Source organism: Amycolatopsis sp. w19 (genome assembly GCF_051373225.1).
Classification (GTDB): Bacteria; Actinomycetota; Actinomycetes; order Mycobacteriales; family Pseudonocardiaceae; genus Amycolatopsis; species Amycolatopsis japonica.
This window is the reverse complement of record NZ_JBPQFM010000026.1, coordinates 1-54,522: the sequence shown is the minus strand read 5'-3', so window position 1 is coordinate 54,522 and position 54,522 is coordinate 1. Positions and strand designations below refer to the sequence as shown.

The 54,522-nt window shown below is 68.6% G+C and carries 59 protein-coding genes and 2 pseudogenes (1 of these 61 only partly in view); 36 read left to right on the top strand and 25 right to left on the bottom strand.

Features of this window, described 5'->3' with window-relative positions:
* Positions 1-7, bottom strand: the start of a protein-coding gene (locus ACSMFO_RS34975; protein ID WP_072028778.1) for an enoyl-CoA hydratase/isomerase family protein. The gene continues 788 nt to the left of window position 1, outside the view; only the first 7 of its 795 coding nucleotides appear in the window; it begins with the start codon at positions 5-7; its stop codon lies off the left edge, out of view.
* Positions 8-203: 196 nt separating this feature from the next.
* Here ACSMFO_RS34975 and ACSMFO_RS34970 point away from each other — a divergent pair, with 196 nt between their 5' ends.
* The gene (locus ACSMFO_RS34970) at positions 204-371 is read left to right on the top strand and encodes a DUF3117 domain-containing protein (RefSeq protein WP_005155393.1); all 168 of its coding nucleotides are present in this window, start codon (positions 204-206) and stop codon (positions 369-371) included.
* 90 nt (positions 372-461) lie between these two features.
* A complete protein-coding gene (locus ACSMFO_RS34965; protein ID WP_436461932.1) occupies positions 462-1,925 on the top strand; it encodes a leucyl aminopeptidase family protein in 1,464 nt (487 codons plus the stop codon).
* An 8-nt stretch (positions 1,926-1,933) separates the two neighbouring features.
* Here the strand turns inward: ACSMFO_RS34965 and ACSMFO_RS34960 are convergent, their stop codons facing one another.
* Both ACSMFO_RS34960 and ACSMFO_RS34955 read right to left on the bottom strand, forming a co-directional pair.
* A complete protein-coding gene (locus ACSMFO_RS34960; protein ID WP_360130537.1) occupies positions 1,934-2,545 on the bottom strand; it encodes a phosphatase PAP2 family protein in 612 nt (203 codons plus the stop codon).
* 69 nt (positions 2,546-2,614) lie between these two features.
* A complete protein-coding gene (locus ACSMFO_RS34955) occupies positions 2,615-3,499 on the bottom strand; it encodes a LysR family transcriptional regulator (RefSeq protein WP_436461957.1) in 885 nt (294 codons plus the stop codon).
* Positions 3,500-3,577: 78 nt separating this feature from the next.
* On the opposite strand from ACSMFO_RS34955, the pseudogene ACSMFO_RS34950 reads away from it, so the two are divergent.
* A pseudogene (locus ACSMFO_RS34950) lies at positions 3,578-4,798 on the top strand (MFS transporter); the annotation flags it as partial.
* A 9-nt stretch (positions 4,799-4,807) separates the two neighbouring features.
* Here the strand turns inward: ACSMFO_RS34950 and ACSMFO_RS34945 are convergent.
* Positions 4,808-5,458, bottom strand: coding sequence for an O-methyltransferase (locus ACSMFO_RS34945; protein WP_038519085.1), 651 nt, complete (start codon positions 5,456-5,458; stop codon positions 4,808-4,810).
* A gap of 178 nt (positions 5,459-5,636) precedes the next feature.
* Here ACSMFO_RS34945 and sigE point away from each other — a divergent pair, with 178 nt between their 5' ends.
* Both sigE and ACSMFO_RS34935 read left to right on the top strand, forming a co-directional pair.
* A complete protein-coding gene (gene sigE, locus ACSMFO_RS34940; protein WP_037332153.1) occupies positions 5,637-6,257 on the top strand; it encodes an RNA polymerase sigma factor SigE in 621 nt (206 codons plus the stop codon).
* Positions 6,254-6,931, top strand: coding sequence for an anti-sigma factor family protein (locus ACSMFO_RS34935; protein WP_436461931.1), 678 nt, complete (start codon positions 6,254-6,256; stop codon positions 6,929-6,931). Before sigE ends, ACSMFO_RS34935 begins: the two co-directional genes overlap by 4 nt.
* Before the next feature lie 9 nt (positions 6,932-6,940).
* Here the strand turns inward: ACSMFO_RS34935 and ACSMFO_RS34930 are convergent, their stop codons facing one another.
* A complete protein-coding gene (locus tag ACSMFO_RS34930; RefSeq protein ID WP_038519081.1) occupies positions 6,941-7,576 on the bottom strand; it encodes an LppU/SCO3897 family protein in 636 nt (211 codons plus the stop codon).
* A gap of 160 nt (positions 7,577-7,736) precedes the next feature.
* Between ACSMFO_RS34930 and ACSMFO_RS34925 the strand changes: the two genes are divergently transcribed.
* Together ACSMFO_RS34925 and tatB are read left to right on the top strand one after the other, a co-directional pair.
* The gene (locus ACSMFO_RS34925) at positions 7,737-9,278 is read left to right on the top strand and encodes a trypsin-like peptidase domain-containing protein (protein WP_436461930.1); all 1,542 of its coding nucleotides are present in this window, start codon (positions 7,737-7,739) and stop codon (positions 9,276-9,278) included.
* A 55-nt stretch (positions 9,279-9,333) separates the two neighbouring features.
* Positions 9,334-9,744 (top strand): Sec-independent protein translocase protein TatB, encoded by a 411-nt coding sequence (gene tatB / locus ACSMFO_RS34920; protein WP_436461929.1) that lies wholly within the window; start codon positions 9,334-9,336, stop codon positions 9,742-9,744.
* An 85-nt stretch (positions 9,745-9,829) separates the two neighbouring features.
* On the opposite strand, the gene ACSMFO_RS34915 is transcribed toward tatB, so the two are convergent.
* The 4 genes from ACSMFO_RS34915 to ACSMFO_RS34900 are packed head-to-tail and all read right to left on the bottom strand — an operon-like array spanning position 9,830 to position 13,741.
* On the bottom strand, positions 9,830-10,975 hold the full coding sequence (locus ACSMFO_RS34915; RefSeq protein ID WP_037332142.1) for an Mrp/NBP35 family ATP-binding protein: 1,146 nt from the start codon (positions 10,973-10,975) through the stop codon (positions 9,830-9,832).
* Positions 10,976-10,984: 9 nt separating this feature from the next.
* Positions 10,985-11,494, bottom strand: coding sequence for a DUF1003 domain-containing protein (locus ACSMFO_RS34910; RefSeq protein WP_037332140.1), 510 nt, complete (start codon positions 11,492-11,494; stop codon positions 10,985-10,987).
* Positions 11,487-12,785: a magnesium transporter MgtE N-terminal domain-containing protein gene (locus tag ACSMFO_RS34905; RefSeq protein WP_038519074.1), complete on the bottom strand. Its 1,299-nt coding sequence runs from the start codon at positions 12,783-12,785 to the stop codon at positions 11,487-11,489. Before ACSMFO_RS34905 ends, ACSMFO_RS34910 begins: the two co-directional genes overlap by 8 nt.
* Before the next feature lie 44 nt (positions 12,786-12,829).
* A complete protein-coding gene (locus ACSMFO_RS34900; RefSeq protein ID WP_436461928.1) occupies positions 12,830-13,741 on the bottom strand; it encodes an aminoglycoside phosphotransferase family protein in 912 nt (303 codons plus the stop codon).
* 88 nt (positions 13,742-13,829) lie between these two features.
* Here ACSMFO_RS34900 and ACSMFO_RS34895 point away from each other — a divergent pair, with 88 nt between their 5' ends.
* A complete protein-coding gene (locus ACSMFO_RS34895) occupies positions 13,830-14,669 on the top strand; it encodes a slipin family protein (RefSeq protein ID WP_436461927.1) in 840 nt (279 codons plus the stop codon).
* Between the two features lie 109 nt (positions 14,670-14,778).
* Here ACSMFO_RS34895 and ACSMFO_RS34890 read toward each other — a convergent pair whose 3' ends face one another.
* From ACSMFO_RS34890 to ACSMFO_RS34880, 3 genes are read right to left on the bottom strand one after another with little or no spacing between them, the layout of a single operon-like run.
* Complete coding sequence (locus ACSMFO_RS34890) at positions 14,779-15,423, bottom strand: DUF4190 domain-containing protein (protein WP_436461926.1); 645 nt, start codon at positions 15,421-15,423, stop codon at positions 14,779-14,781.
* A 52-nt stretch (positions 15,424-15,475) separates the two neighbouring features.
* Positions 15,476-15,865 carry a DUF4190 domain-containing protein gene (locus ACSMFO_RS34885; protein ID WP_038519068.1) on the bottom strand — a complete coding sequence of 130 codons (390 nt, stop codon included), beginning with the start codon at positions 15,863-15,865 and terminating at the stop codon, positions 15,476-15,478.
* Between the two features lie 31 nt (positions 15,866-15,896).
* Positions 15,897-16,214: a DUF4190 domain-containing protein gene (locus ACSMFO_RS34880; RefSeq protein WP_436461925.1), complete on the bottom strand. Its 318-nt coding sequence runs from the start codon at positions 16,212-16,214 to the stop codon at positions 15,897-15,899.
* 158 nt (positions 16,215-16,372) lie between these two features.
* Between ACSMFO_RS34880 and ACSMFO_RS34875 the strand changes: the two genes are divergently transcribed.
* The 7 genes from ACSMFO_RS34875 to ACSMFO_RS34845 all read left to right on the top strand — a co-directional run bounded on the left by ACSMFO_RS34875 (position 16,373) and on the right by ACSMFO_RS34845 (position 23,724).
* Positions 16,373-17,569 carry an acyl-CoA dehydrogenase family protein gene (locus ACSMFO_RS34875; protein WP_360130562.1) on the top strand — a complete coding sequence of 399 codons (1,197 nt, stop codon included), beginning with the start codon at positions 16,373-16,375 and terminating at the stop codon, positions 17,567-17,569.
* A 60-nt stretch (positions 17,570-17,629) separates the two neighbouring features.
* On the top strand, positions 17,630-18,145 hold the full coding sequence (locus ACSMFO_RS34870) for a general stress protein (RefSeq protein ID WP_073847524.1): 516 nt from the start codon (positions 17,630-17,632) through the stop codon (positions 18,143-18,145).
* Positions 18,146-18,370: 225 nt separating this feature from the next.
* Positions 18,371-19,693 (top strand): ABC transporter substrate-binding protein, encoded by a 1,323-nt coding sequence (locus tag ACSMFO_RS34865; protein WP_038519060.1) that lies wholly within the window; start codon positions 18,371-18,373, stop codon positions 19,691-19,693.
* Positions 19,690-20,640 carry a carbohydrate ABC transporter permease gene (locus ACSMFO_RS34860; protein ID WP_436461924.1) on the top strand — a complete coding sequence of 317 codons (951 nt, stop codon included), beginning with the start codon at positions 19,690-19,692 and terminating at the stop codon, positions 20,638-20,640. Before ACSMFO_RS34865 ends, ACSMFO_RS34860 begins: the two co-directional genes overlap by 4 nt.
* Positions 20,640-21,482, top strand: a complete 843-nt coding sequence (locus ACSMFO_RS34855) for a carbohydrate ABC transporter permease (protein ID WP_038519055.1) — start codon at positions 20,640-20,642, stop codon at positions 21,480-21,482. The genes ACSMFO_RS34860 and ACSMFO_RS34855 overlap by 1 nt, the downstream gene beginning before the upstream one ends.
* 3 nt (positions 21,483-21,485) lie before the next feature.
* Positions 21,486-22,664, top strand: a complete 1,179-nt coding sequence (locus tag ACSMFO_RS34850) for an ABC transporter ATP-binding protein (RefSeq protein ID WP_360095795.1) — start codon at positions 21,486-21,488, stop codon at positions 22,662-22,664.
* Positions 22,665-22,971: 307 nt separating this feature from the next.
* The gene (locus tag ACSMFO_RS34845) at positions 22,972-23,724 is read left to right on the top strand and encodes an NPP1 family protein (protein ID WP_436461923.1); all 753 of its coding nucleotides are present in this window, start codon (positions 22,972-22,974) and stop codon (positions 23,722-23,724) included.
* Positions 23,725-23,731: 7 nt separating this feature from the next.
* Here ACSMFO_RS34845 and ACSMFO_RS34840 read toward each other — a convergent pair whose 3' ends face one another.
* Positions 23,732-23,971: a PspC domain-containing protein gene (locus ACSMFO_RS34840; protein ID WP_073847526.1), complete on the bottom strand. Its 240-nt coding sequence runs from the start codon at positions 23,969-23,971 to the stop codon at positions 23,732-23,734.
* Positions 23,972-24,131: 160 nt separating this feature from the next.
* Between ACSMFO_RS34840 and ACSMFO_RS34835 the strand changes: the two genes are divergently transcribed.
* The gene (locus ACSMFO_RS34835; protein ID WP_436461922.1) at positions 24,132-25,055 is read left to right on the top strand and encodes a hypothetical protein; all 924 of its coding nucleotides are present in this window, start codon (positions 24,132-24,134) and stop codon (positions 25,053-25,055) included.
* A 67-nt stretch (positions 25,056-25,122) separates the two neighbouring features.
* On the opposite strand, the gene ACSMFO_RS34830 is transcribed toward ACSMFO_RS34835, so the two are convergent.
* Complete coding sequence (locus ACSMFO_RS34830) at positions 25,123-25,803, bottom strand: TetR/AcrR family transcriptional regulator (RefSeq protein ID WP_436461921.1); 681 nt, start codon at positions 25,801-25,803, stop codon at positions 25,123-25,125.
* 122 nt (positions 25,804-25,925) lie between these two features.
* Here ACSMFO_RS34830 and ACSMFO_RS34825 point away from each other — a divergent pair, with 122 nt between their 5' ends.
* Positions 25,926-27,449 (top strand): MFS transporter, encoded by a 1,524-nt coding sequence (locus ACSMFO_RS34825; protein ID WP_436461920.1) that lies wholly within the window; start codon positions 25,926-25,928, stop codon positions 27,447-27,449.
* Positions 27,450-27,527: 78 nt separating this feature from the next.
* Here ACSMFO_RS34825 and ACSMFO_RS34820 read toward each other — a convergent pair whose 3' ends face one another.
* The 3 genes from ACSMFO_RS34820 to corA form a co-directional block, all read right to left on the bottom strand.
* Positions 27,528-28,367 (bottom strand): ParB N-terminal domain-containing protein, encoded by an 840-nt coding sequence (locus tag ACSMFO_RS34820; protein WP_037332111.1) that lies wholly within the window; start codon positions 28,365-28,367, stop codon positions 27,528-27,530.
* A complete protein-coding gene (locus ACSMFO_RS34815) occupies positions 28,364-29,011 on the bottom strand; it encodes a metallophosphoesterase family protein (RefSeq protein ID WP_037332110.1) in 648 nt (215 codons plus the stop codon). Before ACSMFO_RS34815 ends, ACSMFO_RS34820 begins: the two co-directional genes overlap by 4 nt.
* Positions 29,012-29,189: 178 nt before the next feature.
* Positions 29,190-30,278 (bottom strand): magnesium/cobalt transporter CorA, encoded by a 1,089-nt coding sequence (gene corA / locus ACSMFO_RS34810; protein ID WP_038519039.1) that lies wholly within the window; start codon positions 30,276-30,278, stop codon positions 29,190-29,192.
* Positions 30,279-30,528: 250 nt separating this feature from the next.
* Between corA and ACSMFO_RS34805 the strand changes: the two genes are divergently transcribed.
* Positions 30,529-31,107, top strand: a complete 579-nt coding sequence (locus tag ACSMFO_RS34805; protein WP_016331476.1) for a MaoC family dehydratase — start codon at positions 30,529-30,531, stop codon at positions 31,105-31,107.
* A 33-nt stretch (positions 31,108-31,140) separates the two neighbouring features.
* Positions 31,141-32,244 (top strand): DUF2332 domain-containing protein, encoded by a 1,104-nt coding sequence (locus ACSMFO_RS34800; RefSeq protein WP_436461919.1) that lies wholly within the window; start codon positions 31,141-31,143, stop codon positions 32,242-32,244.
* Between the two features lie 328 nt (positions 32,245-32,572).
* Here ACSMFO_RS34800 and ACSMFO_RS34795 read toward each other — a convergent pair whose 3' ends face one another.
* Positions 32,573-32,992, bottom strand: coding sequence for an NUDIX hydrolase (locus ACSMFO_RS34795; protein ID WP_038519033.1), 420 nt, complete (start codon positions 32,990-32,992; stop codon positions 32,573-32,575).
* Between the two features lie 186 nt (positions 32,993-33,178).
* Here ACSMFO_RS34795 and ACSMFO_RS34790 point away from each other — a divergent pair, with 186 nt between their 5' ends.
* The 7 genes from ACSMFO_RS34790 to ACSMFO_RS34760 all read left to right on the top strand — a co-directional run bounded on the left by ACSMFO_RS34790 (position 33,179) and on the right by ACSMFO_RS34760 (position 37,739).
* Complete coding sequence (locus ACSMFO_RS34790) at positions 33,179-33,340, top strand: hypothetical protein (protein ID WP_005167589.1); 162 nt, start codon at positions 33,179-33,181, stop codon at positions 33,338-33,340.
* A 24-nt stretch (positions 33,341-33,364) separates the two neighbouring features.
* Complete coding sequence (locus ACSMFO_RS34785) at positions 33,365-33,925, top strand: PH domain-containing protein (RefSeq protein ID WP_016331479.1); 561 nt, start codon at positions 33,365-33,367, stop codon at positions 33,923-33,925.
* A 51-nt stretch (positions 33,926-33,976) separates the two neighbouring features.
* Positions 33,977-34,840 (top strand): PHP domain-containing protein, encoded by an 864-nt coding sequence (locus ACSMFO_RS34780; RefSeq protein WP_436461918.1) that lies wholly within the window; start codon positions 33,977-33,979, stop codon positions 34,838-34,840.
* Positions 34,837-35,466, top strand: a complete 630-nt coding sequence (locus ACSMFO_RS34775) for a MarC family protein (protein ID WP_016331481.1) — start codon at positions 34,837-34,839, stop codon at positions 35,464-35,466. The genes ACSMFO_RS34780 and ACSMFO_RS34775 overlap by 4 nt, the downstream gene beginning before the upstream one ends.
* A gap of 240 nt (positions 35,467-35,706) precedes the next feature.
* Positions 35,707-36,567, top strand: a complete 861-nt coding sequence (locus tag ACSMFO_RS34770) for a RecB family exonuclease (protein WP_037332100.1) — start codon at positions 35,707-35,709, stop codon at positions 36,565-36,567.
* 34 nt (positions 36,568-36,601) lie between these two features.
* The gene (locus ACSMFO_RS34765) at positions 36,602-36,940 is read left to right on the top strand and encodes a hypothetical protein (protein WP_436461917.1); all 339 of its coding nucleotides are present in this window, start codon (positions 36,602-36,604) and stop codon (positions 36,938-36,940) included.
* A 118-nt stretch (positions 36,941-37,058) separates the two neighbouring features.
* Positions 37,059-37,739 (top strand): hypothetical protein, encoded by a 681-nt coding sequence (locus ACSMFO_RS34760; RefSeq protein WP_436461916.1) that lies wholly within the window; start codon positions 37,059-37,061, stop codon positions 37,737-37,739.
* A gap of 41 nt (positions 37,740-37,780) precedes the next feature.
* Here the strand turns inward: ACSMFO_RS34760 and ACSMFO_RS34755 are convergent, their stop codons facing one another.
* Positions 37,781-39,175 (bottom strand): Rv3212 family protein, encoded by a 1,395-nt coding sequence (locus tag ACSMFO_RS34755; RefSeq protein ID WP_436461915.1) that lies wholly within the window; start codon positions 39,173-39,175, stop codon positions 37,781-37,783.
* A 35-nt stretch (positions 39,176-39,210) separates the two neighbouring features.
* Entirely contained in the window at positions 39,211-40,806 is a 1,596-nt protein-coding gene (locus ACSMFO_RS34750) for a DEAD/DEAH box helicase (protein ID WP_436461914.1), read from the bottom strand.
* Between the two features lie 463 nt (positions 40,807-41,269).
* On the opposite strand from ACSMFO_RS34750, the gene ACSMFO_RS34745 reads away from it, so the two are divergent.
* The 3 genes from ACSMFO_RS34745 to ACSMFO_RS34735 all read left to right on the top strand — a co-directional run bounded on the left by ACSMFO_RS34745 (position 41,270) and on the right by ACSMFO_RS34735 (position 43,609).
* Positions 41,270-41,923 carry a ferritin-like fold-containing protein gene (locus ACSMFO_RS34745; protein ID WP_037335764.1) on the top strand — a complete coding sequence of 218 codons (654 nt, stop codon included), beginning with the start codon at positions 41,270-41,272 and terminating at the stop codon, positions 41,921-41,923.
* 60 nt (positions 41,924-41,983) lie between these two features.
* A complete protein-coding gene (locus ACSMFO_RS34740) occupies positions 41,984-42,214 on the top strand; it encodes a DUF3107 domain-containing protein (RefSeq protein ID WP_005167610.1) in 231 nt (76 codons plus the stop codon).
* Positions 42,215-42,328: 114 nt separating this feature from the next.
* On the top strand, positions 42,329-43,609 hold the full coding sequence (locus ACSMFO_RS34735; protein WP_436461913.1) for a heparan-alpha-glucosaminide N-acetyltransferase domain-containing protein: 1,281 nt from the start codon (positions 42,329-42,331) through the stop codon (positions 43,607-43,609).
* Positions 43,610-43,721: 112 nt separating this feature from the next.
* Here ACSMFO_RS34735 and ACSMFO_RS34730 read toward each other — a convergent pair whose 3' ends face one another.
* Positions 43,722-44,048, bottom strand: a complete 327-nt coding sequence (locus ACSMFO_RS34730; protein WP_016331491.1) for a DUF4873 domain-containing protein — start codon at positions 44,046-44,048, stop codon at positions 43,722-43,724.
* A complete protein-coding gene (locus tag ACSMFO_RS34725) occupies positions 44,045-44,812 on the bottom strand; it encodes a TetR/AcrR family transcriptional regulator (RefSeq protein ID WP_038519016.1) in 768 nt (255 codons plus the stop codon). Before ACSMFO_RS34725 ends, ACSMFO_RS34730 begins: the two co-directional genes overlap by 4 nt.
* A 50-nt stretch (positions 44,813-44,862) precedes the next feature.
* Here ACSMFO_RS34725 and ACSMFO_RS34720 point away from each other — a divergent pair, with 50 nt between their 5' ends.
* Both ACSMFO_RS34720 and ACSMFO_RS34715 read left to right on the top strand, forming a co-directional pair.
* Positions 44,863-45,771, top strand: coding sequence for an AurF N-oxygenase family protein (locus ACSMFO_RS34720; protein ID WP_037332087.1), 909 nt, complete (start codon positions 44,863-44,865; stop codon positions 45,769-45,771).
* The gene (locus ACSMFO_RS34715) at positions 45,768-46,691 is read left to right on the top strand and encodes an alpha/beta fold hydrolase (protein WP_436461912.1); all 924 of its coding nucleotides are present in this window, start codon (positions 45,768-45,770) and stop codon (positions 46,689-46,691) included. Before ACSMFO_RS34720 ends, ACSMFO_RS34715 begins: the two co-directional genes overlap by 4 nt.
* Positions 46,692-46,766: 75 nt before the next feature.
* Here ACSMFO_RS34715 and ACSMFO_RS34710 read toward each other — a convergent pair whose 3' ends face one another.
* Positions 46,767-47,303, bottom strand: a complete 537-nt coding sequence (locus tag ACSMFO_RS34710) for a carboxymuconolactone decarboxylase family protein (RefSeq protein ID WP_436461911.1) — start codon at positions 47,301-47,303, stop codon at positions 46,767-46,769.
* Positions 47,304-47,365: 62 nt separating this feature from the next.
* Between ACSMFO_RS34710 and ACSMFO_RS34705 the strand changes: the two genes are divergently transcribed.
* Both ACSMFO_RS34705 and ACSMFO_RS34700 read left to right on the top strand, forming a co-directional pair.
* Positions 47,366-48,406, top strand: coding sequence for an amidohydrolase family protein (locus ACSMFO_RS34705; protein WP_436461910.1), 1,041 nt, complete (start codon positions 47,366-47,368; stop codon positions 48,404-48,406).
* A gap of 35 nt (positions 48,407-48,441) precedes the next feature.
* Positions 48,442-49,860, top strand: coding sequence for an amidohydrolase family protein (locus ACSMFO_RS34700; protein ID WP_436461909.1), 1,419 nt, complete (start codon positions 48,442-48,444; stop codon positions 49,858-49,860).
* Between the two features lie 71 nt (positions 49,861-49,931).
* Here the strand turns inward: ACSMFO_RS34700 and ACSMFO_RS34695 are convergent, their stop codons facing one another.
* The gene (locus ACSMFO_RS34695) at positions 49,932-50,555 is read right to left on the bottom strand and encodes a TetR/AcrR family transcriptional regulator (protein ID WP_037332079.1); all 624 of its coding nucleotides are present in this window, start codon (positions 50,553-50,555) and stop codon (positions 49,932-49,934) included.
* Between the two features lie 244 nt (positions 50,556-50,799).
* On the opposite strand from ACSMFO_RS34695, the gene ACSMFO_RS34690 reads away from it, so the two are divergent.
* The 3 genes from ACSMFO_RS34690 to moeZ all read left to right on the top strand — a co-directional run bounded on the left by ACSMFO_RS34690 (position 50,800) and on the right by moeZ (position 54,211).
* A complete protein-coding gene (locus ACSMFO_RS34690) occupies positions 50,800-51,657 on the top strand; it encodes an alpha/beta fold hydrolase (protein ID WP_436461908.1) in 858 nt (285 codons plus the stop codon).
* Positions 51,658-51,738: 81 nt separating this feature from the next.
* Positions 51,739-52,914 (top strand): DUF3152 domain-containing protein, encoded by a 1,176-nt coding sequence (locus ACSMFO_RS34685; RefSeq protein ID WP_436461907.1) that lies wholly within the window; start codon positions 51,739-51,741, stop codon positions 52,912-52,914.
* A gap of 118 nt (positions 52,915-53,032) precedes the next feature.
* Positions 53,033-54,211 carry an adenylyltransferase/sulfurtransferase MoeZ gene (gene moeZ, locus ACSMFO_RS34680; RefSeq protein WP_038519000.1) on the top strand — a complete coding sequence of 393 codons (1,179 nt, stop codon included), beginning with the start codon at positions 53,033-53,035 and terminating at the stop codon, positions 54,209-54,211.
* Positions 54,212-54,420: 209 nt separating this feature from the next.
* On the opposite strand, the pseudogene ACSMFO_RS34675 reads toward moeZ, so the two are convergent.
* A pseudogene (locus tag ACSMFO_RS34675) lies at positions 54,421-54,522 on the bottom strand (IS481 family transposase); the annotation flags it as partial.

Here is a 54,522-nt window from a genome sequence, read left to right as displayed (position 1 = left end):
TGGTCACGGGATCTCCTAGTCGGCGAAACTGCGGTCTGAGACGAAGTCTTTCAGCCTCGCGAGCCGCATACCAGCACCGATACGGCGGCAAAAGATCGGTCCGCGTTCGCGCTCGGCCGCTGATGAGGGACAATGGACAGTAGACCCGGCTGGCTTTGACGAGCGCGACCCGGGCGCGCCGGTTGAGACGGAGGGAGCACGCTATGGCGGCCATGAAGCCCCGGACCGGAGATGGTCCCCTCGAAGTGACTAAGGAGGGGCGGGGCCTCGTGATGCGCGTACCACTCGAAGGTGGTGGGCGCCTCGTCGTCGAACTCTCCGCGGAAGAAGCGAAGGATCTCGGCGCGGCCTTGCAGGAGGTCACCGGCTGAGCCGGACCGCACCAACGTTCAACCACCCGCACCCCGGTCTCCCTTCGGAGGCCGGGGTCGCGGTTCATCTGCGCCCGGAGGTCGCTCACTGTGCGTAACCCGCTACCCCCCGTTCCGGGGAAGCTGCTCGAACTCGAGGTCTCGGACGATCTAAGGCGCGGTACGCCGCTGGCCACGCTGATCGCGGCGCCGTCCGAAGAGGACGGTGACGCCGGACTCGCGGAGATCGGCGGCGTGCGGCCCACCGGCAAGGCCGGTGACGTGCAGACCGTGCCGACCGGCGGCGTCCGCTGGCTGGCCGGCGTCGGAGACGGCGAGCCCAAGCAGTACCGCAAGGCCGGTGCCGCGCTGGTCCGCGCCGTTTCGTCGGCGCTGGAGGAAGACGTCAAGGCGGGCCAGAAGGCGTTCCGTGCCTTCGCCGTCGAGCTGCCCGAGGACGCGGGCACCGAGCACGTCGAGGAACTCGCGTTCGGGCTGCTGCTCGGCGGTTACCGGTTCACGGTGACGGCCGAGGACCCGAAGCCGAGCCTGCGGACCGTGCGCTTGATCACACGCCACGAGCACGCGGCGGACGCCTTGGAGCGGGTCCGCGAACTCGCCGCGGCCGCCGCGTTCGCGCGCGACCTGGCGAACACGCCGTCGAACATCAAGACCCCCGCCTGGCTCGCCGACACGGCCGTCCGCGTCGCCGGCGGCCTCCCGAACCTGACCGTGACGGCCAGGGACGAGAAGTGGCTGGCCGAGCAGGGCTTCGGCGGCGTCCTCGCGGTCGGTGGCGGCTCGGCCGCGCCGCCGCGGCTGATCGAACTGGAGTACCGGCCGCGCGGGGCGACGACGCATCTGCTGCTGGTCGGCAAGGGCATCACCTTCGACACCGGTGGCCTTTCGATCAAACCGGCCGACGGCATGCACCTCATGCGCACCGACATGGCGGGCGGCGCGGCGATCATCGCCGCGGTCCGCGCGATCGCCGCGCTGCGCCTGCCGGTCAAGGTGACCGCGCTGGTACCGGCCGCCGAGAACCACGTGTCCGGTTCGTCGTACCGGCCCGGCGACATCGTCCGGCACTACGGCGGCAAGACGACCGAGGTGGGCAACACCGACGCCGAGGGCCGCATGGTCCTGGCCGACGCCCTCGTCTACGGCATCAAGAAGCACAAGCCGGACGCGGTGATCGACGCCGCGACCCTGACCGGCGCCATGAAGGTCTCGCTCGGCGTCCGCACCGGCGGTGTCTTCGCCACCGAGGACGCGCTCGCGGAGCGGGTCACGAAGGCGGGCGAGCGGGTCGGCGAGGCGTGGTGGCGGATGCCGCTGCTGGAGGACCTGGCCGAGACCGTTCAAGGCTCGCTCGGTGACGTCCGGCAGGCGCCGGGCGGCCCCGGCGGCATCGTCGCGGCGCTGTTCCTGCGCGAGTTCGTCGGGGACGTGCCGTGGGCGCATCTCGACATCGCCGGCCCCGCGCGGGCCGACAAGACCTACGCGGACGTCGTGCCCGGGGCCACCGGGTTCGCGGCGCGGACGCTGGTCGAACTGGTCGCGTCCTACGTCTGACCTGCGGTTTATCTGCGGGGTGGGAGCAAGGGACCTTTGCTACCACCCCGCAGGTCGACCTTCGGCATGGGCTGGGTCGGCGCGTCACCGGCGTGGGCGGTGAGCCGCCGGGCGATCCCGGTCGCGGGACCGGTCAGGTATCGGTACACGAGCCACGCCGTCACGGAGCCGAGGACGAGCCCGGCGAGTACGTCGTGCGGGTAGTGCGCGCCGACGAAGACCCGCGAGAAGCCCATCAGCACCGCGCCCGGGAGCACCCACGGCGCGAGTCGCCGCCAGGCGAGCGCCAGCCCGACGGCGGCCGCCGCCCCGATGGTGGAGTGGTTGCTCGGGAAGGACCAGTCGCCGATCGGCGGGCAGTCGACGAGCGTCACGAGGTTCCGGCACGGCCGGTCCTCCTGGATCACGCTCTTCAGGCCTTCGCTGATCAGGTACGCGATCGCGGTCGCTGCGGGCGGCAGCAGCGCCACGGCGATCCGGACGGGCGAAGTGCGCGCCCGCCACAACATCCAGGCGAAAAGCCCCGCGAAGACGAGCAGTCCTGCTTCGGTGAACAGGATTCCTGCCGCCTGAAGCCAGCTCGGGCTTTCCCCCGCCAACTCCACGATGTCGTCGTACATTCACTCGAAGTTAGCGAAAACGACGCGTCCGCGGGGTGGACGAACGGCAGGGATCGACACTGACGATCGTCACCAGGGGTGCGCGCGGACCCGTTCCCGGAACCTCAGGACGGCAGGCGGCAGGACGACGTCCTTGCGCCAAGCCAGCCCGATGGTCCGGCCGACCGGCGGTACCAGCGGGACTTCGGCGACACCCGCCGGGCTGCCCGGCTCGAAACGGGGGAGCAGCGCGACGCCGAGCCCGGCCGCGACGAGGCCTCGCACGGTGTCGGACTCCTGCCCTTCGAAGGCGATCTTCGGCTCGAAGCCGGCCGCGGCGCACAGTTCGTCGGTGATGGTGCGGAGGCCGTAGCCGGTCTCGAGGAGCACGAACTCCTCGTCCTTGAGGTCCTCGATGGCGGCGCTGGGCCGGTCGGCGAGGCGGTGCGACGTCGGCACGGACAGGAAGATCTCCTGCTCGGACAGCACGGCGGTGTCGAGCAGGAGATCGTCGACGGGGGCGGGCGCGAGCAGCGCGAGGTCGAGTTCGCCGCTGGTCAGCCGGTCGACCATGTCCTGACGTGAGCCCTGGACCAGCGTGAACCGGACTCCCGGGTGGTCCGCGCGATAGCCGCGGAGCAGCGTGGGGACCAGCGAACGGCCGAGGAGGTGCAGGAAACCGAGGACGATGTGCCCGGATTCGGGGTCGACCTCCTCGCGGGCTTGGCGGACCCCGGCGTCGACGGCGGCGAGCGCGCGCTCCGCGGCGTCGGCGAGCAGCTCGGCGGCCCGGGTGAGCCGGATGCCGCGGCCGTCGGGGACCGTCAGCGGTGCGCCGAGGGCCTCGCCGAGCGCCGCGATCCGACGGCTTACCGTGGGCTGCGGGACACCGAGCAGTTCGGCCGCGCGTGTGACGTTCGTCGTGCGGCGCAGTGCGGTGAGCAGTGCGAGCTGGGGGGCCAGCTGGGCGGTCATCCTTTCATTCAGCACAGTATCGATTGTGGCAGATGAGCGTATTAGACGTATCGTTTAGCCAGGCTTAGCTTCGAGGTCGTGCCTGCTCCCGGAACCACCCGCCGCGTGACGATCGCCGTCGCCGCGGCCGGGATCTCCTCGTTCGCGCTGCTCTACGCGCCGCAGCCGGTGCTGCCGCAACTGGCCGAGCAGTACCACCTCGATCCCGGTGGCGCCTCGCTCGCGGTGAGCGTCGCGACCGGCGCGCTCGCGATCGCCGTGCTGCCGATCGCGGCGCTTTCGGAGGTCGTGGGGCGGCGTCCGGTGATCATCGCCTCGGTGGTCGCGTCGGTCGTGTTCGGTTTCCTGCTGCCGCTGGCGCCGAGCTATCCGGCGCTGCTCGTGCTGCGGGCGCTGCAGGGGGTCGCCATCGCGGGGTTCCCCGGCGTGGCCGCGGCCTACCTCGCGGAACGGCTCGGCAAAGCCGGACTGGCGGCGGCAGTGGGCGCGATGATCGCGGGGAACACCGTCGGCGGCATGGTCGGACGGCTCGCGGCCGGGTTCACCGCCGGGCCGTTCGGCTACCAGGGCGCGCTGCTCGTGGTCGCGGTGATCGGGCTGCTCTGCACGGTGGTCACGGTGCTGGCCCTGCCGCCGGGGGAGCAAGGGACCTTTGCTACCACTTTCGCGGATCGGCGCAGGTCAGGGCGCTTTCGCGACCAGGGCAAGGCGGTGCTGGCCGGGCTCGGCGCGGCCGTCCGGAAGCCTGTCCTGCTGGTCCAGTACGCGGTCGCGCTACTGGCGATGGGCTCGTTCGTCGCGCTCTACAACGCCGCCGGCTTCCGCCTGACCGGCGAGCCGCTGAACCTCTCGCCCGCGATCGCGTCACTCGTCTTCCTCGCGTACGCGATCGGCTCGGTCTCGTCGGCGACGGCGGGCAAGCTCGTCGGCCGCTTCGGGCGACGCCGGGCGCTCGCCGGTGCCCTGCTGCTCACGATCGTGGGCGCCGCGCTGACGCTGTCCGGCTCGCTGCCCATGGTCGTCGCCGGGTTCGTGGTGCTGACCGGCGCGTTCTTCGCCGCGCACGCCGTCGCCAACGGCTGGGCCGCGGCGGAGGCGCCCGAGAACGCTCGAGGCCAGGTGGGCGGGCTCTACACGCTTTCGTATTACCTCGGCAGCAGCGTCGGCGGCGCCGTCGGCGCGAGCGTCTACGGGCACGCGGGCTGGACCTGGCTGATCGTGCTCACCGCCGCCTGGCTGGCGCTCGCCGCGGTGGCCGTGGTCGCTGTGGTCCGGAACGGGTCTGAAAGTGGTAGCAAAGGTCCCTTGCTACGCGATCGCGGCGACCAGCAGCCCGCCGCCCACCGGCAACAGCGCCGGGACCAGCCGCTCGTCCTCCCGGAAGGCCCGCGCGACCTCCCGGAGCGCGAGGGTGTCCGGATCACGCCGTGAGGGATCGGTCACCCTGGTCCCCGAGACGTTGTGGAACGCCAGTATCCCGCCGGGCCGCAGCAGCGCGACGGCCTTTTCGTAGCAACTCGGGTACTCGACCGGCGCCGAATCGACGAACACCAGGTCGTAGCCGCCGGGGGTGAGCCGGGGGAGGACGTCGAGCGCGCGCCCCATGATCAGCCGGGTCCGCCCCGGCGGGTAGCCGGCCTCGCGGAACGCCGCCCGCGCCGCCCGGTGGTACTCCGGCTCGATGTCGATCGAAGTGAGGATCCCGTCGTCGACCATGCCGCCGAGCAGGCACAACCCGCTCACCCCTGCCCCTGTCCCGACCTCGACGACGGCCTTCGCCCGCAGCGTCGTGGCCAGAAAACGGAGAGTCGCGCCCGCGCCCGCGCTCAGCGGGCCGCATCCCAGATCGGCCGACCGCGCCCGCGCGGCGGCCAGTACCTCGTCGTCGGGGACGTAGCCGTCGACGAGATCGGCGTCGGCGGCCTCGGCAGGCGAGCCCGCATGCGTCCCGGAATTCACACGCGGAGGTTAGCGCTGCCTATCGCCAAAAGAGCAGAAGACTCCTGGTAACGACTTCTCAGCCTCCTCTCAGTCCAGTCTCACTAGAAACATAAGCAGGCCGGACAGACTGGTCCTCGACAACGGGAACACCGTGCACATCGCCCGCGTTGGGTGGAGTAGTTGGGAGAAGACGCTGATGGAGGTGCCTACTTCCCCGATGCAGGACACGATGCAGGACCAGCACGCGGACCAGGTCACGCCGGTGACGGTGGACGAGGCCGCATGGACGCCGCCCTCGTGGGACGAGGTCGTGCGTGAGCACGCCGACCGCGTGTACCGGCTGGCATACCGCCTGACCGGTAACGCCCACGACGCCGAGGACCTGACGCAGGAGACCTTCATCCGGGTCTTCCGCTCCCTCGCGTCCTACAAGCCCGGCACGTTCGAAGGCTGGCTGCACCGCATCACCACGAACCTCTTCCTCGACATGGCCCGCCGCCGCTCGCGCGTGCGGATGGAAGGCCTCCCCGAGGACACCGACCGCATCGTCGGTGACGACCCGAGCCCCGAGCAGGTCTACTCGGACACGCATCTCGACCCGGACCTGCAGGCCGCGCTCGACGAGTTGCCGCCCGAGTTCCGTGCCGCGGTCGTGCTGTGCGACGTCGAAGGCCTCTCGTACGAGGAGATCGGCGCCACCCTCGGTGTCAAGCTCGGCACCGTGCGCAGCCGGATCCACCGCGGCCGCCAGGCGCTTCGCGCTTCTTTGGAGCGTCGTCGCGCCGCGGCGCAGGAGTCTGCGAAGGTGGGGGTATGACCGCACCGCGAGGTTGGGGACTCCCCGAGTCGCATCTGCTTCCGGACGCCATCGTCGCCTTCGTGGACGGCGAGCTGACCCTCGGCGCCCAGGACAGGGCTTCGGCGCATATCGCCCGTTGCCAGTCCTGCGCCGCCGAGGTGACCGCCCAGCGCCAGGCCGTCGCGGCCGTGAAGCAGGCGGGAGCCCCGTCGATGTCGGCGGGTTTCCTGGCCAGCCTTTGCTCCATCCCGCAGAACACCGAACTTCCCGGCACGCCGGACAACCTGGCGATGACCGCGGACGGCCAGCTCGTGGCCATCCAGCGGCCCGACCGGGTCGCCGGCCTTCGTGACACCGGCGTCTTGGGCGGTACCGCGCCGTTGGGATCATCGGCGCCGCTGGGCCATTCGCCGAACGTCCTCGGCGGCGGGCGGTTCGGTCTCGCCCGGCGGAAGTACGCGCAAGGCGCCGGAGTCGTCGTTTCGGGCCTGGTGCTGAGCGCCCTGGCCCTCGTCGCGACCTCGGGTGACGGCACCGAAGACCAGCCGGCCACCGGTTTCACCCCGCCGCAGGGCGTCAACGCCGGGCTGCTGCCCGCGCAGCTGGGCGGCGGCACCCAGCCGGAACCGCCGCGCAGCACCACGCCGAGCCCGAGCACGTCCAGCCGGCCCATGCCCGTCTCGGCCCGCTGATCTGCTTCGTCAGGGTTTGACGAAGCAGATCGTCGCGCTCTTGAACTTCTGCGTCGCGCCGTACGCCGAGTAGGAGATCACTTCTTCTGTGCCCTCCTTGCACGGACTGTTCACGTAGCTGGCCTTGTCGAACACCTCGCTGATCTTCAGCCGCGCTCCCGAGCAGTTCACCAGCGGCGGCGGGGTCTTGGTCTTGATGTCGTCGAAACACAGGCCGACCTGGGCGTTGATCCCCAGGCAGAGTCCGACGCCTTCCCCGCGCAGCGGCGTCGCCACCGAGTAGCTGTAGAAGCCCTCCGGGCAGTCGCCCTTGACCGTGCCCTTGACGCTCACGACGTACGGCGTCTGCGGGTTGTCGCAGGCGGCCTTCACCGCGTCGGCCTCTTTGCCGGCGCCGGTCAGCTGGACGCAGTCGCCGGCCTCCACCTTGCTGGCCTGCTTCTCCGGCCCCGCGACCGATTTCATCACGACGACCAGGCCGATCCCGCCGCCGACCACGACGAGCGCCGCCACGAGCAGCAGCACCTTCAGCTTGGTGGACATGCCCTTCTTCTTGGGTGGCTGCTCTGGCCAGCCCTGATGCTGCGGCCATTGCTGGTGAGGGACGTTCTGGGGCGGATAAGGGGCGCCCGGGTTCTGCGACATGGCCGTCAGAGTGCCACAAGTGAGACATCTTCGCGGCAAGTGTCACATTTCTGTCCGGTGCGGGGAATCAACGCGCACTTCACCGTGGTCACGGCAGAATCCACGGTGAGGCTTGGCGTACTCTCGCGTCCGGCCAACCTGATCTCAGCCCCGGGGAATGATGACCGAGCAGCCGAACGCGAAACCGCAGCAGCCTGGTGACCCGGCGGGGGATCGGCTGGCACCGCGCCCGCTGGCCCGGCCCGCCGTCGATCCGGCGCAGGCGGCCACGTTCGGGAGGCCTCATGGCGTCGATGGCGCCTTCGACAAGCTGTACCAGCCCAGTCCGAACGGACAGCCCGCGCCGGGCCTGAATCTGGCGCCGCCGACGCCGGAATCGCTCGCCGAAGCCTTCCGCCGCCCGCCGGGCGCCGAAGGTGTCGTGCTGGAGCGGCCGCACGGGACCAACGGTTCCGGGCCGTCCTCGAACGGCGCGGAAGATCCGCTCTGGACCACGACGTCGGACCCGTGGCGTGATCCCGGTTCCGGCGCGGTGCTCGCCGGGCCCGCCGTGCAGCAGGACACGGAAGAAGAGAAGCAGGCGAAGCGCCCGCAGGGTGCGCTGCTGAGCCTTCCGGAGGTCCTCTTCGGGCGGCGTGTGCAGACGAAGGCACTGGCGATGCTCGCCGCGGTCGCGCTGGTCATCGGCGCGGTCGGCGGGCTGATCGGCTGGTGGTTCGCCGACACCGGCACCGAACTGACCGGCCAGGCCAGCATCTCCGAGGCCGACGCGGCCAAGGAGCGTCCGGCGGGTTCGATCGCGGACATCGCCCACCGGGTGGCGCCCGCCGTGGTCTCCCTCGAAGTCTTCAAACCCGGCGCCGACGCGGGCCAGCAGGGCTCCGGTGTCGTCATCGACAACCAGGGCTACGTGCTCACCAACGAACACGTGATCTCCGCCGCGACGGCCGACGCGGCCACCAAGGTCACCGCCGTGTTCTTCGACGGCAAGCGCGTCGAAGCGAAGGTCGTCGGCGCCGACCCCAAAACCGACCTGGCCGTGGTCAAGGTCGACGTCAAGAACCTCACCGCGCTGCAGGTCGGGAAGTCGTCCGACCTGGCCGTCGGCGACTCGGTGATCGCCGTCGGTTCGCCGCTGGCGCTGCAGAACTCGGTCACCGCCGGCATCGTGAGCGCGCTCAACCGCCCGGTGACCGCGGGCGGCGACGGCGGCAGCGCGCCGGTGATCTACGAGGCCATCCAGACCGACGCCGCGATCAACCACGGCAACTCGGGCGGCGCGCTCGTCGACGCGACCGGCGCGCTGGTCGGGATCAACTCGGCGATCCGCTCGTCCAGCGCCGAAGGCGGCAGCATCGGCATCGGATTCGCCATCCCCAGCGACTACGCGGTGAAGATCGCGAAAACACTGATCAAGGACGGCAAGGTCGTCCACCCCGACATCGGCATCAACGCTTCGTCGACCGTCGCGGGCTCCAGCACCATGGGCGCACAGGTCCGCAACGTCGCCCCCGGGGGTCCCGCGGCCTCGGCGGGGATCAAAGAAGGCGACGTCATCACGGAAGTCGGCGGCCGGCTCGTGCGCGACTCGGCGGAACTGCTCGTCGCGGTCCGCGCCCGCGAAGTCGGCGAAGTGGTCCCTGTCCGGCTTGTCCGGGATGGGTCTTCACTTGTCGTGGACGTGAAACTGGCCTCGGACTAGCGAGTTCGGACGGGTACCCTGAACGGGGAAGACGCCGAGGCGGAGGTTCACACGGGTGTTCGAGAGTGTCGGCTGGGGAGAGATCCTCATCATCGTCGTCGCGGGTCTTTTCATCCTCGGTCCGGAGCGGCTGCCCGAAGCGGCGTCCTGGGTGGCGAAGAGCGTCCGCAAGGTCCGCGACTTCGCGACCGGGGCCAAGACGCAACTGCGCGAGGAGATGGGCCCGGAGTTCGATCAGCTGCGCAAACCGCTGGAGGATCTGCGAGGCCTGCGGAACTTCGACCCGAAGCGGGTCGTCACCCAGCACCTGTTCGACGGTGACTCGGATCCGCTGGGGCTCAACAACGTCAACGGCACCAATGGTGCCAACGGCGCTTCGAAGCCCAACGGCCACCCGGCGCCCGCTTCGCAGCCTGAGCCGCTGAAGCCGGGAGAGCGCCCTCCGGTCGACCCGGACGCCACCTGACCCCCAACGCATTTAGTCCTCTGGATGCGATCCTTGCGTGCGCAAGTACCGCATCCAGAGGACTAAATGCATGAGTAGGGGACGGTCAGCGGCCCGCGGGAGTGACGTTCAGCATCATCCCGGCCAGCCCGCGCGCCCGGACGGTCAGCTTCTTCGCCGCCTCCTTGAGCACGAGCGACGCCGGCGCGTCCGGCTCGGCCAGCACGATCGGAGTGCCCGCGTCGCCGTTCGAGACCACACGCGGATCCATCGGGACCTGCCCGAGCAGCGGCACCGTCGAGCCGACCGACTTCGACAGCGAGTCGGCCACGGACTGCCCGCCACCGGAGCCGAAGATCTCCATCTTCTGGCCGTCGGGCGTCTCCAGCCACGACATGTTCTCGATGACCCCGGCCACCCGCTGCCGCGTCTGCAGCGCGATCGCGCCCGCGCGCTCGGCCACCTCGGCGGCCGCCTGCTGCGGCGTGGTGACGACCAGGATCTCCGCGTTCGGGATGAGCTGCGCCACCGAGATCGCGATGTCGCCGGTGCCCGGCGGCAGGTCCAGCAGCAGGATGTCGAGGTCGCCCCAGAACACGTCGGCGAGGAACTGCTGCAGCGCGCGGTGCAGCATCGGCCCGCGCCACACCACGGGGGTGTTGCCCGGGGTGAACATGCCGATCGAGATCACCTTCACACCGTGCGCCTGCGGCGGCATGATCATGGTGTCGACCTTGGTCGGCTTCTCCCGCGCGCCGAGCATCCGCGGCACCGAGTGCCCGTAGATGTCCGCGTCCACCACGCCGACGGACAGCCCGCGTTCGGCCATCGCGGCCGCGAGGTTCACCGTCACCGAGGACTTGCCGACGCCGCCCTTGCCGGACGCGACGCAGTAGACGCGCGTCAGCGAGCCGGGCTGCGCGAACGGGATCACCGGTTCGGCGGCGTCACCGCGCAGGGATTTTCGCAGCTCCGTGCGTTGCTCGTCGCTCATCACGTCGAGCTCGACCCGGACGTCGTTGACGCCGGGGAGCTTCTTGACGGCTTCGGTGGTGTCGTTGGTCAGCGTCGCCTTCAGCGGGCAGCCGGCGACCGTCAGGTAGATCCCGACGGTGACCACACCGTCCGAGCCGACCTCCACGTCCTTGACCATGCCGAGTTCGGTGATCGGTTTCTTGATCTCCGGGTCGTACACGGCCTTCAGCGCGGTGCGGACATCGTCGACGCTGGGGAGTTGCTGCGTACTGGTCACAGGTCCATGTTACGTACCGGTAGGCGTGCGGTCGGGTTTGGCCTTGCGCGGCTTGGCGTCGAGATCCTCACGGAGCCGGTCGAGCTCGCCCCGCAGGAAGTCCCGGGTGGCGACCTCGCCGAGCGCGATCCGCAGCGACGCGAGCTCCCGCGCGAGGTATTCGGTGTCGGCCTTCGTCTGCGCGGCGCGGTTCCGGTCCTCGTCGAGGGAGACGCGGTCGCGGTCGTCCTGCCGGTTCTGCGCCAGCAGGATCAGCGGCGCGGCGTACGCGGCCTGCGTCGAGAACGCCAGGTTCAGCAGGATGAACGGGTACGGGTCCCACCGCAGCGAGACCGCGACCAGGTTCAGCACGATCCAGACGATGACGATCAGCGTCTGCCAGAACAGGTACTTGCCGGTGCCGAGGAACCGCGCGATCCGTTCGGTGAACCGGCCGAACGAGTCGGGGTCGATGTTCAGCCTGAACCGGCTCTGGCCGCGGGGCTGGTCGAGCCGCCGCCCGGACGTCAGTTCAGGCACGTTCGGCCTCCTCGGTGATCTCGCCGGTGATGTCGTGCAGCCCGGTCTCGCGCCAGTCCTCCGGGAGCAGGTGGTCGAGCACGTCGTCGACGGTGACCGCGCCGAGCAGGTGGTCCTCGGCGTCCACCACCGGCCCGCAGGTGAGGTTGTAGGCGGCGAAGTAGCGCGTGACCTCGGACAAGGTGGCCTTCGGTCGCAGCGCGGGCAGCTGGGAGTCGATGGCGGCCGCCACCATCTCCGCGGGCGGCTCGCGCAGCAGCCGCTGGAAGTGGACGACGCCGACGAAGCGCCCTGTCGGCGTCTCCGTCGGCGGACGGCAGACGAACACCATGCTCGCCAGCGCCACCGGTAGGTCCGCGTTGCGGATGTGCGCGAGCGCCTCGGCGATCGTCGCGTCCGGGGTCAGCACCACCGGCTCGGGGGTCATCAGACCGCCCGCGGTGTCGGAGGAGTACTCCAGCAGCCGCTTCACCGGCGCCGACTCCTCGGGTTCCATCAGCTCCAGGAAGCGGTTCTGCTCGGCGGGCGCCAGTTCGGCCAGCAGGTCGGCGGCGTCGTCGGGGTCCATCGCTTCGAGGATGTCGGCGGCGCGTTCCTCGGCGAGATAGGACAGCAGTTCCTTCTGGTCGTCCTCGGGAAGCTCCTCGATGACGTCGGCGAGGTGCTCGTCGTCCATCGCGTCGGCTACCTCGTGCCGTCGTTTGAGCGGCAGATCGCGGACCGTGGCGGCGACGTCGGCCGGGCGCATCGTGTCGAACAGCATCAGCAGCTGCGCCGCGCCCTGGGTCTGGCCGGTCAGATCGGTGAGCCCGAGCCCGGACACCTCCGACCACGGCAGAACCTGCATCGCCGAACGTCGCCTGCCGAGCCCGAGCCTGCTCGACCGTTCGCGGATCGCGAGCTTCGCGAGCACCCAGTCCCGCGTCCGCGTCGGTTCCATGGCGGCGTCGACGACGGTGATCCTGGTGTCCGAGCCCGCGAGCGTGGCGTACGCGTCGAAGAGCTGCCCGACCACCAGCACCTCGTTGGGCCGCTGGTGGAAGCGCCGCATGTTCACCGATCCGGTGGCGAGCGTGACCGCGCTGGGCTCGATCGAGGTCACCCGCAACATCGGCACGAACACGCGGCGCCTCGTCGTCAGCTCGACCACGATGCCCAGGATCCGCGGCGGCTGCTGATCGAGGCGCAGGCCCGCCACCAGGTCCCGCACCTTGCCGATCGATTCGCCATCGGGCCCGAAAACCGGCAAACCGGCCAGCTGAGCTGCGAATACCCTGTTCACGGCTGCCATGCCCGAAGGTTATCCGCTCCCGGGGCCCGCGACGATTCGTGTGATCACCGCAATGCCCAGGCCGCGATTCCGGGGACGGCGGCGTAGGCCGGGTCTTCGGCGATGGTCTCGGGCGAGGCGCCCTCGGCGAGGTCTTCGTACAGCCAGGTCCAGTTCTGCACCGCGCGCACGAGCGTCCACGCCCGCGCCCGCTCCGCGTCCACCCCGGCCGCCGCGCAGAACCACTTGAGCTTGTCGTCCATTGTGGACTCTTCCGCGCGGTTCCAGAGGATCGAGATCGCGCCGAACTCCAGATCACCCGAAAGCGGCTTCGGGTCGATCACCAGCCACGGTTCGCGCGTCCCGGCGAGGACGTTCTCGAAGTGCAGATCCTCGTTCACCATCAGCTCACCGGCTTCCGGGCCGAGGTTCACGCAGATTTCCACCGCGGCGTCGAGGTACTTGCGCTCGAACGGTTCGCCCAGTTCGCTCCAGGTCTCCGGGAGTTCGGTGACCAGCTCCGCGGCCTCTTCTCGAAGAGATCGCTGCAGTGTTTCGGGAGCGGGGACGGCCAGCCGCCGCGCCAGCGCGCCGACGGTCTCGACGGCCTCCTGGATCGGCTCCGTTTCCAACGACCGGGTGGCGTCGAGCCGCTCCAGGAGCAGCACACCGTCCTCGGGCACGTTGTCGTACATCAGGACCGCGCCCTGACCGGCCCAAGTGGACAGTGCGAGCGGTTCGTCGCCGGACTCCTCGTGCGGCCAGCCGAGTTTGAGGATCGCGGGGGAGCCGTCCGCCCGGCGCACGGGCTGCGCGACGCCGACGAAACCGTGCATGGCCTCGCCGTCGTATTCGAGTTGCCACTTGGCGGTGTACTTCTCGGCGAGGAACGGGAGGGAATCGAGCCACTCGGCGGCTCCGGGGCCGAGTTCGGCGGCGCGGTCGAGGAACTTCGGCGGGATCTTGAAACCGGTCACGGACCCACCTTGGCAGGCCTGTCCACCGTGTTTCCCTCGTGACTCGCCGGGCGTACCGTGAACAGCGAGAACAACCCCGGGAGCAGCCATGGTGGTGGAGATTCTCAGTGCGGTCGCCGTCGCGGGCGGAGCTTGGCTCGCGGCCAGCCTTCGCGTGGTGAAACAGTACGAACGCGGTCTCGTGTTCCGGTTCGGGCGGGTGCGCCCGGCCATCCGGGAGCCGGGGCTCGCGCTGCTGGTGCCGATCGCGGACAGACTGCAGAAGGTCAACATGCAGATCGTCACGATGCCGATCCCCGCACAGGACGGCATCACCCGCGACAACGTCACCGTGCGGGTGGACGCGGTCGTGTACTTCAAGGTGATCGACCCGGTGCTGGCCGCGGTCAACGTGCAGGACTACCGCTCGGCCGTCGGCCAGGTCGCGCAGACCTCGCTGCGGTCGATCATCGGCAAGAGCGACCTGGACGACCTGCTGTCCAACCGCGAACGGCTGAACGAGGGCCTCGAGCTGATGATCGACAGCCCGGCGCTGGACTGGGGCATCCACATCGACCGGGTCGAGATCAAGGACGTCGCGCTGCCGGAGTCGATGAAACGCTCGATGTCACGCCAGGCCGAAGCCGAACGCGAACGGCGGGCGCGGGTCATCTCGGCCGACGGGGAGCTGCAGGCGTCGTACAAGCTCTCGCAGGCGGCGGCGACCATGGCCGACACCCCGGCGGCGCTGCAGCTGCGCTTGCTGGAGACGGTCGTGCAGGTGTCGGCGGAGAAGAACTCGACGCTGGTCCTGCCGTTCCCGGTGGAGCTGCTGCGCTTCCTGGACGCGAACACGCCCAAGAAGGAGGCGCTTCCGGAGGACGCGCCGGCCAACGGTCAGGTTGCGCCGGCGCCGAGGGAACCGGGCGACGTGGGTCAAGTTCCGTGAGCGGTATCCGGGTTGCGAAAGCCACTTTCGCAACGTTGAAGGTTGCGAAAGTGGCTTTCGCAACATCGGCCGTGACCGGGCCCGGCCCCGCCCGGACGAGGCCCGCCGCTCACTCGAGCTCGCCGTTCACCCCGAGGATGATCATCGTCCCGATGAACCCGACGTACAGCGCGATGACGACGTACGCGATGACCACCGCCGCGAGCGCGATGCCGCGTCCGCCCGCTTCGCCGCGGTTCGCCTTCGCCAGCCCGATGTGCCCCAGGATCAGCCCGACGATCACGGTCACGCACGAGCAGATCCCGACGAGCGAGCACACCAGCCCGGCGATCGCCATCCCGTTGTCCTGCGAACGCGGGGGTGCCGCCATCGCGTACGGGTTGTACGGCTGCGGCGGCGGATAAGCGGCAGGCAACGGCACGGGCGTGTACACCGGAGGAACCGAAGTGTCCGGAGCCGTGAAGGGCGGCGGGACGGGCTCGGCGGTCAGCGGGTCGATGGTCTGCCCGTACGTCTCGACCGGGACGGGAGTCTGCTCGGGAACAGGAGCCGGGTCGGGCGTGGAAGCCGAAGGCACTTCGAACGGGGCGGGCGGCACGAACGGCGGGGGCGGGGTGAACGGCTCCGGCGGCTGGAACGGCTGCGGGCTCGACGCGGTCTCGGACGCCGAGGACGCGGAAGTCGGATCCGAGAAGGTGTTCGAGTCGGTGTAGGACGACGTCGACGGTGTGTCCTGCGAGTCGGAACTGCTCATCCGGTTGGCCCCCTGGTTCGTGCGGGACACCACCGTATCGTCCGGGGACGGGTCACGAGACGCCCGCGGCACCGATCGCGAGCACCACGAAGATGAACCACAGGATGACCGGGATCAGCCACAGCCCGGTGACGACGTACCCGATGATCATGCCCGCCTGCGCCATGCCCTGGCCGCCGGCTTCACCGCGTTTGGCCTTCGAGAGCGCGATATGCCCGAAGATGATCCCCAGGATCGCCGGGAAGCACATGAGCAGCCCGATCAGCGAGCACACCAGCGACGCCACCGCCATGCCCTGGTCCGGCGGCCGCACATAGGCCTGCTGGACGTAGTACTGCTGCGGCGGCGGCTGGTACGGCTGGAGTCCGTAGGGCTGCTCGAACTGCCCGGACGGCTGATGCCCGTACGGCTGCTGCCCATACGGGTCGTGCGGATTCGTCATGCTGGTCCCCTCGTAGACGAGGACCGTATCGCTACCGGAAAGCGCCGTGTTTCGCGGCGACGTTGAGCAGGACCGGGATCGCGATGGCGCACAGGACGATCATCAGGTAGCCGACGATGAACGCGGCGAGCGCCATGCCCTTGCCGCCGGCCTCACCGCGCCGGGCTTTCGCGAACGCGACGTGCCCCAGGACGATCCCCGGGATCACGGACACCAGCCCGATCAGCCCGAAGAGTGAAAAGATCAAGGCGACCGTCGCGAGGCCGGAATCCTTGCTCCGCGCCGGAGGCTGGTTCGGGAAGGCGTACTGCTGTTGCGGCGGGAACCCGCCGAAAGGCTGCTGAGCCACGTTTCGTCCCCCTCGGACTGTGATCGGCTTGTCACTGTAGTGGCATGCTCACGGATGGCGTACGCGTGACTGCGCTCATAGCGAGGTACCACGTCAGACGGCATACTCACCGGTAACCCAGCGCCGGGAGCCCGGTGCGCGCGAATTTAGGAGCAGCGATGGCTCGCCTCGCCCAGACCGCCGGCTTGACCGACGTGCAGTCCGAAATCCTGGCCACGGTCCGCCAGTTCGTGGACAAGGAGGTCATCCCGCGCGCGCAGGAGCTCGAGCACTCCGACACCTATCCCGCCGAAATCGTCGAGGGGATGAAGGAGATGGGCCTGTTCGGGCTCACCATCCCGGAGGAGTACGGCGGCCTCGGCGAATCGCTGCTGACCTACGCGCTCGTGGTCGAGGAGATCGCGCGCGGCTGGATGAGCGTCTCCGGCGTCATCAACACGCATTTCATCGTGGCGCACATGATCTCCCGTCACGGGACGCCGGAGCAGAAGCAGCACTTCCTGCCGCGGATGGCGACCGGCGAGGTCCGCGGCTCGTTCTCGATGTCCGAGCCGGACCTCGGCTCCGACGTCGCCGCGATCAAGACCCGCGCCCGCAAGACCGACGACGGTTACGTCATCGACGGTTCGAAGATGTGGCTGACCAACGGCGGCAGCTCCAACCTGATCGCGCTGCTCGTCAAGACCGACGAAGGAGCGGAGAAGGCCCACCAGAACCTCACCACGTTCCTGATCGAGAAGCCCGAGGGCTTCGGCGAGGTCGCGCCCGGCCTCACCATCCCCGGCAAGATCGACAAGATGGGTTACAAGGGCGTCGACACCACCGAAGCCGTGTTCGACGGCTACAAGGTCGGTGCCGACAAGGTCCTCGGCGAAGCGCCGGGCAAGGGCTTCGCGTACATGATGGACGGTGTCGAGGTCGGCCGCGTCAACGTCGCCGCCCGCGCCTGCGGTATCGCGATCCGCGCGTTCGAACTCGCGGTGGAGTACGCCCAGCAGCGCAAGACCTTCGGCAAGGCGATCGCCGAGCACCAGGCGATCGCGTTCAAACTCGCCGAGATGGCCACCAAGGTCGAGGCCGCCCACCTGATGATGGTCAACGCCGCCCGCCTCAAGGACTCCGGCGCGCGCAACGACGTCGAGGCCGGCATGGCGAAGCTGATCGCGAGCGAGTACTGCGCCGAGGTCACCCAGGACTCGTTCCGCATCCACGGCGGCTACGGCTACTCCAAGGAGTACGAGATCGAGCGCCTCATGCGCGAGGCGCCGTTCCTGCTCATCGGCGAGGGCACCAGCGAGATCCAGAAGACCATCATCAGCCGCGGTCTGCTCCGCGAGTACAAGTCCCGCTCCTGAACGTTCGCGCCTTTCGCCCGTCCTTGAGAAGATGGACCAGGACGGGCGAGAGGTGATTACGTGAGTGCTCCCTTTGGCGGAAGCGGCCGGGCCGCGGGTGGGCTGCCCAGGCTGCCGACACCGCCTTCCGGCTGGCCGATCGGTTCCTACGCGACGTACGGCGAAGCCCAGCAAGCCGTCGGCTTCCTCGCGGAGAAGGAGTTCGGGGTCACCGACGTGACCATCGTCGGTGTCGACCTGATGCTCGTCGAGCGCGTCGTCGGCAGGCTGAGCTGGGGACGGGTGCTGGGCACCGGCGCGGTGTCCGGCGCGTGGTTCGGACTGATCATCGGACTGCTGCTGGGCATGTTCAACAACCAGGGTTTCGCCTGGCAGCCCATGATCGGCGGGCTCGTGCTCGGCATCCTGGCGTGGACGGTCTTCGCCGCGATCAGTTACAGCATGTCCCGCCGCGACTTCTCCTCCGCGAGCCAACTGGTCGCCGGCCGTTACGACGTGCTCTGCCAGCCGCGTTCGGCCGAACAGGGCCGTGAGCTCCTGGCCCAGCTGGCGTTGGGCGGCCGCCCCGCCGGATGACATTCGGCGGTACTCGTTCACCTGTTCGTCGTGCAGTCCGCTGAATCGTTACCGATACTGCTTGCGGGCGGTGATCGCCCGGAATAGGTTGCACAACACCAGTCGGGCGGTCATGTACTCCAGCGTGTCCGCCCGAGCACTAGCACGTCGGGGTGCTGGCGCGCGGGCTTCTTCAACGCGTCCTAGTGCCGCCGTTCCCCAGGCGTGCGCGGGTGAGGAGGCCTCATGGGGAAGAGGATGAGCGCGAGCCGGAGGGGCCGCTCACCAGGCCGCACCGGCTCGCTACTCGGCGCGACAGCGCTGACGGTCGGCCTGCTGGCGGGCTGCGGTTCGGATGCCGGACTGAAGATCAACGTCTACTACGCGCCCGAAGACAATTTCCAGTCCGTTGTGGACGATTGCACGAAGGCCTCGGGCGGGCGGTACGAGGTCGTCTACAACAAGCTCCCGCGACCGGCCGACGGCCAGCGGGAACAGATGGTGCGCCGCCTGGCCGCCGGGGACGATTCGCTCGACGTACTGGGGCTGGACGTCACGTGGGTCTCGGAGTTCGCCGAGGCGGGCTGGATCGACGAATGGACGGGCGAGGCCAAGGCCGAGGCGACCGAGGGTGTCCTGCCGGGACCGCTCGAAACCGCCACGTGGAACGGAAAACTCTACGCGGCGACCAAGAACACCAACGTCCAGTTGCTCTGGTACGACGACCGGCTGACGCCGACGCCGCCGAAGACCTGGGACGAGATGATCGACCAGGCGAAGGCGCTCAAGGCGCAGGGCAAACCGGCGAACGTCGTGTTCACCGGCGCGCAGTACGAGGGCCTCGTCGTCATCTACAACACGCTCGTCGAGTCCGCGGGCGGCAAGATCCTTTCCGACGACGGTAAGTCGGTCGTGATGGACGCCGGTGCGATCAAGGCGCTGGAGATGCTCAAGAAGGTCACCACGGCCGGGATCACCGACCCGTCGCTGACCAACTCGAAGGAGGACGAGGTCCGCCAGTCCTTCCAGCGCGGCAACGCGGCCTTCGAATTGAACTGGCCGTTCGTCTACGCCTCCTACGCCAAGGAGAAGAAGGACGAGCTGAAGCACTTCAAGTGGACCACCTATCCGCAGCTCGAAGCGGGGAAGCCCGCCAAGACCACGATCGGTGGCTACAACCTGGCGGTCAGTTCGACCTCGAAGCACAAGGCCGAGGCCACTGAGGTCGCGCTGTGCCTGCGCAGCGCGAAGAACCAGAAGTTCTCCGCGCTCAAGGACGGCGTCCCGCCGACGATCGAATCGCTCTACACGGACACGCTGCCGCTCGACGCGACGGCGCCGCAGAGCGACGACAACCCGAGTATGGAAACGAAGTACCCGATGCGGGAGACGATCCTGGACGCACTCAAGGACGCGGCGGTCCGTCCGCTGACCCCGGCGTACCAGAACGCTTCGACGGTGTTGTCGAAGGTGCTTTCCCCGCCTTCTGAAATCGATCCGCAGAAGACGGCGGAGAAGCTGAAGGAACAGCTCGCCGACGCGCTCCAGTCGAAGGGAGTGATCCCGTGACCGTGCAGGAGACCGCCGGTGCGGCGACCGCGAGCAAACCGGGCAAGAAGGCGAAACCGGTTCTCAGCGAAGGAAAGAAGGCCGAGCGCAGGCTCGGGCTGTGGTTGTGCGCCCCGGCGGCGATCGTGATGATCGCGGTCACCGGGTACCCGATCATCTACTCGATCTGGCTCTCCCTGCAGCGCTACGACCTCAGGTTCCCGGCGCAGCAGGAGTTCGTCGGCCTCGACAACTACATCGCGGTGCTGTCCAACGGCTATTGGTGGACGGCGTTCGGGACGACGATGGGGTTGACCATCGTCTCGGTGGTGATCGAGTTCGTGCTGGGCATGGGCCTGGCGCTGATCATGCACCGGACGCTCGTCGGCCGGGGCCTCGTGCGGACGGTCGCCCTGATCCCGTACGGCATCGTGACCGTGGTCGCCGCGTTCTCCTGGTACTACGCCTGGACGCCGGACACGGGCTATCTGGCCAATCTGTTCTTCCCGGACAGCGCGCCGCTGACCGAATACTGGCCTTCGCTGGCGATCATCGTGCTGGCCGAGGTGTGGAAGACGACGCCGTTCATGGCGCTGCTGCTGATGGCGGGGCTGGCGCTGGTGCCGGACGACCTGCTGAAGGCCGCGTCGATGGACGGTGCGACGGCGTGGCAGCGGTTCACGAAGGTGATGCTGCCGGTGATGAAACCGGCGATCCTGGTGGCGCTGCTGTTCCGCACCCTGGACGCGTTCCGCATCTTCGACAACATCTTCGTGCTCACCAACGGGGCGCAGGACACGTCGTCGGTGTCGATGCAGACCTACAACAACCTGGTCAAGGGGTTGAACCTCGGGATCGGGTCGACGATGGCGGTGCTGATCTTCATCACGGTGGCGATCATCGCGTTCATCTTCATCAAGGTGTTCGGCACGGCCGCACCCGGTAGTGACAATGGGGGTAAGCGCTGATGGCCATCGGTGGAGCGGTCACTCCCGGCCGCAAATTCAAATGGGGCCTCGTCGACCTCCTGGTCCTCGTGTTCGCGCTGTTCCCGGTGCTCTGGGTGGTCTCGCTTTCGTTCAAGACCAAGGAGACCTTGGACGACGGGAACTTCATCCCGTCGGAATGGACGTGGCAGAACTACGCCGACATCTTCGAGACCACGGAGTTCATCAGGGCACTGGTGAACTCGATCGGCATCGCGATCATCGCGACGGTGATCGCGGTCGTCCTCGGCACGATGGCGGCGTACGCGATCGCGCGGCTGGACTTCCCCGGCAAGCAGGTGCTGGTCGGGATGTCGTTGCTGATCGCGATGTTCCCGCAGGTCTCGCTGGTGACGCCGCTGTTCAACATCGAACGTGAGCTGGGGTTGTTCGACACCTGGCCGGGGCTGATCCTGCCCTACATCACGTTCGCGCTGCCGCTGTCGATCTACACGCTTTCCGCGTTCTTCCGGGAAATCCCGTGGGAGCTGGAAAAGGCGGCGAAGATGGACGGCGCGACCCCGGCGCAGGCGTTCCGGAAGGTGATCGCGCCGCTGGCGGCACCGGGCGTGTTCACCACCGCGATCCTGGTGTTCATCTTCTGCTGGAACGACTTCCTGTTCGCGATCTCGCTGACCTCGACCGAGGCCTCGCGCACGGTCCCGGCGGCGTTGTCGTTCTTCACCGGGTCCTCGCAGTTCGAAGACCCGACCGGGACGATCTCCGCGGCCGCCGTGGTGATCACCGTCCCGATCATCCTGTTCGTGTTGTTCTTCCAGCGTCGCATCGTGGCGGGGCTGACGTCCGGTGCGGTGAAGGGCTGACCCATGGCTGAAATCGTTCTCGAAAAAGTGTCCAAGAAGTACCCCGACGGCGCCCTCGCGGTGTCCGAAGTGGACATAACGATCGCCGACGGTGAGTTCATCATCCTGGTCGGCCCGTCCGGCTGCGGCAAGTCCACGACGCTGAACATGGTCGCCGGCCTGGAGGACATCTCCTCCGGCGAACTGCGCATCGACGGACAGCGCGTCAACGAGAAGGCGCCCAAGGACCGGGACATCGCGATGGTGTTCCAGTCCTACGCGCTGTACCCGCATATGAGCGTGCGGGAGAACATGGCGTTCCCGTTGCGGCTGGCCAAGGTCGACGACCGGACGGTGCGGGCCAAGGTCGAGGAGGCGGCGCAGATCCTCGATCTGACCGGGCATCTCGACCGCAAGCCGGCGAACCTCTCCGGCGGGCAGCGGCAGCGCGTCGCGATGGGGCGCGCGATCGTCCGCAACCCCAAGGCGTTCCTGATGGACGAGCCACTGTCCAACTTGGACGCCAAGCTCCGCGGCCAGATGCGGACCTCGGTGTCGAAGATCCAGAAACAGCTGGGCACGACGACGCTCTACGTCACGCACGACCAGACCGAGGCGATGACCCTCGGCGACCGGGTCGTCGTGCTCCGGGCGGGCTACGTGCAGCAGATCGGGTCGCCGCAGTTCCTCTACGACAACCCGGCGAACCTGTTCGTGGCCGGATTCATCGGCAGCCCGTCGATGAACTTCGTACCCGCCACGCTGGAGAACGGGACCGCCCGCAGCGCGCTGGGCGACATCCCGCTCACCGACCGGGTGCGGCAACTGGCCGAAGCCGCCGACGCGCCGCGTGAGGTCATCGTCGGTATCCGGCCGGAGCATTTCGAGGACGCCGCGCTGGTGGACGCCAACGCCCGGCAGGGTGCGACGTTCACCGCCCATGTCGACGTCCTCGAGTCGATGGGTTCGGAGAAGTTCGCGCACTTCTCGGTCGAAGGTGAGGCCGCGTCGTCGTCCGACCTCGCGGATCTCGCCGCCGACAGCGGATCCTCGGACGTTCCGGGCGCCGAGTCGCAGATCGTCGCCCGTCTCTCGGCGGCGTCTTCCGCGGCGGAGAACCAGAACGTGGAGCTGTGGTTCGACGCGGACAAGATCAAGTTGTTCGACGGGGCCAGCGGCAAGAACCTGACCTACACCGACTAGGTCTCCTGTAGCGCGTGAAGACCCCTTCCCTCGGCTCAGCCGCGGGAAGGGGGCCTTCACGCGAGTCACGTGCGCCTAGGCGTAACTCGCGTGATTGAAGCCGTAACTCGCGTGTCTCGAGGCGGAAGGCTCGGTGTGGTCCGGTTCGCCGCCCAATCACGCGAGTTCCGCCTTCAATCACGCGAGTTCGCCGTCCGATCACGCGTGTGCGGCATTCACGCGACTCCCCACCTTCAGCGGTTTACGTCACACGAGGTGATCGGGAATCCTCCCCGGTACCGAGAGAAGGGCGCCTGCCTTGCCGAAGATGCTTTCACGCCGTCTCCTGCAGGGCCTGATCGGCGCGGTCCTGCTCACCACGCTCGCCCCGGCCGTCGCCTGGGCCGAACCCCCGCAGGCACTGCCGTCGAACGCGACCGAGGCCGACCGCACCTGGCAGCCCGCGTTCGATTACGACACCGACGGCTGCTACCCGACCCCCGCGATCTCGCCCACCGGCGCGGTGGCGACCGGACTCAAGAACTCCGGAGCCCTCAACGGGCAGTGCCGGGACCGGTCCGACCTCGACAACACCAACTCCTACGCGCGATCGAAGTGCAACAACGGCTGGTGCGCCCACCTGTACGACCTGTACTTCGAAAAGGACCAGGCCGTCCCGCTCGTCGACTGCTGCGGGCACCGGCACGACATCGAACACGTCGTCGTCTGGGTCAACGAGGGCCAAGCCCGGTACGTCTCGACGTCCGCGCACGGCAACTACTCGACTTACGACCGCTCGAAGGTCTCCTGGGAGGGGACGCACCCGAAGATCGTCTATCACAAGGACGGCGCGAGCACCCACTGCTTCCGCATCGCGAGCGCGACCGAGCCGCCGGAGAACCACTACAACGCCTGGCAGTACCCGGATCTCGTCAGCTGGGACGGATTCCCGCCCGGTATCCGCGACACGCTCGTCCGCGCCGACTTCGGCAGCGCGAGCCTCGCGATCAAGGACGGCTCGTTCGCATACAACCTCGGCAAGGCCAAACCGGCAGGCATCCCCTTCGATCCCAACGCCTGAGGCCGGCTCAGTACTCGCTCTCGGGCAGGGCGAGCCACAGCACGAGATAGACGATGAACTGCGGCCCGGGCAGCAGGCAGGACAGCACGGCGAGCAGGCGGACCTTGCCCGGCGTGGTGCCGAAACGTTTGGCGATCCCGGCGCAGACGCCGCCGATCATGCGGCCCTGGCGCGGTCGGGTCAAGCGGGCGGCTACGGGGTTCGTCACGGGTCTTCCCTCTCTGTCATCACTGTGTGTGAAACCCATTTTCGTCGAGTGGCGGTCGGCCCGCATCCCACCGCGGAACGAAACGCACCCCTAAGGGCGTGAAATCGAGGTAAAGCACCCACCTGGGAAAACGCGGCGAGCCCTGTGTTCTTCGCCCGTAGGGGGTGGTGTTCCCGGATCTTTTGACGATACTGCTCCGGTGCCCCCGAAGAGACTGAGCGCAGTACTCTGCGGCCTGTTCCTCACCGCGGCCTGTGCCACGCCCGAACCGGCGGTGCCTTCGCCGACCACGGCGGGCGACGAGGCCTTGACCGCTTCCGAGGCGCTCGGCGAATACTCGTCGCTCGATTACTGCAGCCTTGTCGACCAGCGGAAAGTGATCGGCGGCGGAAACGCGGTCAAACCGCCGCTGTCCTCTTTCGAGTTCTGCCGCCTCGAATTCGTCGAGGGCGCCAATCGCTACACCGTGACCACCGGCCCGATCACTTCCGGGCAGGATCCGAACAATCAGCCCTACGAATACGCCGGGCCGCTGCCGGAGGGCCTCAGCGTCCAGCAGTCGACGTTCAACGAGGACACCGTCTGCACGCGGCTGCTCACCTTCGCCGACGGGATCCGGCTGTCCGTCGCCGTCACCTCCGACGACAAGGCGCCTGCCGACCAGGCCGACCGGTGCCGGACCGCGGACGCGACGGTCGGCAGCGCGGCCGGGGTGATCGCAGCGCGCACGGTCGGGCGGCTGAACCTGGACCAGCGCTCGTGGGGCCGCGTCGCCCCGTGCGCGCTGCTCGACCAGCACGAACTCGACGCCGCCGCCGGAGCGGAGACCAAACCGGCCCCGGCGCTGTCCGGGCACAGCTGCATCCGCGGCAAGGTCAGCTTCTCGCTGTCCGTCGGCGCGGACACCACGCCGGGCGCGACGGAGGCGCTGGGCGGGCGGCAGGCCCAGGTCGCCACTTCCGGCGCGTTCTGCCAGGTGACCACGCACCGGCCGATCCCGGGCACCCCGGACCGGGTCGAGCAGGCGGCGCTTTCCGTGGTCGGTGTCGACGGGGCGGCGGAGGACGTCACGTGCGGGGCGGCACGGGAGGTCGCCGCCGCCGTGTTCCCGAAGCTCCCCTGACGCATTTCGTCCTCTGGATGCGGTCCTTGCACGCGCAAGGATCGCATCCAGAGGACGAAATGCGGGGTCAGGAGCGCAGCTTCGGCAGCCGGAAGGAACACATCACTTCGTCCAACGCCTCGAAGTCCAGCGGCGGATGCGGCAGCGGGGTCGCGCGGCCGGGTTCGGCGCGCAGGCCGTCCAGCAGCATCGCGAGGCACCGTCGCCACAGGTCCGGCTGGATACCGTGCGTGAACTCGATGACGGAGCCGATCATCTGGTGCAGGAGCGGCATGTCCGTCGGCACGAAATCGGCGCGGAGCACTCCGGCCGTCTGAGCCCGTTCGACGAGCTGTGTGATCAACGGCACCATGCGCGATTTCGCCTCGGCGACGCGCTCCTGGCCGAAGACGTTCGACAGCATGACTTCCCGTAACCCGCGGTCACCGGCGTGCAGTTCGGCCGCGCGCCAGGTGAAGTCCGCGAAGCCGTCCCATGGGTCTTCGGCGCGAAGCGCTTCTTCGGCGAACTCGCGGATCGTCTCGAACTGGTCGACGAACATCGCCTCGACCAGGTGTTCCTTGCTGGGAAAGCGGCGATAGACGGTGCCGACGCCGACGCCCGCGTGATGCGCGACGTCGTCGAGTGTCGCTTCGAGCCCGCGCTCGCCGAAGACATCGCGTGCTGCCGCGATGATGCGTTGCCGATTGAGTTCAGCGTCGCGCCGCAGCGGCCGCGCCGGTGCGGCGGGAGCGAGGTCCCGAGCCATTCGTCCAGCTTAACAAACGAAGTAGAGGACACTTCTCCACTTCTTGTGTACCTTGGGCGCGGAAAGGGGAGATACCTACTCCACATAGCTTCTTCGTCACTATCGGTGAGGAAACCGCCCGTATGTCTGACTCATCCACCGCTGTCGCCACGCCGCCGGGGGACGCGGCCGCGCAGCACTCCAACCCGCACCACGCCAGGAGATGGCTGATCCTGGTGATGATCGGGCTCGCCCAGCTGATGGTGGTGCTCGACGCCACCGTCGTGAACATCGCGCTCCCGTCGGCGCAGCAGGACCTCGGATTCTCGAACGACGCCCGTCAATGGGTCGTCACCGCCTACGCGCTCGCGTTCGGCAGCCTGCTCCTGCTGGGCGGGCGGCTCGCGGACCTCTTCGGCCGCAAACGCGCGTTCCTCGTCGGGCTCGCCGGCTTCGCCATCGTCTCCGCGATCGGCGGCGCCGCGAGCAGTATCGAAATGCTGCTCGTCGCCCGCGCGGCACAGGGTGTCTTCGGCGCGCTTCTCGCCCCGGCGGCCCTTTCGCTGCTGACCACGACGTTCACCGATCCGAAGGAGCGCGGCAAGGCGTTCGGTGTCTTCGGCGCCATCGGTGGTGGCGGCGCGGCGATCGGCCTGCTGCTCGGCGGCGTGCTGACCGAGTACCTCGACTGGCGCTGGTCGATGTACGTCAACATCATCTTCGCGGTGATCGCGTTCGCCGGTTCGTTCGTGCTGCTGAAGAACTCCGAGACCGAGGGCCCGCGCCCGAAGCTCGACATCCCCGGCACGATCACCGCGTCGGCCGGCCTCTTCGCACTCGTCTACGGTTTCGCGAACGCCGAGCGCGACTCGTGGTCCTCGATCTCGGTGTGGGGTTTCCTCGCCGCCGGTGTCGTGCTGCTCGCCGCTTTCGTGGTGAGCCAGCAGCGTGCCGAACATCCGCTCCTGCCGCTGCGCGTGCTGCTCGACCGCGACCGCGGCGGGTCGTACCTCGCGATGTTCCTGCTCGCCATCGGGATGTTCTCGATCTTCCTGTTCCTCACCTTCTACATCCAGCTGAACCTCGGGTTCACGCCGGTGCAGAGCGGTGTCGCGTTCCTGCCGATGGTGGCCACCCTGATGGCCAGCGCGACGTCGGCGACGGCCGTGTTACTGCCGAAGTTCGGCGCGAAACCGTTGGTGTCATTGGGAATGCTGATCGCGGGGGCCGGACTGTTCTGGCTCTCGGCCATCGACGTCACGAGCACGTACACCGGCGGGGTGCTGTTCCCGCTGATGGTCATGGGCGTCGGTATCGGCCTCGCGATGGCGCCCGCGATGAGCGTCGCGACCTTCGGCGTCGACACGCACGACGCCGGTGTCGCGTCGGCGGCGGTCAACACCGCGCAGCAGGTCGGCGGCTCGATCGGGACCGCGCTGCTGAGCACGCTGGCCGGTAACGCGGCGACGTCGTTCACGGCAGGGAAGGTGCCTTCGGCGCAACTGGCTGCCGAAGCGGCGGTGCACAGCTACACGACCGCTTTCGTGTGGGGCGGGTGGATCTTCGTCATCGGTGCGGTGATCTGCGGGCTGCTGCTGCGGTCGGGTGCTCCGGCGAAGGCTCCTGAAGGCGCTTCGGAGGGTGCGCCGGTCGCCGTGCACATGTAGGCCCCTCGAATGCTAGGAAAGGACCGTTCCTTGCAAAATTTGCAAGGAACGGTCCTTTCCTAGCACGGGGTGGGGGCGTCAGCGGGACTGTGACCGCACCGCCTCGAAGACCTCGTCGTCCCACCGGTGCGTCCGGATCAGCCGGTACCGTTCGCACGCCACCCACAGATACGCCTCGGCGTCCGTCCGCGCACCGATCAGGTCCGCCTGCCGCAGCATCGCCACCACCGGCACGAACTCCTCGTCGAACCACCGCTGCGCCAGCGTCGCCCGGTCCGAGTACGCCCCTTCGTCCTGCATCAGCCGGAAACCCCACGCCTCCACGTGCTCGCCGAGCCGCGCGTAGTCCCACGGATCGGTGAACACCACCGAAGCCCGCGCGTGCCCCGAAAGCGGGACGCGCTCCAGGAACAGCCGCCGGTAGTCCTTGACGATCAGGTCGCCGCGGTACCGGATCCCGCTCGGGTCCAGTTTGGTCCGCACCTCGGTGACCATCGCCTCTATTGTGGACAGTCGCATCGCGTGCGCCACCGAGACGCGATGATGCCCGTCGATGATGAAATGCAGTTCGCCGACGCGGTACACCTCGATCGGCGGGATCGACTCGCCGCGCCGGGTCGCGAGCGCCAGGCGCTCCCAGCGTTCGCGCACCCGCCCCGACGTCGGGCGGAAACGGCGGTCGAAGTCGCGGCCGCGATCGACGCTGCCGACGATCGAGTCGAGCCGGATCACCCGTGCCCCGATCTTCCGCTCGCCGAGATAGCCGAGCGCGTCGACCACCTCGTGGAACGGCAGCATGATGTTCACGTCGTCCGGCTCGCGGCGCAGCCAGTTCGCCAGCCGTGACAACACCTGACGTCGTCGCGCGCGGAGGAAGTCGTGTTCCGCGTCCGCGCGGGGAAAACCGGTGTCCTTCATACGAACTCCATGATCCGGTGCCCGACCACGTTGCGTACCGTGGTCCCGCCGACCACCCGGTCCGGCACGGGTTCACCGTGCGGGTGGATATGCCCGTGCAGCAACCATTTCGGCCGCAACAACTCGATCGTGCGATGGAGACAGTCGAACCCGCGATGCGGCGGATCCTCGCGGTCGCCGCAGTGCCGCGGAGGCGCGTGCGTGAGCAGGACGTCGACGTCCCGGCCGTCCCGCCAGCGACGGAACCGGGCTCGGCGCACCAGCCTCCGGGCACGCCGAGCCTGCTGGCGTTGCGTCCACTGGTTCGGGCCGTCGTTGTAGCGGACCGAGCCGCCGAGCCCGGCGAACCGCAGCCCGCCGACGTCGACGATCCGGCCATCCGCGTTCACCCCGCCCGCTGGCCCGGGCCACACCGCGGGGAAACCGTCCTTCATGGACAGTCCGCCGTAGCGGGTGTAGCCGGACAGGTCGGGGTCGTGGTTACCGGGGACGAACACGCACGGCACGTCGAGCGCGCCCGCCAGGAACTCGAGGTAGTCGTACGGCAGGTCGCCGGCGCCGATCACGAGGTCGGCCGGGTGGTTGCGGACGGCGGACGTCCACAGCCGCTCTTCGACCTCGTCCGCGACCACCAGCGCTTTCATGCGCTCCAGGGTAAGCCCGGCGGCGCTACTTCGGGCCGTGCGCGAACGCGGGGTCCTTGGCGATGATCGCGATCACGATGCCGAGCCAGACGACGCAGAAGGCCAGCGCCCAGAACTTGAGGTTGGTCAGGATCCTTGGCATGAGGGAACTCCAGAACTACCGAAAGGGGAAGAAAGGTCAGAGCCAGCGGTTCTTCCTGAATATTCGGTAGAGCAGGATGCAGACGCCGAAGATGACCGTCATCGCCACCGGGTACCCGAAGCGCCAATGCAGCTCGGGCATGTAGTCGAAGTTCATCCCGTAGATGCCGGCGAGCGCCGTCGGGACCGCGATGATCGCCGCCCACGCGGTGATCTTGCGCATGTCCGTGTTCTGCTGGAGCGTGATCTTCGCCAGCGTGGCGTCCACCAGGGTGGTCAGCAGCTCGTCGAAGTTCGAGACCCGCTCCGCCACGGTCGTCAAGTGGTCGGAGACGTCGCGGAAGTAGGAACGGACCTCGTCCGGGATGAGCCGCGTGTAGCCCTCGGCGAGCCGCTGCAGCGGGGTGCCGAGCGGCATGACCGCGCGGCGCAGTTCGAGCACCTCGCGCTTCATGAAGTAGATCTGCTCGGCGCTCACCTTGGAGCGCGGCGCGAAGACGTGCGTCTCCATCTCGTCGATGTCCGACTCGATCGCGGTGGTGACGTCGAGGTAGTGGTCGACGACGTGGTCCGCGATCGCGTGCAGCACCGCGGACGGCCCGAGGTCGAGCCGCTCCGGATCCTGGTCGAGTTCGCGGCGCAGCCTCGCGAGCCCCGAGTGGTTCCCGTGCCGCACGGTGATCACGAAATCACGGCCGAGGAAGGCCATCAGCTCGCCGGTCTCGACGATCTCGTTCGCCGTCGCGGGCGACTCGTGCTCGACGTACCGGACGGTCTTCAGCACCATGAACAGCGTGTCGTCGTAGCGCTCCAGCTTGGGCCGCTGGTGTGCTTCGAGAGCGTCCTCGACGGCCAGCTCGTGCAGTCCGAAGGTGTCCGCGATGCCCTGGATCTGGACCGCGTCGGGCTCGTGCAGGCCGATCCAGACGAACCCGGCGTGCCGCTTGCGCACCTCTTTGATGGCCTCGGCGTGCGTCCAGCGCCCAGGCAGGCGCTTGCCCTCCACGTACACCGCGCAATCGACGACGTACGCCGAAAGGGGGACGGGCAGCGGGCGTTCGGGGACGCTCTTGGCGCGGCCGTTGCTCCGGCCGCGAAGGCCGCCGAGCGAGGGGATGGCAGGCATGGGATCTCCTGGGCAGACGTCGTGCGTTGGTGCGCGAAGACGACGGGCCAAGCGGTCGGGGGGCCGCTCGGCTAGGCCAGCGTTCCCGGTTTCGTCAGCCCTGCCAGGTGGGGATCCGGCGAGATGTGAAGGCGGAAACGCTGCGACTACTAGGAAGCGGACTATCGCCACTGGACATCGGGTTCCTCACCTCCTTCGGCTCGGCGGACGGTTACGCAGTGGTGTGGGTCGCGTTGACGACCCGACACCAATGGTTGAGGGTACTCCTCAACACGAAGGCCTGTCGTTCCAGGCTCACGCCGCGTTACTCGTGCAGGAGGAATGGGTGCAGTTCGGTCGCTATTACGAAGAGTTCGAGGTCGGTGCGGTCTACAAGCACTGGCCGGGCAAAACGGTCACCGAGTACGACGACCACCTGTTCTGCCTCATCACCATGAACCACCATCCGCTGCACCTCGACGCGCATTACGCCGAGGAGACCACCGACTTCGGCAAGAACGTCGTGGTGGGCAACTACATCTACTCGCTGTTGCTGGGGATGTCGGTGCCGGACGTGTCCGGCAAGGCGATCGCCAACCTCGAGGTCGAATCGCTGAAACACGTGAAGCCGACCTTCCACGGCGACACCATCTACGGCGAGACCGAGGTGCTGGACAAGACGCCGTCGAAGTCGAAGGACGACCGGGGCGTCGTCTACGTCGAGACCCGCGGTTACAAGCAGGACGGCACGATCGTCTGTGTGTTCCGTCGCAAGGTGATGGTGCCGAAGCGGTCTTACGGTGACACCCGGGGCGGTGAACAGCCCGGCCGTCCCGTGCCGCACGAATAATGGGTGTCACGAACGGGAAAAGGGAGCGCGTCGATGCCCATCGGGCTGGATGAGATCAAGAGCCGCCTGCGGAAGTTCGCGACGGTCGAAGCGGCCGGTGTTTCGCCGCTTTACGAGCACCTGGCGGCGAAGGCGGCCGAGGACGACGACGTCGCCGGGCTGCTGGCCGACGCCCGTGGCGGTGAAGCACGCGGAACACTGCTCATGGCGACCGCGCACCGCCTCATCCAGGCCGACCCCATCCACCCGCTCTCGCGGTACTACCCGTCCGTCGGCGGTTTCGACGGCGTGGACTCGGAGACGTGGCCCTTGTTCCGCTCGTTCCTGCTGGAGCGGGCGGACAAGGCGCGCGCGATCATCTCCTCGCGGTACACGCAGACGAACGAGGTCCGCCGGGCCGCGCTGCTCTATCCCGCGGTGACGGCGGCGGCGAAGGAGGCGGGCGGCAAGATCGCGCTGCTCGAAGTCGGCTGCAGCGCGGGCCTGCTCCTCGGCCTGGACAAATACGCCTACCGCTACCAGTGCGACGGCGGCGAACAGCTCACCGCCGGGCCCGCGAAGACCGCGGTCGGCCTGCACTGCGCGCTGGACCTCGCGCCCGGCGCCGTCACGCCGAAGGTGCCGAAGAAGCTGACGATCACGGCCCGAGCCGGACTCGACCGCGCCCCGGTGGACCTGGCCGACGAAGACGAACTCGCGTGGCTCGAAGCCTGTGTCTGGGCCGACCAGCCGGATCGGATCCGGCTCCTGCGCACGGCCGCGGCGGCACAAGGCAAGCAACGCCCTGAGCTGATCGCCGGCGATGCCGTCGACGATCTCGCCTCGGCGGCCGCCACGCTGCCCGCCGACGCGCCGCTCGTCGTGCTGACCAGCCACGTGCTGGCGTACCTGGGGGAGCGGCGGGCCGGCTTCCTCGAAGCGCTCCGGAAGCTCGCCGCGGACCGGCCGTTGTGGTGGGTCAGCGAGGAGTTCTACGCCGCCGCGCTGGAGCCGCTGATGCCCGGCAGGACCGATCTGGCCGAACCGGCGGACCAGGCCGTGCTCGGGCTCGTCCGCTGGGATGCCGGCGTCCCGGACGTGCGGGCGCTGGCCAGAACGGCGCCGCACGGGCAACGGATGACCTGGCTGCCGGTTTAGCGTTTCCGTGGGTCGCTGACGGCGGCGGGCAGGCCGAGAGGCGTTGCGCCGCACTCACCGCGCCTTATGTGCCCAGTCCGTGAAGGCTTCCTTGAGGGACTCTGGGTCCCTCAAGGAGGCCTTCACGGACTTCGGGCCGGTAGGACAGAGGTCAGGCTGGGGTTACGCGTGATCAGACGGACGGCGTGCGTGAGCGGGCGGTCGGCGCGAACCCGGCCGGAGTCCCGTCAGCGACTGATGGTCGTTAGCGTTTCCGCTCGTCGAAGATGACGGGAAAGCATCGGCGAGGATAATTTTCACCTCTCGCGCCGCTTTATCCCCGCGTCTTTCACGAGCGCCCGGTCGGCAGCACTCCCCAGTCGCGGAGAGTGACGAACAGGAGTTCGGCCAGGTGGCCGCCTTTGTCGAGTTCGATCAAGGTTTCGGCGTCGATCCACCGGGCGTCGGTGGCGTCGTCCCCGGCACGGAGAGTGCCGCCGGTGACCGTGCAGGCGTAGTCGTGGATGTCGTACGGGCCGCGGCGGACGTTGCCGACAGGTGTGCCCGGTATCACGTCGAGCCCGGTCTCTTCGCACATCTCGCGAATGACGGCCGCTTCGTCCGTTTCGCCTGGTTCGACGCGTCCGCCGGGGACCGACCACAGTCCACGTCCGGGTTCATTCGCGCGCCGGATCAGCAGAATCCGGCCGAGTTCGTCATGGACGATGCCGCCGACACAGCGGACGGTGCTGTCCGAAACGGTGTTCATTCCCGAATGGTAGACGCGGGCTTCCTGACAATGGCTGTCCTGTACACGGAGAGTAGCCGTGCGGTACACTTCCCCCTGCCGGCTGACCCAAGCGCGGGACTTCTCTCCCGCGCCGGTGGAAGGTGCGGTACAAAATGAATGGTCAGTATCCGCAGTCAGTCACCGTAAGAGACAGGATTGATCGCTGTGAACGCGAAAAAGCTCCTCACTTTCGCAGGAATCGCGTTGGTGCTGTTCTTCGTGATCGCGCAGCCAGGTCAGGCCGCGGGCCTCGTGGGAAACATCATCGGCTTCCTGCGTGACTCGGCCGAATCGGTGATCACCTTCGTCAGCAACGTCTTCAGCTAGCGGAGGAGCGGATACTCTATCGGTATGTTCGCCCCACGCGATCCAGACGAGTATCTCCTCGACACCGAGCGGCGGGTCATCAGGATCCGCCGTCACTGGGCGGTGCTGCTGTGGGACACCTTCGAGGCGGTGGCCTTGCTGGCCATCTGCGTCCTGGTGTCCTACCTGCTGCCGCCCGCCGCGTGGGTCATCCAGAACATCCTCTGGTATGCCGCGTTGCTCGTCATCCTGCGCTTCGCGTACGTGGTGATGGAGTGGTGGGTCGAGCGACTGGTCGTCACGGACAAACGGTTCGTGATGACGACCGGCGTCTACACCACCAAGGTGCTGATGATGCCGATCACCAAGGTCACCGACCTCACCTACGAACGTTCGGCGTGGGGCCGGATGATGGGGTACGGGACGATGGTGGTCGAGTCCGCCGGTCAGATCCAGGCACTGAACCGCATCGACTACCTGCCGAAGCCGGAAGAGTTCTACGACACGATTTCCGAGCTCGTCTTCGGCGACAAGCAGAAGCAGGCCGAGCGCTTTTCGATGATCAAGGCGCAGCGTGCGGCCCGCGGCAAGAAGAAGGTCGGTTAGCGCAGGTCCCGGGGTCGCTGTGACCTGGCGCATCGTCGATACTGATCCGCGATGCGCATCGACCTGCACGCCCACTCCACCGCCTCCGACGGTACCGACAGCCCTGCCGGGCTGGTCGCCGCCGCCGCGAAGGCGGGCCTCGACGTCGTCGCGATCACCGATCACGACACCACGGCCGGCTGGGCCCCGGCCGCCGAGGCACTTCCGCCGGGGCTCACCCTGGTGCCCGGCGCCGAGCTGTCCACGATCTCCGTCGACCCGGTGACCGGGCGGCACATCAGCGTCCACCTGCTCGCGTACCTCTTCGACCCGGAGTCGACGGCGGTCGTCGCCGAGCAGACGCGGCTGCGGTCGGAGCGGCGTTGGCGGCTGCGGGTGATGGCCGAACGGATGGCCGCCGACGGTCTCCCGGTGGATCCCGACGAGGTCATGTCGCTGCTTCCCGAGGACGGTTCCGCCGGACGACCGCATCTCGCGCAGGCTTTGGTGCGTGCCGGTGTGGTCTCGTCGGTGAACGAGGCTTTCGGGAGCTACCTCGGCAATGGCAGCGGGTACTTCGTGGCGCGGCAGGACACGCTCGTCGAGGACGCGATCGACATGATCGCGGAGGCGGGCGGGGTCACCGTCATCGCGCATCCCTTCGCTTACACGCGCGGGGCGACCATCAGCGTCGACGTGCTCGCCGGGCTGGCCGAGCACGGGCTCACCGGTGTCGAGGTCGACCACCCGAACCATGACGAGGAGACCCGCGTGCGGCTGCACGGGCTGGCGGGGGAGCTGGGGCTCGTGCGCACCGGGTCGAGCGACTACCACGGCACGAACAAGACCATCGACCTCGGCGACGAGACCACCGATCCGCTCGCGCTCGAAGAGCTCGTCGCGCGGTCCACCGGCTATCAGGTCGTGACCCCGTGACGATCACGGACTTCTTCGACGCGCGCCTGTTCATGAGCGCGACGATCACGCTGATCGTCATCATGGACCCGCCCGGCACGGTGCCGGTGTTCCTCAGCCTGACCGGCCGCAAGTCGGTGGCGTTCCGCGCCAAGGCCGCGCGGCAGGCGGTGCTGGTGTCGTTGCTGGTGATCTCGCTGTTCGCCGTCGCGGGACAGGCGATCCTGTCGTACCTCGGCATCGGGATCCCGGCGTTGCAGGGCGCGGGCGGGCTGTTGCTGCTGCTCATCGCGCTGCAACTGCTGACCGGCAAGACCGGCGGCGAGGCCGAGGCGGCGGGTGACGACGTCAACGTCGCCCTCGTCCCGCTCGGGACGCCGCTGCTCGCCGGCCCGGGGGCGATCGCCGCGACCATCGTCTTCGTGCGGCAGGCCGATGGCCACGTCGGCGCGTACGTGGCTCTCGCGCTTTCGATCGTGACGGTGCACTTCGTGCTGTACCTGTGCATGCGGTACTCGGGCGTGGTGATCCGGCTGATCAAGGAAAGCGGGATCACGCTGCTGGCGAAGATCGCCGGTCTGCTGCTGGCCGCGATCGCGGTCGAGCTGGTGGCGAACTCGGTGAAGGGCTTCATCTCGGGCACGTGACGGCCGGGTGGTAGCAAAGGTCCCTTGCTCCTTCCGCCTCGCGCTCCCGCCTGCCCGATGCAATGAAAGGCTCTTTCCTTGCAAATTTTGCAAGGAAAGAGCCTTTCATTGCACGCCCGACCCTCCCGCGCGGACCCTGTGGCCCCGTGCGGCGATAGCAAAGGTCCCTTGCTCCCTTCGGCGGGGATCCCCTCGAAAAGTGTCGGTGGGGGTGCGTAGCGTTGCGCGCGGGGTGATCCGATGGAGCAGATTGGTTTCGACTTCGGCGTCGAAGCGCCGCGCAAGCTGACGAAGGTCTCGCCCGCGCGCCTCGCGACGTTCGAAGACTGCCCGCGCCGCTACCGCATGTCGTATCTCGACCGCCCGTCCCCGGTACGCACCGGCGCGTGGGCGCACAGCACGCTGGGTGCGGTGGTGCACAACGCTTTGCGGGCGTTGTTCGACCTGCCGGTGGTCAAGCGTGTGCCGCAGCGGGCGATGGCGCTCGTCGCCGAACACTGGAAGGACGCCGGGTTCGAAGACGCCGACCAGGCCGCCCGATACCGTGCCAGGGCCAAGGCCTGGGTCGCGGAGTACGTCGAGCACAACGACGTCAGTGTCGATCCGGTCGGGCTGGAGCGCTGGGTTTCGGCGCCGGTCACGCTCGAGCCGGGCAGCGGGCCCAGCCTCATCATCGAGGGCCGCGCCGACCGGATCGACCAGCGTGGCCGGGAATTGGTGATCATCGACTACAAGACCGGCCGTCGAGAGCCGGACGAGTACGAGGCACGTTCGTCGCAGGCCTTGGCGCTGTACGCGGTCGCGGCCGCCAGGACCCTGCGCACGCCGTGCTACCAGGTCGAGCTGCACCACGTGCCCACCGGCACCATCGCGGCCGCCGAGCACACCGAGCAGAGCCTCAAGCGGCATCTCCAACGCGCCGACGAGACCGCCGGGGACCTGCGGCTGGCAACGGATACCCTGGACGCCGGCGGCGACGAGGACGTGTTGTTCCCGGCGCGCCCGGGCCGCCGTTGCTCATGGTGCGACTTCCGGCCCAGCTGCGCGGCCGGCCAGGAGGCCGGTCCCGCGGCTCAGCCGTGGGAGTTGCTGGCGCCCTAGATTCTCGAGACCCGACGATTGGACAGGCGAGGACGTGTCGTCACCGGACACCGAGGAGCTCGCGACCACCCCACCGCCCGCGGGCGAGCCCAAGACGCCCGAACGCGGCCGGTACTGGCGCGGGCTGACCGGATCGCTCGCGGCAGGGATGGTCGTGCTCGCGGTGTGCGTCCTCGCGATCGCCGGGATCTGCCTGCTCACCGGTGCGCCGGGGCCGGGGCCGCTGATGCTGATCGGGCATCCGGTCGCGGCGGTCCTCGCCTTGCTGGCGCAGCGGGTCGCCGACACGCGTAATGGCCGCGTCGCGGGCGTCGCGGGCCTTGGTGTCGTGGTGAGCGTGACGGCCGCGCTGAGCCTGTTCTGGTGGAGCTGAGCACGGCAGGAAAGTGCCAGTTTGGGCGAAATCCCCGTCCGCCCCTGCGAAACTGTGGCTCACTGGGCAGGTCGTAGATGAACACGCTGCCCCGCAGCGAGGACGAAGGGCACCGTTGATGACCTACCCACCCCAGCCAGGACCGCCCGACCACGGCCAAGGCGGGCAGCAGTACCCGGGACAGCAGCCGGGGCAGCCGTACCCGGAGCAGCAGCCGTACCCAGGGCAACAGCAGTACCCGGGACAGCCGCAGTACCAGCAGGGCGGTTACGACCAGAGCGGCGCGTACCCGCAGCAGCAGTACCCCGGCTACGGCCAGCAGCAGTACGGCCAGGGCTTCGGCGGGCCGCCCGCGCCCCCGAAGAACACCAAGACCGGCCTGATCGTGGGCATCGCCGCCGCTGCCGTCGTGGTGGTCACGTTGGGCATCACCGGGTTCGTCGCTCCCGGGTTCTTCCTCGGCGACGACAAGGCCACCGAGAAGGCGTCCGGCCCCGAGGGGACCGCGCAGGCGATCATCGACGGCATCAACGCCCACGATCAGAGCGCGTTGACGGCGCTCAAGTGCGGCGCGGCGGAAAAGGACATCGACCAGGTCATCGAGCGGGTCAGCGAGGCGTCGGACGCGTCGCTCGGCGCGGTCACGAAGGTCTCCGAAACCAAGTACACGGTGGCCGTCACGCTGAGCATCGCCGGACGGCCCGGCACCGCCACCGGCACGCTCGCCAACGAAGGCGGCAAGTGGTGCTGGAAGGAAGTCAGCAGGCTGCGGACCAGCAGGACTTCGACGACGCGATGACGGCGAGCCGGTAGCAAGGGACCTTTGCTACCACTCGCCGGTCACTTGAGGGCGACGACGGTGGGGCCGCGCTGCTCCAGCAGCACCGGCCCGACCGAGGAGAGCAGCACCGGGCCGGTGTAGCCGCGCCTGTCGACACCGACGGTGCGGATGGTGGCGCCGGTGGCCTCGTCGAGTACGGCCAGGCCGCCCTGGATGGGCACGACCAGCTGCTCCCCGAAGGTCACGCCCGGACCGGTCGAGTTGTTCAGCGTCCAGCGCGGGGTGAGATCGTCCCGCGAGAACGCCATGGTCTTCGAGCCGGTGAACCAATAGACGCCCTGTGCGGTCCACGAGGTCGTCATGACGCCGCCCACCGGATCCTGCGTGATTTCCGCTTCGGGCAGGTCGAGCGGGTAGGCCGACTTCTGCAGGCCGTCGCCGCCATAGATGACCAGCAGTTTCTGTTCCGGCAGCACGATCAGCGCGAGATCGCCGGACATCGCGACGACCTTCGCGTTCTTCCCGGCGAGCACGGTGCTGTAGTCGACCTTCGGGTCGTCGGCCTCGTCGTTGGTCGCGCGGTAGACGGTGAACCGGTCGGCCGGGTCGCCGGGGCAGCGCTCGATCACGCCGATCTTGCCCGCCGCGGCGGCCACCGTGCCGTAGGTGCAGCCCGTCCTCGGCTGCTTGTTCGGGTTCACGATGGCGGGGACCTGGCCGTACTCCATGCTCTTGACCAGGTCGTCGCGCCAGGTGTTCAGCAGTTTCTTGCCGGTCGTGGTGACGTGCGATCCGTCGACGACCAGCCTCGTGCCGAGCTCGGCGTCTCCGTTGCGCTGTGCCGTGCGGCGCCCGGTGCCCGCGTCGAGCTGGGTGACCTCGCTGCAGCCGGTGTCCTTGCGGTACACCGCGTCCACCTTGATCCCGGCGAGCGCGACGGTGCACAGTTCGAGATCGCGCGAGTAGCGCCAGCGGACTTCGCCGGTGTACGGATCCCGGCCGAGTACTTCGCCCTTGTCGGCGGTGACCACGCTGTTGGCCTCGCCGATCGGGACGGGTGTCGACGCACTCGGCGCCTGCCACAGTTCGCTCAACGAGCCGGGAACCTGCGCCGGCGCGGGCGGAAGCCCGGGCGGCAGGGTGGTGGCGACCTGCGCGACCGTGGCCGCGTTGTCGCTGGTCACGCCGATGACGACACCGGTGACCGCGACGACCACGACGATCGCCGCGGCCATCACGCGATCCCGTTTGCGATTCCACGGCGAGGGCCGGGCGCGTTTCCCGCCCAGCGGCGGCTCGGTGGCCACCGGCTGAGCGGGGTCGGCGTCCAGCACGTCCTCGGTGCCGATCGCGTTCTCGGCCGTCTCCGGCTCGCTGCCGTTCGACTGCTCGGGATCGGCGGGCACGGGCCGCGCCGGTTCGTTGTCCGGCGCGGCGTCCCAGCGTTCGCTCACGTGCCCCTAGCTCCCCATGTCCGCAGTATGAAAGCTCAGTCTGCCGACGCAGGTGTATCAGAAGTCGCCGACGGACGGCGACGGCGGCGTCGGCGAGCCGGACGCTCGGCGCTGTCGCCTGCCTCCTTCTCGACCGCCGGACCACTGACCTCGGGGCTCGGCTTCGCGGCACCTCGGCTGCGGCGACGGGTCCGCGTGCGGCCCTCAGCCGCGGCGTCGCCCTCGGTGCCCTCCGCCGAAGCCGCCGCGGCGGCGTCCGCCGCCTCGATCTTGGCGGCCGCGTCGGCACCACCGCGAGTCCGCTTGCGCGGTGCGCGGTTCCGCTTGCGAGGAGCCTCTTCATCCTTCGAGGCCGGGCCGTGGCCGCGGCCCCGGCGCTTGCCGCCGAGATCCTCTTCGACCTCGGCCGAAAGACCGGCGCGGGTCCGCTTGGACAGCGGCAGGCGCCCGGTGGTGCCCTCGGGGATGCCGAGGTCGGTGAACAAGTGCTTCGACGACGAGTACGTCTCCGCGGGCTCGGGCATGTCGAGGCCGAGGGTGTCGGAGATCAGCTTCCAGCGCGGCTCCTCGTCCCAGTCGACGAGAGTGATCGCGACGCCGGTGCGCCCGGCGCGGCCGGTGCGGCCGATGCGGTGGACGTAGGTCTTCTCGTCCTCCGGCGTCTGGTAGTTGATCACGTGCGTGACGTCGTCGATGTCGATACCGCGGGCGGCGACATCGGTGGCGACCAGCACATCGACCTTGCCGGAGCGGAACGCGCGCAATGCCTGCTCGCGAGCGCCCTGGCCCAGGTCACCGTGTACGGCGGCGGCCGCGAAACCGCGCTCGACGAGTTCGTCCGCGACCTTCTGCGCCGTGCGCTTGGTGCGGGTGAAGATCATCGTCAGGCCGCGGCCCTCGGCCTGCAGCGCGCGGGCGATCAGCTCGGGCTTGTCCATCGAGTGCGCCCGGTAGACGAACTGGGTGGTGCGCTCGTGGATGGCGCCGGCGTCGTTCTCCTCGGCGCGGATATGCGTCGGCTGGGTCAGGAACGTGCGGGCCAGCGTGATGATCGGGCCCGGCATGGTCGCCGAGAACAGCATCGTCTGGCGCTTGTCCGGGACCATCCGCAGGATGCGCTCGATGTCGGGCAGGAAGCCCAGGTCGAGCATTTCGTCGGCCTCGTCCAGCACCAGACCGCGGACCTTGCCCAGCACCAGGTGCTTCTGCTCGGCCAGGTCCAGCAGACGGCCGGGCGTGCCGATGACGACGTCGACGCCGTTGCGGAGCGCCGCGATCTGCGGCTCGTACGGGCGGCCACCGTAGATGGCCAGCGTGCGGATGCCGAGGTGCTTGCCCGCGCCCTTGAGGTCGTTCGCGACCTGGATGCACAGCTCACGGGTCGGCACGACGACCAGCACCTGCGGGGTGCCGTCGCCGGGGACCTCGACGCGGTGCAGCAGCGGGACGCCGAAGCCCAGCGTCTTGCCCATACCGGTGCGGGCCTGGCCGATCAGGTCGTCGCCGGCCATGGCCAGCGGCAGCGTCAGTGCCTGGATGGCGAAGGTGCGCTCGATGCCGGCCTCGCCGAGGGCCTTCACGATCTCCGGCTTGACGCCGAAGGAGGCGAAGGTGGGGGATTCGGGCTCCACCGGGGCGCCCGCCTGCAGCGGGTGCGACGTGTCCAGCGCGGCCGGGCCGGTCTCGCTGTGCTCCAGCGCGACGGCCTCCGGGACACCGGTGGTGATGTTCTCTTCGGTTGTGGTTTCGTTCGTGGTCAGGGTGCTCGCCTCTCTCGTGACCAGCGCGCACTGCCCTGGTCACCGATCGACACTCGACCACGAAATTTCGCTCGGGCTCCGCGCTACTGGCGCTGGAGCGGCCCTTCGTGGGAATGCCGCAGGATGGCGTGCACGCACATCATTCTTGTGCTGACCGGGGCCACACCGGCTGTCCTTCAGCCGCAGCGGCGTCCCGATCCGGGACGGAAGATCCGTCGTATCCGGCGGCCAGTCTACCTGATCTGCGGTTTTTCGATAGCCCCCGGCGCGCCGACGAAGGTGGGATCGGTCTCTTCCGGACCGGGCGGGTGTGTTCGGCGATACCCTTTCCGCCGTGACCGAGGCAAAGCAGATCAGTGAAGGCGTAGTCGATTTGCTCGGCGTACTCGCCTATGGGGAATTGTCCGCATTCGATCGCATGGCCGAGGACGCGCGCACCGCGCCGACGCTGTCCGGCCGGGCCGCGCTGGCGTCGATGGCGGCCGCCGAGATCGGGCACTACGACCTGCTCGCCAAGCATCTCGGGGGGCACGGCGTCGCGATCGAGGACGCGATGCGGCCCTTCGTCGGGCACATCGACGCCTGGCACGCCTCCACGGCGCCGCGTTCCTGGCTCGAGTCCCTGGTGAAGGCCTACGTCGGCGACGGGCTCGCCGCGGACCTCTACCGCGAGATGGCCAGCTGGCTCGACCCCGAGACCAAGGACCTGGTGCTCACCGTGCTCGCCGACACGGGCCATTCCGCGTTCGCCGAGCGCGAAGTCGCGGCCGGTATCGAGGCCGACCCGAAGGCGCGCGACAAGCTCGCGCTGTGGGGCCGCCGTCTGCTGGGAGAGGCGTTGACGCAGGCCCAGTACGTCGTGGCCGAGCGGGACGGGCTCGCCGAGCTGATCGTCGAGGGCTCTGGTGACCTTTCGGGAATCGCCGCGCTCTTCCGCCGGTTGCAGCAGGGGCACACCAAGCGCATGCAGGTGCTGGGCCTCGGCTGAGGTCACTTCGGCTAGCCTTGGCGCACCAGTAAATTTCGAACTTTCAAGCGGAGGTCCCACGTGGAGGTCAAGATCGGCATCAAGGACACGCCGCGGGAGCTCGTGGTGTCCAGCAGCCAGTCGCCCGACGAGGTCGAGGAACTGGTCGCGAACGCCTTGAGGGCCGGCGACGGGATCTTCCGCCTCGACGACGAAAAGGGCCGTAAGTACATCGTGCCCACCGACCGGATCGCCTACGTCGAGATCGCGCCGTCGGATGTTCGCAAGGTCGGCTTCGCTGTTGGTGGCTAACCCGATCGGGTTGTAGTCGGATGTCACAGTGGCGTCACCGCCGCGTCTCAGCCAGCTCTCAGATTTGATCGTCACGCTAAGGCGGGGACGGCAGGGGGCTAGCCGAGAAATGAGGTGGACGGCGTCACTGTGATGGACCGCGCGCTGGTCGACGGCGTGCGCACTGTTCCCGAACAAGGCAAACGGGCCGTAGGGCGGCTGACCGGTATCGACGTCGCCCGCGGCCTGGCCGTACTCGGCATGTACGCGGTACATGTCGGCCCCGATCCGGCCAAAGGCGGCGTCGGGGTGCTGTTCAAACCGTTCGAAGGCCACTCCGCGGCGCTGTTCGCGGTGCTGGCCGGGGTCTCGATCGCGCTGATGTCCGGCGGACGCCGCCCCAAAGAGGGCCGCGACCGGACCCGCGTCGCGCTGAAACTGGCGACCCGCGCCCCGCTCCTGGTGGTGCTGGGGCTGTGGCTGACCAGCCTCGAGACCGGCTACATGGTGATCTTGGCCTACTACGGGGCCTGTTTCCTCTTCGCGATCCCGTGGCTGCGCGCGGGCGCGAAGGCGCTCGGGATCGCGGCGGTCGCCGTCGCCGTCGTGGGCCCGCTGGTCTCGCATCTGATCCGGGCCCAGCTGCTGCCCCGTGACCTGCTCTTCTTCGCGCCGGACCTGACCGCGGACGACGTCACGTCGACCGGGCTGCTGAAAGCCGCGACCGTCCTCGTCCTGACCGGCACGTTCCCCGCGTTGACGCTGATGGCGTACGTGTTCGCCGGGATGTCGATCGGGCGGATGGACCTGACCTCGCGCAGTGTGTGCCGACGGCTGTTCTTCGGCGGATCGGCGCTCGCGGTCGGCGGATACTTCGTTTCGTGGCTCGCGACCGGGCCGCTCGGTGGCATGCAGGCCATCCACCGCTCACTGGAACCGGCCGCCGCGCAGATGGGAATGACGCCGCCGGAATTCCTGCGGCTCCACCAGACCTGGATCCACGGCACGCCGCCGACCACCAGCTGGGCCTGGGAACTGCTGCCGACGGGGACCTCGTACACCCCGTTCGACCTGCTGATCTCGATCGGGATCGCGGCGGCGGTGATCGGCGGCTGCCAGCTGCTGATGCCGAAATTCGAGCGCGTGCTGCGGCCGCTTTCGGACCTGGGCGGGCGGGTGCTGAGCGCGTACGTGCTGCATTTCGTGGCGATCGCGCTGCTGTGGGACGAGAGCGACGGCGATTCGATCTTCAGCGTGCTGCACTTCGTCGAGTTCTCGGTGGTGGCGCTGACCGCCGCTGTGCTGTGGCGGAAGTTCATCGGGCGCGGGCCGCTGGAATGGACGATGAACAAGCTGTCGAGCTGGCCGAAGTACCTGGTGCCCAGTACCCGCGTGCCCGCTCAACGGCGGGGCTGACCTGCGAAGTGGTAGCAAAGGTCCCTTGCTCCCCGCGCTCACGGAAAGTACATGAAGGCCCCCTTCCTTGCGCTAGACGCAAGGAAGGGGGCCTTCATGTACTTCCGCCTGGTCAGGCGTTGAGTTCGTTCAGTTCTTCGAGGCTGGTCGGCACGTGGAAGGGCGGCGTGCTGGTGCCCATGATGCGGTAGCGGTCCCACGGGTCCGGGTCGGAGAGCTCGCCCTTCGCGCTGTACTCGCCCGCGCGGATCTCGACGGCGGTCTTCTTGCCGCCGGCGGCCGCGGACACCTGTTCGTTGGTGGCGACGCGGCCGTACCAGCGGTAGTACCCGTCGATGGGCTGGAAGTAGCCCCGCAGATCCACCGTGGTCGCGATCTCGGTCCCGTCGATCACGAGGACCGCTTCGCCGGCGTAACCGTCTTCGTCGTGCTCGCTCACTGTGCCTCCGATTCCTTCCGCATTTGGACGACCTTGTTCTCTTCGAGCGGCAGGTTCGGGTCGATGACGATGCCCTGCTGCCGGGAGAGGCCGTCGATCGCGGCCCAGATGATCTGCGTCAGGTACTCGACGACGCTGTCGCGGCCCATCGAGCGCCGGTCCAGCCACCATTCGCCGGTGCTCTGCACCATCCCGACGATGCCGTGCGCCCACGGTTCGGCGGCGCCGGAGTCCATGTTGAACATCCGCATGTAGTCGCCGAGCAGCGCGGTCAGCGCGGTGGCGATCAGTTCCTTGTCCTCGGCGACGACGTCGGATTTGACGACCACCTTCTCCTGGAGGCCGCCGCGTGCGAGCAGGCGGTACAGGTTCGGGTGCTCCTCGATGACGCTGAAGAAGGAATCGAGCGCCATCCGGATCCGGGGGACCGGGGCGAGCTCGGAGTTGATGGCCGGGATCAGCCGCTGGAAGAGGATCTCCGTGCCGCGCTGCCCGAGCGCGACGTACAGATCCGCCTTGTCGTCGAAGTGCCGGTACAGCACGGGTTTCGTGACACCCGCTTCGGCGGCGACGTCCTCCATGCCGAGGTCCGGGCCGTGCGTGTCGAGCGCGCGAAGGGCGGCCTCGACGAACTCCGCGCGGCGGGCGATCCGGTGCTTGCGCCAGCGGTCGCGGCGGGCGTCGCCCGTGTCGGCCTCACCCGCCGTGGGGTGCTTGCTCGACTGCTTGCTGTTGCGCTTGACACGTTCGATCACCCCAGTCATGCTACCAGAGGTAACTGTTACCACGAGTTACAGATAGGGGTGTGTCGGCAATGACGCGGGCGCTGAAGGAAACAGACCGGGAGAAGACGGCCGAGCGGCTGCTCAAGTCCTCCGCGAACAAGTTCTACGATCCCGACGTCGACATCGACTGGACCGCCCCGCTCGTCGACGGGAAGCGCTTCATCCCGGCACACCGTTCTTCGCTCTACGGCACGAAATTGTGGGACTCGCTGTCGGAAGAGCAGCGCATCGAACTCGGCAAGCACGAGGTCGCGAGCGTCGCCACGACGGGGCTGTGGTTCGAAATCCTCCTGATGCAGATGCTGCTCAAGGAGGTCTACGAAGAGGATCCGACCAGTTCGCACGCCCAGTACGCGTTGACCGAGATCGCGGACGAATGCCGTCACTCGACGATGTTCGCGCGGATGGCTTCGCGGATCGGCTGCCCGTCCTACGGGCCGGTGCCGTGGTTGCGGCGGCTGGCGAAACTGATGCCGGCGATCAGCTACGGCCCCGCGCGCTACGGCGCGATCCTGGTCGCCGAAGAGGTACTCGACCGGCTTCAGCGCGAGCAGATGAACGACCCGGACATCCAGCCGCTGGTCCGCATGGTCAACCGGATCCACGTGCTCGAAGAAGCCCGGCATGTCACCTTCGCCCGCGAAGAGGTGACTCGCGGGATGGCGAAACTGTCGAAGAAGGAAATCGTCTATCAGCAGTTCATCATCGCGCTCGTTTCGTATTTCGTGACCCGGGCTTTCATCAATCCGAACGTCTACAAGGCCGTCGGCATCCGTCCGCGTGACGGCGTCGAGGCCGCGCTGAACAACCCCAACTGGCGCGAAAGCATCCAATGGGCAGGCGAGAAGATCATGCCGTTCCTGCAGGAATCCGGGCTGGTCGGCAAACCGGGCATGTACTTCTGGCGCAAGTCCTTCCTGCTGCCGGGGAAGCGATGAGGAGCGTCAAGCAGCGCGACGCCGTCTCGTGGGACCCGTCGCGGCAACATCGGTTCGTGACCGGTGACGGCACCGCCCTGCACGTCGAGACGAGCGGGCCCGCCGACTCCGAGCTCACGCTGGTGCTCGTGCACGGCTGGACGCAGGACCATCGGACCTGGGACGGCGTGGTGGCGCGGCTCGGCGACTCCGTCCGGACCCTGCGCTACGACCTGCGCGGCCACGGCGGTTCCGCGCCGGCGAAACCGGGGACGGCCACGATCGCGACCCTCGCCGACGACCTCGCCGAGCTGATCCAGGACCGCGTCCCGAACGGGCCGATCGTGCTCGCCGGACACTCCATGGGCGGTATGACGATCATGGAACTGTCCCGCAGGCACCCCGATCTCGTGGCCCGGCGCGTCGCAGGGGTCGCGTTCGTCGCCACGTCGTCCGGTGAGATGGACCGGATCACCCTCGGCCTGCCGGGGATCGCGGGCAGCGGCGCGGCGAGGTTCGAACGGAGGCTCGCGAAGCTGCTCGCGAAGAACCGCCGGGACGCCTTGCCGCTGCCGCTGTCGGTGGTGCGGCCCGGTGCGCGGCTGCTCGTCTTCGGGCGGCGGCCACAGCGGGCCGACGTCGACTCGGTCGCCGAGCAGTTGCTGTGCGCGCATCCGGCGAGTGTCGCGGGATTCCAGGACGCGATCTCGCGGCACGACTGCCGGGTCACGTTGGCCGCGCTGCAGGGCAAGCCGGTGATCGTGCTGGCGGGGGAGCGGGACCGGCTCTGCCCGCCGCCGCACGCCAAGGTCATCGCCGACGAACTGCCGGAGGCCGAGTTCGTGCGCTACCCGGGGGCGGGGCACATGCTTCCGCAGGAACGGGCTCAGGAGGTTTCGGACCGCATCGCGGCACTCGTCCGCCGCGCCGCGAGGGTCTGAAAGAGGGAGCAAGGGACCTTTGCTACCACTTCTCTCGACATTGAGACAGGTGGTAGCAAAGGTCCCTTGCTCCCTTCAGAGGTTCGTGTAGCCGTTCGCCAGGAGACGGACGCCCACCGCCTGGTAGGCGTCCTGGTCGTCGACGGCGAGCGTGGCCAGCCCGTCGACATAGCGGTTGAACATGCAGAACGCGGCCGCGATCAGGACCGTGTCGTGGATTTCGACGTCTGTCGCGCCCTCCGCGCGGGCGGTCTCGATCAGGTCTGCGCCCACCGACTTCCCGCTTTCGCGAACGGCGACCGCGATATGCAGGAGCGCCTTCATCTTGGCCGAGACGGGGGCGCCGTCGACGTCCTTCCACACCGCCTCTACGACCGCCATGCCGCCTTCGAGCGCTTCGGCGGCGACGGCGGCATGGCTGCGTGAACAGAACGTGCAGTCGTTGCCGCGCGAGACGACGGCGCCGATCAGTTCGCGCTCGCCCACGCTGAGGCTGCTCGGGCCGCGAAGCAGGACATCGGCGAGTTGCCCGAGCGGCGCCGCCGTCTCCGGCCGGTACGCGAACAAGGCGATGATGCCGGGAAGGTTCTCGTCGAGCGCGATATGCGGCATGGTGACTCCTCGCGGATCGGCAACGTGGTCACTTGATTCATAGCCGAAAACGAGGGGGCAGTGTGATCGTCAGAATCCGGGGCCGTGCGCTTCCCGACGGCGAGTACGTCGATCTCTACGCCGACGGCGACCGATGGACCACCGATCCGGTCCCGGGGGCGGACCTGGTCGCCGAGGGCTGGCTCTTGCCGGGCCTCGTCGACGCCCACACGCATCCCGGCGCCGAGGAGCCCGGCGACCCGATGGACGAGGAGATCCTGCGCGCCGATCTGCACCGGCACGTCGACGCCGGGGTCACGATGATCCGTTCGCCGGGGCTGCCCGGTGAGCCGCCCGAGTGGTTCGGCGCCGAACCCGGCGTGCCCCGCGCGGTGCACGCCGGGCCGTGGATCGCCCAGCACGGCCAGTTCTTCGACGGCTGGGGCCGCCGCGCCACGCACGCGGAGCTCCCTGGATTGGCCGCGGCGCAGGCGAAACGCACCGGCTGGGCCAAGATCATCGCCGATTGGCAGGTCGGGGACGAAGCCGTGCCGTCCGACGTAATGACCGCCGTCGTCGAGGCGGTGCACGCGGTGGGCGGGCGGCTCGCCGTGCACTCGCAGCACGCCGCCGGCGGTGAAGCGGCGGTGGCCGCGGGAGTCGACTCCGTCGAACACGGGATGTGGCTCGATCCCCGGTACCTGCCGGACATGGCGGCCCGTGGAACGGCGCTCACCCCGACGCTTTCGGTCTTCCAAGCGGCGCTGGGACAGGCGCGGAACCGTGAGGACACCCCGCGGAAACGGTGGTTCGTCGGCGGGGCGGAGGCGCATCCGGGGTTGATCGCGGCGGCGGCCGAAGCCGGGGTGAAGATCCTCGCCGGAACCGACTCCCGGCCGCATGGCCGCGTCGGCGTCGAGATCCGCGCCCTCGCGGAAGCGGGGCTGCGACCGCACGACGCCCTCGCCGCGGGTTCGTGGGCCGCGCGCGAATACCTGGGGTTGCCCGGGCTGGTCCCGGGCGCGCCCGCCGACGCCGTCGTCTACGCGGAGGATCCGCGCGAAGATCTGGCACGGCTGGAGCATCCCGTCGCGGTAATTCTGCGGGGCGTCCGCGTCAGGTGAGCTAGCGTGATCTTCTCGACTGGGGAGTTGAAACGATGAAACGAAACAGATCGATCCTGTCCGTTTTCAGCCTCACCATCGCCGTCGTCCTCGGAGCGGCTCTGCTCACCGATCTGGGTGGCGAGACCACCGAAGCCGGCGACGCGGAATTCACCGGCGCAGGCCGGGTCGTCATCCGTGACGCTTCGATGGTGCTCACGATGGATCCCAGCCTCGGCGAAGGACCGCTCGGCGCCCTCGCCGACGCCGACGTCGTACTGGAAGGCACCAAGATCAAGCAGGTCGGCAAGGATCTCGACGCCGGCACCGCGAGAGTCGTCGACGGCCGGGGCAAGATCGTGCTTCCCGGCTTCGTCGACCTGCACAACCACCTGTGGCAGTCGCTCATCCGCGGTTGCGCGGCCGACAAGGAACTCATCGGCTGGCTCGGCAAATGCGTCATCCCGCTGTACCGCGCCCCCGTGACCGACGCGGACGCGTACGCGGGCACGAAACTCGCCGCGGCCGACGTCGTCTCGACCGGGATCACCACGGTCACCGACTGGTCGCACGCGTTCAACGCCGACTTCGCCAAGGGCGGTCTCCGCGCGCTCGGCGAGTCGAGGCTGCGGTTCCTCTACTCCTACAACGGCACCACCGATCCCGCGCTGCAGAACGAGATCCGCCGCGTGAAGCGCGAGGTCATCGACCCGAACCCGTTGGCACGCCTGCAGATCGGCACGCATCCGTCCACGGGGAACTTCCCGAGCGTCGAAGCCTCGGAGAAGCTCGCGCGCGAACTCGGCGTCTCGTTGAACGTGCACCTGCTCGAATCGAAGGCCGATCTGACCGCGGGGCAGATGGACGCGCTCCGGCGCGCGAACGCTTTGCACCCCGGGCTGGTGGCGAACCACGTCATCCAGACCACCGACGCCGATCTCGACGAACTCGCGGCCGCCGGGGTCGGCGTGGCGCACAACCCGCTGTCGAACATGCGGCTCGCGTCGGGCGTCATCCGGCTGCCGGAGATGAAGAAGCGGAACATGAAGGTCGGGCTCGGCCTCGACGGCGGCACCAACGACACGAGCGACATGTTCAACGTGATGCGCGCGGCCGTCGGTCTCCAGCGGGCGACCACGACGGATCCGGCGGTCTACCCGACCACGGCGGACGTCCTGCGCATGGCGACCCTCGGCGGTGCGGAGGCGCTCGGGATGGACAAGGAGATCGGGTCGTTGACGCCGGGCAAGCGAGCGGATCTCCAGCTGGTCGACGCCCAGGCGGTCAACTTCGCGCCGAAGGTGGACTGGGTGAATCAGCTGGTCTTCAACACCCAGCCCGCGAACGTCTCATGGGTGTTCGTCGACGGGCGCGCCCTCAAGCGCGAAGGCCGCGTTGTCGGTATCGACACCGCGAAGGTCGTCGCCGACGCCCAGGCCGCCGCCGACCGCCTGAAGAAGCTCCTGCCCCAGTGACCTGACGCAATTCGTCCTCTGAATGCGGTAGTTGCACGCGCAAGGACCGCATCCAGAGGACGAAACGCGGGTCAGTGCTGGAGCGGGAAGCCACCGCCGATGCCTCGCCAGGCGAGGTTGGCGGTGAGCGCGACGGCCTCTTCGCGGCTCATCGACTTGTGGTGCGCCAGCCAGAACCGCGCGCTGACCTGCGAGAGGCCCACGAGGCCGACGGCGAGGAGCCGGGCCTTGTCCTCGTCGAGGCCCGCGTCGGCGGTGATGGTCTCGGTGATCGCGTCGACGCTGGCCGACGTCGCCCGGTCCACCGCCTCCTGGACGGCGGGCTCGCCGCGCAGGTCGGACTCGAAGACCATGCGGAACGCGCCGGCGTCGTTGTTCACGAAGTCGAAGAACGCGCCGACGGTCGCCGGCACGCGCTGCTTGTTGTCCGACGTGGAGTCGAGCGCGTCCTTGACCCGCCGCACCAGTTCGTCGACGTGGCTCTCCAGCAGCGCGATGTAGAGGTCGAGCTTGCCGGGGAAGTGCTGGTAGAGGACCGGCTTGCTGACTCCGGCCTCTTCGGCGATCTCGTCCATCGCGGCGGCGTGGTATCCGTTCGCGGCGAACACCCGCTGCGCGGCGGCCAGCAGCTGGGCGCGGCGTTCCGTTCGGGGCAGGCGGACGCCTCGGGCCTGCAGTCGCGCCATTTCTGTCATCGTTCCTCCAGTAGCCGCGGGCTCCGCGGGGCGGGGTCACCGCCGCGTGAAGTGAGCTCGAGATTACTCGCCGGTACGGCCGGACCGCCAAGGGTCGGGCATCCTTGATGCTGTGTCTTCTTCAGTTTCCCGTGCCGCCGGGGGCCGCTCTCCGCTGACCCATGTGCCGCTCTCGCGCAGGTCATTGCCGTCGCTGGACCCGGCGCCGCCCCCTTGGCCCGGGGAAACAATAGGTGTCGGCGGGGTGAAATTGCACATCCGCCGGACGCCGGGCGGTCCCGAGACGGCCGTCTACGTCCACGGTCTCGGCGGATCGTCCACGAACTGGACCGACCTCGCCGCCCTCTTGGCGCCCCAAGCCGCAGGCACGTCAGTCGATTTGCCGGGTTTCGGCTATTCGGAGCCGCCCGACGACTTCGACTTCAGCCTCGACGCGCATGCCGAGGTCGTGGCGAGCCACATCGAGAGCCTCGAAGCGGGGCCGGTGCACCTGTTCGGCAACTCGATGGGGGGTGCCGTCGCGCTGCTCGTCGCGGCCCGCCGCCCGCAGCTGGTGAAGACGCTGACGCTGATCTCGCCCGCCATGCCGGACCTCCGTCCCAGCATGAAGCGGCTGTCCGACCCGCGGATGGCGTTCGCGTACCTGCCGCTGATCGGCCCGGCGGTACGCCGTCAGCTCGCCGCGCTCGGCCCGCGCGAACGAGCCATGCAGGTCATCAAGCTGTGCTTCGCCGACCCGGGCCGCTTCGCCGAGAGCAGGCTGGACGAGCTCGAAGAGGAGCACAGCGCCCGCGCCGGGTTAGCCTGGGCCGCCCCCGCGCTGGCGCGCAGCACGTTCGGCATCTTCCGGACGTGGTCCGCGCGCGGTCCCGCGTCGCTGTGGGCGGTCGCGCCGACCGTCGACGCGCCGACGCTCGTCGTGTGGGGGCAGCACGACCGGGTGATCTCCGTCCGGCGCGCCGAGCGCACCGCTCGGCTACTTCCGCACGCGCGGTTGCTCGTTCTGCCCCGAACCGGCCACGTGGCGCAGATGGAACGCCCGAATGTCGTAGCGAAGGCCGTTTTGGGGATGTGGGAATCGGTCGAATCGGGCACCTGGTAGCCCATTCGGGTGGGTAGGACACGCCGTGCGAAGCGCCGGTCGCTCACAACATCACAGTTCGGTTATGGCACCCTGGTGCGCGTGGATCGGGTAAAGCAAGGCGCGCAGGGCGAGGGTCGGCGGTCTCAGTACTCCGCATCCGCCCGCCGTCCGCCGCGCGCCCAGCCCCGCTCCTCCGACGTGCCGCGCACGGGCCAGTACCGGCCGACGCCGCCGCCGTCGCAGCGGCTCGACGAGGACCGCTACCGTCCCGGCGGCCGCCGGACCAGCGCCCAGCCGCTCAGCGCGTCCTGGAAGCCGCACGAGACCGGCGCCGCCAAGGCCAAGGCCGCCAAACGCAAGGGCGGCATCGGCCAGTTCGCCAAGACCTACGGCTGGCGCGTGTACGCACTGCCGATCCTCGTGGTGATCACCGCGCTGGTCGTGTTCAACACCGCCACCGGCCCGGCCGAGCCGATCGCCTCCGACGGGACGAGTTCGGCCGGAGCCGACGGAGCCGACGGATCCGCGGGCAACGGCGGTGAGCCGGGCGCGGGTGTGGACGGGGGCGGCGACGTCCTTCCCGAGAACCCGGCCAAACCGGTCGACCTCAAGATCCCGACCGCCGATCTGCCCAAGGGGCCCGACTTCACCGAGGCCGGTAAAGGCACCTACCACGTGGTGCCGGGCAAGGGCGAGAAGGTCGGGACGGGGCAGCTGTACACCTACACCGTCGAGGTCGAGGACGGCATCGATCCGGCCAGCTACATGGGTGACGACAGCTTCGCCAGGTCGGTCGAGCAGACGTTGTCCGATGGCAAGAGCTGGACGTGGGATGGGAAGAAGGCGCTCCAGCGCGTCGACGCGAGTTTCCCGAACCCCAGCTTCCGGGTGAGTCTCACCACACCGAACACGACGCACCGCGCGGACGTCTGCATGTTCCAGATCACTTACGAGACCTCGTGTTACCGGTCGAGCTTCGACAAGCGCGTGGTGATCAATCTCGCCCGCTGGGTGCGCGGAGCGGTGGCGTTCCAGGGCGACATGGTCTCGTACCGCCAGTACGCCATCAACCACGAGGTCGGGCACGCCCTGGGCGGAAAGCACGTGGGCTGCAAGGAGAACGGCGCGATCGCGCCGGTCATGATGCAGCAGACGTTCGGCGTCTCGAACGACTTCGTGGCACAGCTGAACGATCTTCCCGGCGGGGACCGCGGCAAGGTGCCCGCCGACGGCAAGGTCTGCAAGCCTGGGTCTTGGCCGAACCCGTCACCCTAGTCTCCGCCGTCTCACCTGCTGGAACATCCCAGGATGTGAAACGGGGGAAGGCGTTTCCGTCTCTTCGTGTTGTAGATACTGGGATGCGACCCGCGATCCACGCGAGATGGAGGACCCGATGTCAGGCACGCTGCCGCCGCTCGTAGAGCCGGCCGCCGAGCTCACCAAGGACGAGGTGGCCCGGTACAGCCGTCACCTGATCATCCCGGACGTCGGGGTGACCGGGCAGAAGCGGCTGAAGAACGCCAAGGTGCTGGTCATCGGTGCAGGTGGCCTCGGCAGCCCGGCGCTGCTGTACCTGGCCGCGGCCGGGGTCGGCACGCTCGGCATCGTCGACTTCGACGAGGTCGACGAATCGAATCTGCACCGCCAGGTCATCCACGGACAGTCCGACATCGGCAAGCTCAAGGCCGCGTCGGCGCAGGAGACGATCGCCGAGATCAATCCGTTCGTGAAGGTGCACCTGCACACCGACCGGCTCGAGTCGTCGAACGCTCTCGAACTGTTCGAGCAGTACGACCTGATCCTTGACGGCACCGACAACTTCGCGACGCGGTACCTGGTGAACGACGCCGCCGTGCTCACCGGCAAGCCCTATGTGTGGGGCTCGATCTACCGGTTCGAGGGCCAGGCGAGCGTGTTCTGGGAGGACGCGCCGAACGGCAAGGGCCTCAACTACCGCGACCTCTACCCCGAGCCGCCGCCGCCCGGCATGGTGCCGTCGTGCGCCGAGGGTGGCGTGCTGGGCGTGCTGTGCGCGTCGATCGGCTCGATCATGGTCAACGAGGCGATCAAGCTGATCACCGGTATCGGCGAGCCGCTGCTGGGCAGGCTCGTCAGCTACGACGCGCTCGAGATGAAGTACCGCGAGGTCAAGATCCGCAAGGATCCGGAGACCCCGAAGATCACCGAGCTCATCGACTACGAAGCGTTCTGTGGCGTCGTGTCGGACGAAGCCGCTTCGGCCGCTTCGGGAAGCACGATCACTCCGGCGGAGCTCAAGGCCAAGTTCGACAACGGCGACAACTTCGCCCTCATCGACGTCCGCGAGCCGCACGAGTACGAGATCGTGAACATCAAGGGCGCGACGCTCATCCCGAAGGACAAGATCCTTTCGGGCGAGGCACTGTCGGAACTGCCGCAGGACAAGCCGATCGTGCTGCACTGCAAGTCGGGCGCGCGTTCGGCGGAGGCGCTGGCGGCGCTGCACAAGGCCGGGTTCAAGGACGCGACCCACCTCGGTGGCGGCGTGCTGGCCTGGGCGCGGCAGATCGACCAGAGCCTGCCGACCTACTGACGTTTCGCGCGTGAAGGCCCCCTTCCCTCGGCTGAGTCGAGGGAAGGGGGCCTTCACGCGCGGGTGGTAGCAAAGGTCCCTTGCTCTCTTTCTGCAGGTTGGCGTGGTGACCGTGTGGGTTTCGGGTCATCTGACGCACCAAAATCCACACGGTCCCCGACAGCGCGCACGCCACAAGACTGAGTACATGAAGGCCCCCTTCCTTGCGCCTAGGTGTATTGACCTGGGAGGTTGGGGACGCGGCTGGCGGGTGGTTTGCCGGCGAGTGCGGTGTGGCCGCGGTGGTGATTGTAGGTGTGGAGCCAGTCTGG

Coding starts and splice junctions, on each gene's coding strand:
- ACSMFO_RS34850 (WP_360095795.1), top strand. CDS start 21,486: ATGGCTGAAATCGTTCTCGAAAAAGTGTCCAAGAAGTACCCCGACGGC.
- ACSMFO_RS34875 (WP_360130562.1), top strand. CDS start 16,373: ATGGCTCGCCTCGCCCAGACCGCCGGCTTGACCGACGTGCAGTCCGAA.
- ACSMFO_RS34695 (WP_037332079.1), bottom strand. CDS start 50,555: ATGACAGAAATGGCGCGACTGCAGGCCCGAGGCGTCCGCCTGCCCCGA.
- ACSMFO_RS34820 (WP_037332111.1), bottom strand. CDS start 28,367: ATGAAGGACACCGGTTTTCCCCGCGCGGACGCGGAACACGACTTCCTC.
- ACSMFO_RS34780 (WP_436461918.1), top strand. CDS start 33,977: ATGCGCATCGACCTGCACGCCCACTCCACCGCCTCCGACGGTACCGAC.
- ACSMFO_RS34800 (WP_436461919.1), top strand. CDS start 31,141: ATGCCCATCGGGCTGGATGAGATCAAGAGCCGCCTGCGGAAGTTCGCG.
- ACSMFO_RS34930 (WP_038519081.1), bottom strand. CDS start 7,576: ATGTCGCAGAACCCGGGCGCCCCTTATCCGCCCCAGAACGTCCCTCAC.
- ACSMFO_RS34795 (WP_038519033.1), bottom strand. CDS start 32,992: ATGAACACCGTTTCGGACAGCACCGTCCGCTGTGTCGGCGGCATCGTC.
- sigE (WP_037332153.1), top strand. CDS start 5,637: ATGGAGGTGCCTACTTCCCCGATGCAGGACACGATGCAGGACCAGCAC.
- corA (WP_038519039.1), bottom strand. CDS start 30,278: ATGCCTGCCATCCCCTCGCTCGGCGGCCTTCGCGGCCGGAGCAACGGC.
- ACSMFO_RS34925 (WP_436461930.1), top strand. CDS start 7,737: ATGACCGAGCAGCCGAACGCGAAACCGCAGCAGCCTGGTGACCCGGCG.
- ACSMFO_RS34830 (WP_436461921.1), bottom strand. CDS start 25,803: ATGGCTCGGGACCTCGCTCCCGCCGCACCGGCGCGGCCGCTGCGGCGC.
- ACSMFO_RS34805 (WP_016331476.1), top strand. CDS start 30,529: ATGGTTGAGGGTACTCCTCAACACGAAGGCCTGTCGTTCCAGGCTCAC.
- ACSMFO_RS34715 (WP_436461912.1), top strand. CDS start 45,768: ATGAGGAGCGTCAAGCAGCGCGACGCCGTCTCGTGGGACCCGTCGCGG.
- ACSMFO_RS34785 (WP_016331479.1), top strand. CDS start 33,365: ATGTTCGCCCCACGCGATCCAGACGAGTATCTCCTCGACACCGAGCGG.
- ACSMFO_RS34825 (WP_436461920.1), top strand. CDS start 25,926: ATGTCTGACTCATCCACCGCTGTCGCCACGCCGCCGGGGGACGCGGCC.
- ACSMFO_RS34865 (WP_038519060.1), top strand. CDS start 18,371: ATGGGGAAGAGGATGAGCGCGAGCCGGAGGGGCCGCTCACCAGGCCGC.
- ACSMFO_RS34700 (WP_436461909.1), top strand. CDS start 48,442: ATGAAACGAAACAGATCGATCCTGTCCGTTTTCAGCCTCACCATCGCC.
- ACSMFO_RS34890 (WP_436461926.1), bottom strand. CDS start 15,423: ATGAGCAGTTCCGACTCGCAGGACACACCGTCGACGTCGTCCTACACC.
- ACSMFO_RS34970 (WP_005155393.1), top strand. CDS start 204: ATGGCGGCCATGAAGCCCCGGACCGGAGATGGTCCCCTCGAAGTGACT.
- ACSMFO_RS34845 (WP_436461923.1), top strand. CDS start 22,972: ATGCTTTCACGCCGTCTCCTGCAGGGCCTGATCGGCGCGGTCCTGCTC.
- ACSMFO_RS34770 (WP_037332100.1), top strand. CDS start 35,707: ATGGAGCAGATTGGTTTCGACTTCGGCGTCGAAGCGCCGCGCAAGCTG.
- ACSMFO_RS34885 (WP_038519068.1), bottom strand. CDS start 15,865: ATGACGAATCCGCACGACCCGTATGGGCAGCAGCCGTACGGGCATCAG.
- ACSMFO_RS34935 (WP_436461931.1), top strand. CDS start 6,254: ATGACCGCACCGCGAGGTTGGGGACTCCCCGAGTCGCATCTGCTTCCG.
- ACSMFO_RS34905 (WP_038519074.1), bottom strand. CDS start 12,785: ATGGCAGCCGTGAACAGGGTATTCGCAGCTCAGCTGGCCGGTTTGCCG.
- ACSMFO_RS34725 (WP_038519016.1), bottom strand. CDS start 44,812: ATGACTGGGGTGATCGAACGTGTCAAGCGCAACAGCAAGCAGTCGAGC.
- ACSMFO_RS34815 (WP_037332110.1), bottom strand. CDS start 29,011: ATGAAAGCGCTGGTGGTCGCGGACGAGGTCGAAGAGCGGCTGTGGACG.
- ACSMFO_RS34960 (WP_360130537.1), bottom strand. CDS start 2,545: ATGTACGACGACATCGTGGAGTTGGCGGGGGAAAGCCCGAGCTGGCTT.
- ACSMFO_RS34710 (WP_436461911.1), bottom strand. CDS start 47,303: ATGCCGCATATCGCGCTCGACGAGAACCTTCCCGGCATCATCGCCTTG.
- ACSMFO_RS34760 (WP_436461916.1), top strand. CDS start 37,059: ATGACCTACCCACCCCAGCCAGGACCGCCCGACCACGGCCAAGGCGGG.
- ACSMFO_RS34955 (WP_436461957.1), bottom strand. CDS start 3,499: ATGACCGCCCAGCTGGCCCCCCAGCTCGCACTGCTCACCGCACTGCGC.
- ACSMFO_RS34855 (WP_038519055.1), top strand. CDS start 20,640: ATGGCCATCGGTGGAGCGGTCACTCCCGGCCGCAAATTCAAATGGGGC.
- ACSMFO_RS34840 (WP_073847526.1), bottom strand. CDS start 23,971: ATGGGTTTCACACACAGTGATGACAGAGAGGGAAGACCCGTGACGAAC.
- ACSMFO_RS34720 (WP_037332087.1), top strand. CDS start 44,863: ATGACGCGGGCGCTGAAGGAAACAGACCGGGAGAAGACGGCCGAGCGG.
- moeZ (WP_038519000.1), top strand. CDS start 53,033: ATGTCAGGCACGCTGCCGCCGCTCGTAGAGCCGGCCGCCGAGCTCACC.
- ACSMFO_RS34895 (WP_436461927.1), top strand. CDS start 13,830: ATGGTGGTGGAGATTCTCAGTGCGGTCGCCGTCGCGGGCGGAGCTTGG.